The sequence below is a fragment of the Mycobacterium kansasii ATCC 12478 genome, assembly GCF_000157895.3.
Classification (GTDB): Bacteria; Actinomycetota; Actinomycetes; order Mycobacteriales; family Mycobacteriaceae; genus Mycobacterium; species Mycobacterium kansasii.
This window is the reverse complement of record NC_022663.1, coordinates 6,334,567-6,392,237: the sequence shown is the minus strand read 5'-3', so window position 1 is coordinate 6,392,237 and position 57,671 is coordinate 6,334,567. Positions and strand designations below refer to the sequence as shown.

Here is a 57,671-nt window from a genome sequence, read left to right as displayed (position 1 = left end):
GCCGCGGCGTCGGCTTCACGGTTGAAGCGTTCCCGGTACTCGGTGTCGGCGGACACCTCCGGCCGAAGTACCTTCAGGGCGTCCTGGCGGGGCAGTCTCGGGTGTCGGGCCAGGTAGACCTCGCCCATCCCGCCGGAGCCCAGCTGTCGGACGATGGTGTAGCCCGCGAACGTCGAACCTTCGGCGAGCGGCATGGCGGCATCGTAGCCCGCCATGCCGTCGAGGCGCCGAAGATCAGGGTGTCCGGCCAGGTCAGGACCTACCGGCTGTGATCGATCACACGGGTGCTGCGCCCCCGGCTACCGGATTGTCGCGTTTTCGACGCCCGGGCGCCGGCGGATCTGACGGAGCGGCCCCAACCTGGTCTCAGGCCCACGGCGTGCCTCTCGAGACGACGGCCTACGACTGGCAGGAGCACGGGAAACCGCGCTGATGGGCGACGAGCTGGACGAACCGCAGCGGCAGGAATTCGACCAGGAAGTCGACTGGGAGTTGATTGGCTCGCGAAATCCGCGATAGGCGCTAACCGGCTGCTGCAGCGGGCGTGCGCGCCGCGCAACCGTCGGTGACCTCTTTGACGAAGTCGCCGAGGTATCGAATGGCCCGCCTGCCTTCCGGCAAGACGTCCGCCGCCAGCGGGAAATCGTGAATCTGGCCGTCCCACAGGTGCAGATCACACCGGATTCCCGCGGCGGTGAGCCGTTTCGCCATGAGTTCGGCGTCGGCCAGCAACAGTTCGTCTGAACTGGCATGGATGGCGACGGGCGGTAACGGGGATAGGTCGGCGTCCACCGGGGACTCGACCCGACGTGAGGATTTCGGCCGATCCTGTGGAAGCTGCACCTCGCCCAGGTACCGAGCGAACATCGACAGGGCTCCGCAGGTGAACATCGAACAGCGGCGCGCGTTTCGGTGGGCGAGCTTGCGGGCCGGATCGGGATCGGTGAACGGCGAGACGGTGGCGATGCCGGCCGGCTTCGCGAGGTGGCTGCGGATCGCCGACAACGTCGTCATGAACGCCAGGTATCCGCCCGCCGAATCGCCCGCCACCACAACCTGCTCGCCGTCGAAGCCGTGATCCTGCAACCAGGAAAGGCCGCTCAACGCGTCCTCGATCGCGTCGGTGATCTGGTACGACGGCAGCTTGCGGTATCCGACGGTGAGCACACCGGCATCCGCCGCCCTCGACAAGCGGCACACCAGGGAGCGGTGGGTGTTGAGTCCGCAGGTGAGGAAGGCTCCGCCATGCAGGTAAAGAATTGCCCGTGTCGGGGAAACACCCGTCGCTCGAACCCATTCTGCAGCGCAGTGATCGAGGCGTACCGGGTCAATCCTGACCGACGACCGAAAACGCGGCAGCAAACCCGCTAAGCTGTCGATGTAATCAAATGGCCAACGCAAATTCGGTTGGATGGCCCAGGCACGAACCGTGTTCTTTACGATCAACCGGCTGGCAAGTGAGACGGCGATCGATTGCGGACTGTGGCGATGGTGAATTCGCCGGCCATCCGGCTTCCTCGCCCGGGTGTGCCGGGGATTCTTGATCATGACCATTGCGATCAACTCCTCATGATGGCCACTGAATACCCTGGCCGACGGCCACCAAACTGCGGTATCTGCCGGCACCGCGAGTAGGATTCGTCACGTTTATCCGACAAAGAACTGGGTATACCCCTACTGCAATGTGCCGGGCCGTTGGGTACCTGTCGCTTGTGCGCCTGGCTGGTGATAAATGTGCTTCCGCAAATTCGCAACCGTCTTTCCGGGTGTGGCTAATCTATCGTCACCCGGAAAGCCGTCGAGCACCCCCGCTATTCCGCTACTACTGGTAGCGGAAGTGGTCATGGACCGCGGCCGTATGATGAACCGACGCAGGGCAGGTTCGACCCGTCAGCCTGCGCAAAGGGCGCAAAGGAGTCCGTGTGCCGATATTCATGGTCGAGCGCACCTATGCCGAAAAGCTGGAACCCACCTTCGAGGTCGCCGATGGCATCAATCGGATCAATGCCGAGGAGGGTGTTCGTTGGCTGTATTCGTTCCTGTCAGCGGACAAACGAAAGACGTATTGCCTCTACGAGGCACCCTCGCCGGAGGCGATCCGGACCGCGGCTTCGCGGGCCGGTCTTCCGGCCGACGTCATCGTCGAGGTCAGCGAACGCGTCTTGCCGGACGGAGCGTCGACCGACATTTGATCGTCACCCCAGCAGTTGGTGGTCGGCAGCATACATGGCCGCCTGCGTGCGATTGGCCGCCCCGGTCTTGATCAGGATGCTGCGAACATGATTGGCGGCCGTGTTGGTACTGATGTAAAGCCGTTCGCCGATGGCCCGGTTGCTCAATCCCGCTGCCAGCAGCCGCAGCACTTCGATCTCCCGGTCGGTGAGCCCATCCGGACCCGCGAGATCCCCCGTCAGCAACGAATCCACCAGGCCAAGAACCCGCACCTGGCCGATCGGCCCGGCGATGGCACAGGCCTCGTCCGCCAGGCGCCGGGCCGCCTCGGCTCGCCCGCGCGATGCTTCAAACAAGGCTTGGCGGGCCAGCGTCTCGCTCACATGGACTACCGAACCCATCCGCCGGTCCATCTCCAGCGCGGCGCCGAAAAGACGCTCAGCCGCCTGATCGTCACCGCCCAGTGCCGCGATGCGGGCCAGATACCGGTCGGCACTGCCGAACAGCGCGACGAACTGGCCCGCCAACAGGTTCTTGCCGGCATAGCGGGCGATGAACGGGCGCAGCGCGTGCACCGCTTCCCGGTTGCCCAGCGCTAAGGCCGCCTCCGTCATGAACACCAGCTCCATCGTCCACTGAGCCTCGTCGGTGTGGTCGCCGAGATTGCGGTTGAGCAAATGGTTCAGGGCACGGGCCATGCCGCGTTCGCAGTTGAGCTCGGTGTACAGCGCCAGCAGGCCGGGGACCCAGCGGCCGGCGAATCTCTCGCTGCCGTCGACGAAGCCGGCGAATCTGTCCAGCCCGCCGGTTTCGCGGCGGATCATGAACATCTGTACTCCGTGCGAGCCTTCGGTTCCGTCAGCGCCGAACGAATTGCCGGTGCGCAACGCGATGTCGGCCCACCTTTCCGCACCGGCGAAGTCGCCGCGCAGGAATGCCAGTGCTTGCTCGACGCACGCGCTGATGAAACCGAAGAAGGGCTGGCCGCAGGCTTGTACCGATCGCTGCATGTCGGCGGCCGAAGCGGCCAGGGCCTCGGGCCGCCCCGTCAGATAGCTGACCATGGCGCGAAAGTGCGCGGCCGAACCCAGCGCGTCGTAGTCACGACGAGCCTGCGCCGCATGCAGCAGTTCGGTGGACCGCTCCTCCTGGATGGCGCACATGTCCGGCGTCAGGTGCCAAAGGCTCGTCATCAAGGCATGCTGAACCACTGTCGGATCATCGACCGCCCGCGCGAGTTCGATTGCGCGGTCGCTGATTTCGCGGGCACGTGCCGCCTCGCCGGCAAATCCCAGAGCCCGTCCGAAACTGCCGAGAGCGTGGATGTAGCGCGGGTCGTCGGTGTCCAGCCCGCAGCTTTCCAGCGCCGACGCCAGTAGGTCGGCCGCCTTGGAGTCGGCCAGCCCGGGACGCCAGCTCGCGTCCTCGTAACCGACTGCGGCCTCCAGCCGAATCAGCGGGTCCTCGATTGCGCTGATGCGCTCATAGATGGCCCGCGCGCGGGCGAAATCGCCGGCGCGCATGTGGTTGGCCGCCGCCCAGAGGTTGAGCTTTGCCCGGTCGGCGAGCTTCAACTCGGCGAGGGAGGCCGCCCGCTCGTACCACTTGGCCGCGTCCTCGTAGGCCAGGCTCTGTTCCGCCATCCGCGCCGCCTGGCCCGCGTAGCGCAGCGCCTGCTCGTGGTAGCCCAGCACGTGCGCCACCAGGTAATGGTTGGCCAGACGGGGAATCACCGACGGGTCCGCGCGCCCCTGCAGCGCTTCGGCCGCGCGCGCATGCAGAATCCGCAGCCGAGATGCCGCCATCCCACCGAGCACCGCCTCGCGAGTGAGCGCGTGCACGAAGGCGAACTCGCCATCGGAGTCGGGCACCGCCCGTACCAGCCCGACGGCTTCGGCCGAATCGACCGCTGCCAGCGTCGCGGTGAGATCGGTCTGACTGGTCGCGATCAGCGCGGGCAGGTCGAACGTTTGGCCCAGCACCGCTGCCTGCTCGACGACTTCACGGACGGTGGCGCCAAGTCCGCCAAGTCGCCGGGCGATGGCGTCGCCGATCGACGCCGGGACGGTCCGCTGCGAACCCAGCGCCGCTATCCCGCCCCGGATTTCCAGGTGGTTGCACAGTTCGTTGAGGAAGAACGGATTGCCGCCGGTCTTGTCGCGTAGCAGGGCCGCGGTGCTGCGCAGGGACGGCGTGGGCAATTGCTGTGTGCGGCGGACGAACTCGGCGATCGCCTCGGTGTCCAGGCCCTCCAGGTCGAGGCGCCGGACACCGTCGAACCGGTGCAGATCGGCCAGCCGGGTGACCAGCTCCTCGGTGCGGTCCGGTTCGGTGGTGCGGAAGGTGGCCACCACCAGCATGCGGACATCGGCACAGCCGATCAGCACATGTTCGAGCATCGCGAGGGTGGGTAGCTGCGCCCAATGGAGATCTTCGAGCACCAACGCGATCGGGCGATCGACGCTCAGGCGCCGCAAGAAGCCGGTCAACGCGTCGAAAAGAGCCCGCCGGGGCGCCCCCACGTCGTCTTCGGCGGCGACACCGGGCAGATGGCGGTCGACCTCGGTTGTCAGCCGGCGCAGCTGGACTGCCACGTCGGCCAGCAGCTCCCCCATCGACCCCGGCGGACCGGTGGTCAGCAGACGGTCCAGCGCCTCGGTGAACGGCGCATACGGCACGCCCGCGTCGGCCGTCGAACCGCCCACCAGCACCGCGACCCCGTGTTCGGCCAGCGTTCCGGCGACCTCGGCAACCAATCGCGTCTTGCCGGCCCCCGGTTCACCGCCGACGAACACCGCCTGACGGTTACCGCTTTCCACCCGTTCCCAGGCCTGCTCGAATACCGCGAGTTCTGCGTCGCGGCCCACCATCGGACCGCCGCGACGGGCGATCAGCTCGGCTGGAAGCGGTGGCTGCACCCACTGCGCCATGGTGTCAAGGTAATCGCGGTGTCGCGGCCGGTCGATAGTCAGACTTGACTATCGCGGGATGGCTCGACAATCCCTCGTTGTGGTCATGACCTGGGACCTCTGCGCCTCGTAGCGTCTGTCATCAAGACCTGCAGAGCCGAGAGGGAGAAAGCGACATGAGCCTCACCACCGAGACCGACGAACTGCGCACCCGGTTGGGCGCGCAGCTGATCCTGCCCGACGACCCGGGATACGACGAGGCCAGGGCGGTTCACAACGCCATGATCGACAAGCGGCCGGCCATGATCGCGCGCTGCGCATCCGCCGCCGATGTCGCGGCGGCTCTCGAGTTCGCCCGGACATCGAATCTTGCGGTCGCCATTCGCGGGGGCGGCCACAACGGCCCGGGGTTCGGCACCGTCGACGGGGGCCTGGTCATCGACCTGTCGCCGATGAACCGGATCGACGTGGACGCCGACCGGCGTACCGTGCGGGTGCAGGGCGGCGCGACGTGGGGGCAGGTGGACGCCGCGACAAGCGCGCACGGGCTGGCGACGCCGTCGGGCATCATCTCCACCACCGGCGTCGGCGGCCTGACCCTCGGCGGCGGCCACGGCTACCTGTCGCGCAAGTACGGCTTGACCATCGACAACCTGCTCGAGGCTGAGCTCGTGTTGGCTGACGGACGGATGGTGACGGCCTCGGAATCCCAGCACCCCGACCTGTTCTGGGCGTTGCGCGGCGGCGGCGGAAACTTCGGCGTGGCCACGGCGTTTACCTTCCGGCTGCATCCGGTGCCCACGGTGATCTGCGGTCCCACCGCGTGGCCGGCATCGGCCACCGCCGACATCCTGAGCTGGTACCGGGACTACCTGCCCGCCCAGGACGAGGATCTCTACGGGTTCTTCGCCGCCATGACCGTCCCGCCGGTGGCGCCCTTCCCCGAGGCATTCCATCTGCACAAGGCGTGTGCGGTGGTCTGGTGCTACACCGGCGATCCCGCGGCCGCCGAGGAGGTGTTCGCCCCGGTGCGCCAGATGGAGCCGGCCTTCGACGGTCTCGGCGCGGCGCCCTATCCCGCGCTGCAGACCACCTTTGACGCCCTGTATCCCAAAGGGCTGCAGTGGTATTGGCGCGGGGACTTCTTCCGGACCATCCCCGACGGTGCTGTGCAAGCCCACGCCCGGTTCACCGAGGAACTGCCGACCATGCACTCCACCATGCACCTGTACCCGATCGACGGCGCGGTGCACCGCGCCGGCCCAACCGACACCGCCTGGGCGTACCGAGACGTCAACTTCTCACAGGTCATCGCCGGTGTCGACCCGGACCCGGCGAACGCCGCGGCCCTGAAGCGCTGGACGGTGGACTACTGGGACGCCACCCACCCGTATTCGGCGGGCGGCGCGTACGTCAACTTCATGATGGACGAGGGCCAAGACCGGGTCCGCGCCACCTACGGCCCGAACTATCGGCGCCTCAGCGAGGTCAAGGCGACATACGACCCGCACAACGTGTTCCACATCAACCAGAACATCGTGCCGGCGCGATGACGGGCACCGGATGGGTATCACGTCCAGCCTAGGGCTTGCGGAACCATGTACAGCCCGAAGGCGATGACAACCAGGCACAGCGCACGAGTGGTGTACTTGCGTACCCCACTCATGCGCCATTGCTCGGGCAGCGCGCGGGCTTCCAGCACCAGCAGCAGCCCCAGCACGATCGGTAGCAGCAAGGCGTTCATCACTTCGACATCGACCGCCAGATTGACCAGGTCGACGCTGCCCAAGACCAGTGCCGCACCGACGAGGTGAGCAAGGGCGTAGGTGGTGTAGAACTTGGCGGTGGCCCGAGTGGGCCTCTGGTTGAGGGTGTGCTGCCACCCGAAGACCTCCGACAGCCCCCACGCACCGGCCAGCGAAGCGACGATCGCGGCGACCAAGGCCGCGCCCAGCATTCCCAAACCGAACAACACGGTGCCGCCGAGCTTGCCCAGATAGGGGGTCAGCGCACCGGCGATCTGCCCGACGGTTTGCAGCGGCGCCGCCTCCTGATGAGTCCCGATGGTGGCCGCGACGGTCAGCACCACCGCGATCATGATGAGTTGGGTCAGCACCGCGCCGGTGGCGGTGTCGTAACGGGCCTGCCGGATCGTGGCCACCGACAGGTGTTTGTCGACCACCGCACCCTGCTGATAGAAGATCATCCAGGGCATGATGACCGCACCGACGTTGGCCGCGACCAGCAGCAGATAGGACGAGTTGCCCAGCGGCATCGACGACAAGCCGGCCAGCAGCGCGTCGAACTGCGGACGGGCCATCACCATGGCGACCAGAAATGCCAGCTCGGCCGCGCCGATCGCCAGACCGATGCGCTCGACCCGCCGGTAGCTGCCGGTCAGCGCCAACGCCAGCAGCATCGTGGTAGCGATCGGGATGCTGACCCAGCGCGAGACACCGAAGAGTTCGCCGACGCCGGCGACCCCGACGAATTCGGTCAGCAACGCCCCGATCGCCGAGGCGAACAGCGTGAACGCCGACAGCCATGCCCAACCGCGGCCGAATCGCTCTCTGATCAATGCGCCGTGGCCCCGGCCTGTCACGATGCCCAGCCGCACGGTCATCTCCTGAACGACATAGAGGATCGGCATCAAGATCAGTTGCGGCAACACCATCCGATAGCCCCACTGGGCGCCGGACTGCGCCGCGGTGATCAGCGAACCCGCGTCGGTGTCGGCCAGCATCACCACCAGGCCCGGACCCCACACCGCCAGCAGTGCCCACCGCCCGCGGCTGCGCACCGATCTTGGCGACGAACGCTCCTCGGATGTCCTGCTAGCCCCAGTCACGGCTCGACTGACCCCCAGATGTGACGGCAACGCGATGCGCCATACCGGGTTCTTGCCGAAGCCGACACCGGCCTGCCGGTACTCCTTCGAAAGACTGCCAGCCAAGGCGGATGAACGACAACTCGCGCCCGTATCCCAAGATGGTTAAGCATGAACGACCCAATGCACGGCCGCCCGCTGCTCGCCGACCGGGTGGCGGTGGTGACCGGCGGCGGCGGCGGTATCGGCGCGGCGACTTCACGGTTGTTCGCCGAACACGGCGCCCGGGTGGTCGTCGCCGACATCGACCCCGACCTCGCCCAGCAAACCGTCGCAGAGATCGGTGACCCGGCCTTCGCGGTCGTCACCGATGTCCGCGACGCCGGCCAGGTCCGTGCGCTGGCCCGGACCGTGCTCGACCGCTGCGGCCGGGCCGACGTGCTGGTCAACAATGTGGGCCACTGGCTGCGCCACCCCGGCGATTTCGTCGACACCCACCCGGAACTGTGGGACGAGCTCTACCGGGTGAACCTGCACCACGTGCTGTTGGCCACTCACGCGTTCCTGCCGGCGATGATCGATCGGCATGCCGGCGCGATCGTCAACGTGTCGTCCGTGGAGGGACTGCGCGGTTATCCGGAGGATCCGGTGTACGCCGCCTTCAAGGCCGCCGTCATCCACTTCACCCGCAGTCTTGCGGTCCAGGTCGGCCACCACGGAGTCCGGGTCAACGCGATCGCTCCCGACGTGACGGAATCACTGCAGGTGCCCTATTCGCAATGGTTGTCCGACGACGAAAAAGCCCAATGGCCGCAATGGGTTCCGGTCGGACGGATGGGCGTGCCCCTGGATCAGGCCCGTGCGATTCTGTTCCTGGCCTGTGATCTGTCAGCCTTCGTCACCGGTCACACCATCCCGACCGACGGCGGCACCGGCGCAGCCGGCGGATGGTTCCGCTCCTCGCGCCGGCCCGACCGGGAATGGACGAATCGCCCCATCGCCCCCTAGCACGCCGGCACCCGCGCCCCGGGGATTCCCATTCGGTGGGAACGGGAAGACTGAGCAGGTGACCGTGCCCGACGTGGAAGCGTTCGACAAGCTGGTGTCCCTGCTGGACTACCCGATTTTCGTCGTCACCGCCGCGGCCGGCGGCGCCCCGGCCGGCTGCCTGGTGGGGTTCGCCAGTCAGGCCAGCATCCATCCCCCGCGCTTCCTGGTCGGCCTGTCCCAGCAGAACCACACGTTCCGGGTGGCGGCCGGCGCCGACCATCTGGCGGTGCACCTGTTCGACCGTGAGCATCTCGACGTCGTCGAGCTTTTCGGCAGCCGTAGCGGCGACACCGTCAACAAGTTCGACCGTTGCTCGTGGCATCTCGGCCCGGCGCGGACACCCATTCTCGACGACGCGGCGGCATGGTTCGTCGGCAGGATTCTGGATCGGTTTCCGCTCGGCGACCACGTCGGGTATCTGCTGGAACCGGTGGACGGCAGCCCACCGCACCAGTTGGAACAGTGGGTGTCGTTCCGCGACGTTCGCGGCCTGCCGCCGGGCCACGAGGCCTAGATTGCGCGGATCAGGCGCCCGGCAGAATATCCATGAAGGGCCGGATGCTGACGTGGAGGTTGCCCGGGCCCGCGGTCGCCTGGACGTTGTCTGCGAAGGCTACGGCGAGATTGAGGATGCCGTTGAAGGCTTTGGCTCCGGCGCCGATGCCGCCGACGATCGCGAGGTTGGCGCCCGCCAACCCGCCCGCTGGGTCGCCGGCCACAGCGGTGCTGTTGCCTCCCACGACGACCGCGACATTGAGCAACCCGTTGGCGCCGGCGAGGACTCCGTGGTTTTTGTCACCGACCACGGTGGCGACGTTGAGGATGTTGGCTGGGCCGTTGCCGACGGCTTCGACGCCGTTGTTGCCGAAGCCGACCACGGTCGCGACGGTGCCGAGATCCGCAGCGCCCTGCCCGCGGGCCGCGACGTTGATGTTGGAGTCGCCGACGGCGGTGGCGACGCTGCCGATATTGAGCCCACCCCCACTGGCCACGACCGCGTTGTGGTCGCCGATGGCGGTCGCGGCGATGGCGATGTTGCCGCCCACGCCACCGGCCTGGGCCGCCACGTTGGTGTTGCCGTCACCGATCGCGGTACCCAGGGTGGCGATATTGCCGCCAAGCCCCGATGCGGTGGCCGAGGCCCCGTTGTTGCCGCCGGCGGCGGTCGCCAAGGTAGCGATGTTCTCCAGCCCGGACGCCGAGGCCGTGGCCGAGTTGCCGCCACCGATGAACGCGGTGGCGACGGTAGCGGTATTGCCCGCGCCGTCGGCGGTGGCCGAGACCGCGTTGCCGTCGGTGATCGTGGTCCCCAGGGTGGCGATATTTCCGCCGATACCCACCGCCCGGGCCACGGCGGCGGTGTTGTTGTTGCCGATCACGGTGGCCAGCGTGGCGATGTTGCCGCCCACCAGACCGCCGGCCTCGACGACGCCGCCGGTGTTGTTGTCCCCGATCACGGTACCCAGGGTGGCGATGTTCTCCACGCCGAAGCTGCTGACCTTCATCTCGTTGCCGCTACCGAAAACCGTTGCGGCGGTGGGGATATTGCCGACTCCGGTCGCGCTGGCGGTGGCGATGTTGTTGTCACCGAAGGCATTGGCCATGGTGACGATGTTGGCGCCGATGCCCCCGGCCGCGGCGCTAACCTGGCTGTTTCCGTTGCCGATCGCGGTGGCGACGGTGGCGATGTTGCCGCCCGCGCCGGTCGCGCTGGCCGACACCCCATTGCTGTCGCCACCCGAGGTGGCTACGGTGGCGATGTTTTCCAGACCGAACACGGTGACTTCGGCGGAGCCCTTGTCGCCGATGGCGGTGGCAACGCTGGCGATGTTGCCGGAGCCGGTCGCGGTGGCCGAGACCGTGGTGTTGCCGTCACCGATCACCGTGCCCAGAGTGGCGATGTTGCCGCCGATGCCGACTGCCTTGGCGCCCGTGGTGGTGTTACCGCTGCCGAACACCGTGGCCAGGGTGGCGATATTGCCGCCGGCCCCGCCGGACCCGGCGGCGACGGTGCCGTTGCCGTCGCCCCAGGAGGTTGCCATGGTCGCGATGTTCTCCAGGCCAAACGAGTTGGCTACCAGCCCGCTGTTGTTCCCGACACCGGTGGCGATGGTGGCGATATTGCCCAGCCCGGTGGCACTGACGTTGGCAGTGTTGTTGTCACCGAACACGTTGGCCAGGGTGGCGATGTTGCCGCCGCCGCCGCCAGCCGAGGCACTGACCTGGCTGTTGCCGTCGCCGATCGCGGTGGCGATGGTGGCGATATTGGCGCCGATGCCGGGTGCGCTGGCCGCGACCCCGTTGTTGTCGCCGATTGCGGTGGCAAAGGTGAAGTCGTTCTCCGCGCCGAAGGTGTCGACCTTTGCGGTGTTGCCGTTGCCGATGACGGTGGCGACGTTGGCGGTGTTGCCGATACCGGTTGAGCTGACGTCGATCTTGTTGTTGTCCCCGAAGGCGCTGGCCAGGGTGGCAACATTGCCGCCGCCTCCCCCGGCCGAGGCGCTGACTTGGCTGTTGCCGTCGCCGATCGCGGTGGCGATGGTGGCCAGATTGGCGCCGATGCCGGGCGTGCTGGCCGCGACCCCGTTGTTGTCACCGATTGCGGTCGCGACGGTGAAGTCATTTTCCACGCCGAACGCCGAGACTTTGGCGGTGTTGCCACTGCCGACGACGGTGGCGAGGTTGGCCGTGTTGCCCAGGCCGATCGAGCTGACGTCGATCATGTTGTTGTCGCCGAACGCGTTGGCCAAGGTGGCGATGTTGCCGCCGCCGCCACCGGCCGAGGCACTGACCTGAGTGTTGCCTTGGCCGATGGCGGTGGCAAAGGTCGCGATGTTGGCGCCGACTCCGGGCGTGCTGGCCGAGACGTTGTTGTTGTCACCGTAGGAGGTCGCCACCGTGGCGATGTTCTCGATGCCGAGAGCGCTGGCCGAGGACGTGTTGTTGCTGCTGAACAACACGGTCGACACCGTGGCGATGTTGCCGGCGCCCAGCGCGCTGGCGGAAGCCGAGTTCTTGTCTCCGATCACGGTGGCCACCGAGGCGATATTGCCGCCTCCGGCGCCGGACACGGCGCTGACCTGACTGTTGTCGCTGCCGATGGCGGTGGCGACGGTGGCGATATTGGCGCCCAGTCCCGGTGCGCCGGCGGAAATTCCGTTGTTGTCACCGATTGCCGTAGCCACGGTGGCGATGTTTTCCACGCCGATCACATTGACGTCTGCGGTGTTGTTGTCCCCGATGACGGTGGCGACGCTGGCGATATTGGTCGCGCCCAGCGCCTTGTTCGTGACGCTGTTGCCGTCACCCAAGGCGGTCGCCACGGTGGCGATGTTGGCGCCGCCGGGGCCGGCCACGGCCTCAACCGCGGTGTTGCCCTGGCCGAGAGCGGTGGCCACGGTGGCGATGTTGCCCCCGATGCCGGGCGCGCTGGCCGAGACGTTGTTGCCGTCACCCAAGGAGGTGGCCACGGTGGCGATATTCTCCACGCCCAACGCGCTGGCGTGGGCGGTGCTGTGGCTGCTGAACAGCACGGTCGCCACGTCGGCGATATTTCCTGCACCCAGCCCGCTGGCCGAAACTGTGTTGTTGCCACCGAACAACACCGTGGCCACCGAGGCGATATTGCCGCCCCCGGCACCGGATTCGGCGGCAACCTGATTGTCGCCCTGGCCGAAACCGATCGCGGTGGCGACGGTGGCGATATTGCCGCCGACACCCAGTGAATTGGTGGCCGAGACCCCGTTGTTGTCACCGATCGAGGTGGCCACCGTGGCGATGTTCTCCACGCCGAACGAGCTGGCCGAGAGCGTGTTGTTGTTGCTGAACAACGCGGTGGACACGTTGGCGATATTGCCGGCGCCGAACGCGCTGGCCGTGACCTTGTTGCCGTTGCCGAACGAGGTGGCCACGGTGGCGATATTGCCGCCGGCGCCGCCGGCGTCTGCGCTGACCTGGCTGTTGTCGCTGCCGAAGGCGGTGGCGACGTTGGCGATATTGCCGCCGACGCCCACGCCGCTGGCTCCGACCGCATTGTTGCTTCCGGCGGTAGTGGCCACGGTGGCGATGTTGTCCACGCCGATCGCTTTTGCGGTGGCCGAGTTGCCGTTGCCCAGCGCGGTTGCCACGTTGGCGATATTGCCCGCCCCGAGCGCGCTTGCCGCGACGTTCGGGCTGTTGTTGCCGAACGCGGTGGCCACGGTGGCGATGTTGCCGGTGCCATTGGCGTCGGCGCTGACTGCGCTATTGCCGCTACCGCCCGCGGTGGCCACCGTCCCGATGTTCTCCGCACCGAACGAGTTGGCCTTGACCACATTGTTGTCGCCGAACAGCGCGGTGGCCGCGGTGAGGGTGTGCGCACCGGTCGCACTGGCGGCCACCGTGTTGCCGTCCCCGACGAACGCGGTGGCGACGGTGCCCAGATTGCCGCCTACGCCCGTCGCGGTGGCCGCGACGGAGTTGTTGTTGCCGAAGGCGCTGGCCAGAACGATCTCATTGAGGCCCGCGCCACCCGCCTGGGCCAGGACCGTGTTGTTGCCGCTACCGGCGACGGTGGCGACCACGGCATTGTTCTCCACGCCGAATGCGTTGGCTGCGACGCCGGAATTGTTGCTGCCGAAGACCGCGGACACGATACCGGTGTTCTCCACACCGTTGACGACGGCTGAGACGTCGGTGTTGTTGTTGCCGAACACCGCCGCCACCGTGGCGTTGTTTTCCACACCGTTGGCAATAGCGGTGACCGAGTTGTCGTTGCCGAACGCGGCGGCAACGGTGCCGATGTTGACCGTGCCGATCGAGTTGGCCCTGACCGTGTTGTTGTTGCCGAACGCGAGGGCGCCGGTGCCGAGGTTGACACCGCCGGTGGCGCTGGTGGAGCTATTGCTGCCGAACGAGCCGGCGACGTTCAGGACGCCGCCGGTCGCCTCGGCGGTGCTGCCGCTGCCGAAGGCAAGAGCGATGTCGGTCACGCCGGCGTTGGCCGTGCTGTTGGCCCCGGAGGCGACGGCCAGTCCGCCAAAGGTCGAGTTGGCGTTCGCGGTGCCGCCCTGCACCAGCTGAAGACCGAAGATGGAAATGCTGAAGTCCACGGCGGCCGGGAGCGCCAGCGCCTGCTGCAACGGCGCCAGCTGTGCCGCCGCGGCCGACACGCCGGTGTGGTAGGCCGACATCACGGCGACATCGGCGGCCCACATCTCCTCGTACAAGCCCTCGGTCGCGGCTATCGCAGGCGTGTTCTGGCCGAACAGGTTCGAGATCACCAGCGCCACCAGATCGTTCCGGTTGGCCGCCACCGCAGCCGGATGCACGATCGCGGCCTGCGCGGCCTCGAACACCGCCGCGACCGCGGTGGCCTGCCCCGCCGTCCCCGCGGCCGATGCTGCCGCCGCGCTCAACCAACTGGCGTAGGGCGCTGCCGCGGCCGCCATCGCCGCCGCGGCCGGGCCCTGCCACGCACCGTTGGCGAGGCCGGATGTCACCGTGGTGAACGACGACGCCGCCGCCTGTAGCTCGTCGGCCAGGCTTCCCCAGGCCGTCGCCGCCGCCAACATCGGTTGTGCCCCCGCGCCGGCAAACATCCGCAGCGAGTTGATCTCCGGCGGCAACACGGAAAAGTTCATGGGATGCGTCCGTTCCTGGTTGCAGAGCATGCACCGACCCCGCGGGGATCAGCAGGTCCCCCGGATCTGCCGCCCAGGCAAAGTGCAAACCCCCTGTGGGCGCGCCACTCGTGATCCCAAGCCATCGCGCACCTCCCGACACAGAGAGCCAGGTCAGCGACCGGCCATCGAACGGCATGGCAGCACGAACATAACCGGCTTTGAACCGCATTATCTGCGTTTGCGTGAATTCCCTTCGCCGGACCGAAATCGGATGCCAGCCGCTACTCCGGGCGACGTCTCCGCAACTGCGGTTGTGCATCCCCATGGTCGCGAAAAGCCTTATTGCTCAGTGTCTTTGCGACGTTCCCAGCGACGTGGGGCAGTTGGCGGCTCTGAAAAGTCGACGCCCCAGCCTCGTTACCCCAGCGTGGTGTGCATCAACATCACGTTGTACGCCGACCACAGCGACAGGTTGAAGTACACGTCCTTGCCCGTCGACCACGGGTGCATCATCGGCGCGTAGATGCCGCCGGGCATCTGCCAGGACGACACGAGCATTTGCTCCGGGCTCCACGGACCCTGGGGGGCCGGCGCGGTCCGTGCCACAACGTCGTTCATGCCGTTGGTGTACATCACCAAGTACTGCTTCAGATACGTGTTGTATTGAGCCGACATTTCGCCCACCGGTCCCGGGATCACCGGCGTCGCCGCATCCGGTTTGCCGGGTACCCAGGAATTCGAATCGCCGTTCCAGTACTGGTATTTGCTCAAGTCAGGTACGAACTGCTGGGGAACTCGCGCCAGGTACGCCGAACCGCCACGTCCCGGGGGCGTGCCGAACGAGTAAAGGTAACCGTCGTTGGACTTGACGAACGCCCCCATCTGGAAATTCTCATTGCCGGGTACAAACCTGGCTCGCCCGCTGTCGGGTCCGGATGCGCGGATGGTGCCGGGATAGACCCCCCAGTTCTGGCCGTTGTCCTTGGACACCGCGATGCCGGAGTAGTTGGTGGTCCATTCACCGTCGCGGCCCCAGTCGCGAATGGACATGAAGCTGACGTATTGGGTTTTCCCGACAGAGACTCCGGAGGTCGGAATGATTCCGGTCTCGTTGGGTGCCCACTTGATGCTGCTGATGATCTGTTTGGAAAAGCCCGGTTGGCGCACCGGTGAGCCGGAGTACCGGTTGGCCGCATCGCCCGGCGCAACGTGGATTCCGTCGCCCAGGTCACGGTCCTGGCTGCGGAACAGGGTGTTGTAGCGCCACTGATGTTCGTTGACAGCGCAATAGCCGAAGGTGTCACCGAAGGCCATGAGCACCTGATGGTTGGCGGGATCGCCGTTATCCCAGATGATTCCGAGGTCGGTTCCGGAGATGCCGAATTGCTGGAGAGTCTTGTTGGGGCTGTCGGGTCCGGTTACCCACTCGGCAAGCGAGGTCGTGGCACCCCCGAGTGCGGCGCCGGGATCCGGTGCCCCGGGCGCCGGTACCGCGGCCGGCGCCGGCGCTGGTGGTGGCGCCGCATTGGGGGCCAACTGGGCGGCATTGGGAGGCTGGTTACCCGGGTTGGGCGGAGCAGGCGGGGGAACCGCCGCCTGGTGCGGCGGAGTCGCGGCTTGCTGCTGTAGCGGCGCAGACCGCGGTGCCGGATTAAGCAACCTGGACAGGGGGCCCAACCTGGGCAACGGCGCCCGGTCGTTCGCACCACGAGGCCTTGGGCCTCGTGTCATCGGGCCGAGCGTGGTCCCCCCCGGGTTGGTCACAATGGCGTTCGGCGGCGGCGGGGCGTTGGCGGCGTCCCCACTGCACGGCACCGCCGTTGCTGCCGGCGCCAGGCCCACCGCACTGATGAGTCCCAATGCGGCCGCCGACGCCACCGATACCGACACGACTCGATGAATCGCCGACATGTCACAACCTTCCAGGGGCACAAACGTCGGGTTGACGTCCGCAGTTGGCTGATGTGACGATAGTGATTCATGTGGCCGTTGTGATCACTGATCCGCGATAGGTATGCGTCCGTGACCGTGTCGCAACGCAATTCGCATCGGCCCTGCCCGAGATCCAAGCGGCCGCCCCGTTGTTCGCGGGCCCGGCAGAAGTCTGCGCGTGGCCGCGCGACATCGATTAGACCCGATCGGCATTGGGTCCCGCGCAGTCGTGGCCGCGGCACCCCGCCGGGCTGGGTCAGCCCAACCGGGAGTGCTGGCCGGTTGCTGTCCCATGCGTTCAAATTCACCTTCGCCGGTCACGTCGACGTCGCGTTGCGCACGTTGCCCAAGCACGTGGAATTGACGGTGCACGACACCGGCATCGGCGAAGGCAGAACTGCCGTTTCTGTTCCGGCGGTTCCACCGCGTCCGGGGAGCCCCGCGACCGCACCTGCGAGGGCGCCGGCATCGAACTGGGTTCGTCGACGAACTGGTGCGCGGCCATCAGAAAAGCTGGAGGCAACGGGCCGGATCCGGGTCGCCAGCGAGGTCGATACCGACACGACCTTCACCGTCTGGATACCGCTGGGCCGCCGGCGGCGCGACGAAACCGTCGAGGGCCAACCGCCGCGGATCAGCGAGATCGCCGCCGCACTCGCCGAAGAGGCCGAGCAGTGGGACGCCCAGCGCGACGAAAGAGCAGCGCGAGGTCACACCGGACCGCGGCGCAGGCCTGCTCACCTCCCGAAGCCCGCGTCCCGCAACGCCCGGGCCATCGAACCGGCCGGCGAGTTGGCCGGCTGACGGCCGAAGTTCTTACCATGGACCGAGTTTCGCCGCTCTGGTCGGCTCACCGGCTGGCGTTGCGGATCGTCGTTGAGGCGCAGGCTCAGTCCGATCCTCCGGCGTTCGACGTCGACATCGATGACCTTCACGCGCACCACCTGTCCGGACCGTACGACGTCGTGGGGGTCGGCAACGAAGCGCTCGGCCATCGCGGAGACATGCACCAGGCCATCCTGATGCACGCCGATGTCGACAAAAGCGCCGAAGGCGGCAACGTTGGTCACCACCCCCTCCAAGACCATCCCCACCTTGAGGTCGGCTATCTTCTGCACGCCGGCGGCGAAGGTGGCCGTGGTGAATGTCGGTCGCGGATCGCGTCCTGGTTTCTCCAGCTCGGCGAGGATATCGATGACAGTGGGGATGCCGAAGCGGTCGTCGGCAAAGTCAGCGGGCCGCAGTGATCTCAAAGCGCCTGCGTCACCGATGATCTCGGCCAGCGAGAGACCAGTTCGGTCGAGGATGCGGTGGACGACGGGATATGCCTCGGGATGAACACCGGACGCGTCCAGCGGGTCGTCGCCGTCGCGGATCCGCAGAAACCCCGCACACTGCTCAAACGCTTTGGGCCCCAGGCGAGGAACTTCCAGCAGCGCGCGGCGACTGGCGAATGCGCCGGTCTTGTCACGATAGGCGACGATCGCTTCGGCCAAGGATTCCGATATCCCGGAAACCCGCGACAGCAGCGGAATCGATGCCGTGTTCAGGTCAACGCCCACCGCGTTCACCGCGTCCTCGACCACAGCGTCGAGGCTGCGGGCCAAAACCGCCGGGGTCACGTCATGCTGGTACTGCCCCACCCCGATCGACTTCGGGTCGATTTTCACCAACTCGGCCAGCGGATCCTGTAGCCGCCGCGCTATCGACACCGCTCCGCGCAGCGTCACATCGAGCTCGGGCAGCTCGCGCGCAGCATAGGCCGAGGCCGAATACACCGATGCGCCGGCCTCGCTCACCATCGCCTTGGTGAGTGCCGGGCCCCCGGCGGCACGGATGTCGTTGATGAGTTCGGCTGCCAGCGTGTCGGTCTCACGCGAGGCGGTGCCGTTGCCGACGGCGATCAACTCGACGCTGTGACGCGCCACCAGCGCGGCCAACGTTGCCTTGGCCAAATCCCATTGCCGTTGTGGCTGATGCGGGTAGATCGCACAAGTGTCCACCACCTTGCCGGTCGGGTCGACCACAGCAACCTTGACACCCGTCCGGAAGCCAGGATCCAGGCCCAGAGTCGTGCGCGCGCCGGCCGGCGCGGCGAGCAGCAAGTGGGTCAAGTTCTTGGCGAACACCGCGACGGCCTGTTGTTCCGCGCGTTGCCGCAGTCGGATCCGGGCGTCCACCGCTGCCGAAGACATCAGCCTGGTGCGCCAAGCGAATCTCACCGTCGCGGCCAGCCACGGCGTCGCGGCCTTCGCCGATACGTCAGCCGACAGGTCCACGCCAAGGCTGGCGGCGACCATCGCTTCGTAACCGTCGTCCGCGCCGCCGTCGAAGGTCAGGGCAAGGATCTTTTCCTTCTCCCCGCGCAGCACGGCCAGCACCCGGTGGGACGGCATCGTCTGCAGCGACTCGGAGAACCCGAAGTAGTCACGAAAGTTCTGTGCAGCAGCGCTTTTGGCGACGTCTTGCGACCACGGCGCGCTACCCAGCGTACCTTGCGCCCAGAACTTCTCCCGGATGGCGCCGACCAGCTCGGCGTCCTCCGCCGCTCGCTCGACCATGATGTGCCGGGCGCCTTCCAGCGCGGCAGCGACATCGGCGGCGTCACCGACATCAGCGCACACGAAGGCCGCGGCCGCAGCCTCCGGAACCAGGCCCGGGTCGGACAGTAATCGGTCGGCCAGCGGCTCGAGCCCGGCTTCGCGGGCGATCTGCGCCTTGGTCCGACGCTTCGGCTTGTAGGGCAGGTAGATGTCTTCGACACGAGATTTGGTGTCGGCGCTGAGCAGCGCAGCCCTCAGCTCGTCGGTCAGCTTCCCCTGTTCCCGGATCGATGCCAGCACCGCGGCCCGGCGTTCGTCGAGCTCCCGCAGGTACTGCAAACGCTCGGCCAGGGTTCGCAGCTGCCCGTCGTCGAGACCTCCGGTGGCCTCCTTGCGGTACCGGGCGATGAACGGGACCGTGGCGCCACCGTCGAGCAACCCGACCGCGGCGGCCACGTGGGCCTCCTCGACGGCCAGCTCCTCAGCTAGACGGGCGGTTACGGATTTGATTGCGGTGCTTGGATTCACGCGCAGGAACCCTACCGAATGGTCCCGACACCGCTGGGGCAACCGGGCACGGCGCGTCGCAGGCGTGCCCTCCCGCCGACCCCTCAGGCTGACGGTGGCCGGCCCGGCCTGGTCGAGGCACGGGCGGGTGCGGTGCTGTACATGGCAGCCCACACCGAACGCTCCAGGAAGCTGTCGGCGATGAACAGCATCTCGTCGCCGGCCCGGAGCACGTCGCCGGGCTGCGGAACTTTGACCGCGTCACCTCGCAGCACGGTGACCAAAGCGGTGTTGGCCGGTAGGTCAAGCTCGCACACCCGCCTTCCCACCAGCGGATTGTCTTCGGGCAGCGTCAGTTTCGTCAAAGCCGCCCGGCCCTCGCGCAACACCATCATGCGCACCAGGTGACCAACGTCGATGGCGCCCTCGACACCGGCGATCATGGCGCCCGGCGTCGAGACCGCCACATCGATGCCCCAGGAGCGGCCGAACAGCCACTCGTTGTGCAGGTCGTTGATCCGCGCCACCACCCGGGGCACCCCGAACTCGGTCTTGGCCAGCAGGCCCACGACCAGATTGGCCTTGTCGTCTCCGGTGGCGGCGATCAGCACGTCGCACGTCTGCACCCCCGCCTCGTGCATCGTCGACAGTTCGCACGCGTCGGCATGCAGCCAGTCCGCGGCAGGAACTGTGTGTGGTTCAAAGTTGTTCCGCTGCCGTTCGATCAGCAAGACCTTGTGCCCGCGATCCAGCAGTTCGTGCGCCACCGAACGGCCGACCTTGCCCGCGCCGGCAACCGCGATCCGCATTTTTCCCGTCGCCACCCAGTCATCTTGTCTTATCGGCTGCCAGGCTCCGGAGTGTGCGGCCAACAGCGGGCCGCCCCTTACTGATTTACTGGCAGCACGCCGCCTCGCGCGCCGAGCTACCGCTGCCGAGATCACATCTGGGACGGAAACGAAATGAGTTTGCAGCAGCTGTATCTGGCTTTGTTGATCGGTGGCCTCGTGCTGCTGGCCAGCATTGTGGGCACCCGGTTGGCGACTCGGGTGGGATTTCCCAGCATGCTGCTCTTCCTGCTGGTCGGCGTCGCCGTCGGTGAGGATGGGCTGGGGCTGAAGTTCGACGACGTCCAGCTGGCCAGGAACGTGGGTACCGCGGCGCTGGCCCTGATTCTCGTCGAAGGCGGATTGACCACGCGATTCACCGACATCCGCACGGTGCTGGGGCCCGCGGCAACGTTGGCCACCGTCGGGGTCCTCGGCAGCACGGCGGTTACGGCCGTTGGCGCGCACCTGCTGCTGCGCGTCGACTGGCAGGTGGCCCTGTTGCTCGGAGCCATCGTCTCCTCCACCGACGCCGCAGCGGTGTTCTCGGTTCTGCGGGTGCTGCCGCTGCCGCGGCGCGTCGCGGGGCTGCTCGAGGCCGAATCCGGGTTCAACGATGCCCCCGCGGTGATCCTGGTGCTGATGTTCAGCGCGGTGCCCTTCGCGGTCGAGCCCGGGCGCGCGATCGCCGATCTGCTGTTCGAGCTCCTCGCCGGCGCCGCGGTTGGGGTGGCTATCGGCTACCTGGGCGCCTTCGCGCTGCGACGGATCGCGCTGCCCGCCTCCGGCCTGTACCCGATCGCGACCTTCGGGTTGGGTCTGGTCGCGTTCGCGGCGGCCGGGGCAAGCCACGCCAGCGGATTCATAGCCGCCTATCTGGCCGCGGTGGTGTTGGCCAACACAGGCCTGCCGCACCGGTCGGCGACCCGGTCGTTCGCCGAGGGCGTCGGCTGGTTGGCACAGATAGGGCTGTTCGTGTTGCTCGGACTGCTGGTGAACCCCGGCGAGGTGGCGCATGACGTGGTTGCCGCTATCGTCGTCGGACTGCTCTTGCTGCTGATCGCCCGGCCCCTGTCGGTGGTGGCATCGTTGGCGGCGTTCCGGATCCCCTGGCACGACCAAGTCTTCCTATCGTTGGCGGGACTGCGCGGCGCGGTGCCGATCGTGCTGGCTACCTTTCCCGTCGTGGCGGGCGTCCCGGATAGTTATCGGCTGCTCAACATCGTCTTCATGCTGGTCGTGGTATTCACCCTGGTGCAGGGCCCGAGCCTGCGCCCGATCGCGCATCGGCTGGGCCTGTTTTCCCGCGAGGCCACCCGCGAGATCCAGGTGGAAGCGGCGCCGCTGGACGTGCTCGACGCGGAACTGCTGACGATGACCGTGCAGCCGCCGTCACGCCTGCACAACGTCACCGTCCTGGAGCTGCGGCTGCCCGACCCAGCCGTGATCACCCTGATCATCCGCAACGGCCACACCTTCGTCCCGATGCCCGACACGCGGATCGAGCGCGGCGACGAACTACTGATCGTCACCACCAGCAAGACGCGGGCTGCAGCCGAGTCGCGACTTCGCGCGGTGAGCCGGCGGGGCAAACTCGCCTACTGGTTCGACGAGTACGGCGAACCCGATTGACGCCCGGCCGGCGTCGGCCACGACACCGGACCCGAGCTCGTACGGGCAGCCAGCAACGCCGCCAGGAAGCATCCCAGCGCTGTCCAGCCCTCGACACCGCCGAGCCCGTTCTTGGCCAGCGCGACGAGCGCCACACCCGCCGCGACCACCAGCACACCGGCGGCGACCGAACGGACCCCGGTGGCCTGAACCGGCCCGTCCCACCACGGCAGCCGCCGGTGCTCGAGCGGTGCGAGCAGCCGAAACACCCCGGCCATGACGATGGTGAAGACAATCGCGCGCAGTGCCAGACGAGCCCAGAACCCGGGCGCGTGCACCTCGTATGCGTCGAGACCCGCGGCGTGCAGGGCAACCGCGGCAACCGCGATCGACGGGATGTGCCAGAGGTAGAGCGTCATCGCTCCCCCGTTACCCACCGCGACGACGTGCCAGACGCGCGGTCGAGCCGCCCACCGCCGGATGGCTCCCGCGGCGGCGACGAACGCGCACGACATCCACGTGCAGTGCAGCGCAAGCAGCAACGTCGGCGGCGACACGTTGGACATCCGTTCGGCACCCGTCACCACCAGCGAGACGTCATAGGCGCTGGTGAGGGCGAGCTTGAGTTGTGCGGTGAACGCGCAGCCAGCTGCCACGAGCGCGATCCGCGGGCCGATCAGCCGCCGTGCGTAGCCGACACCGATGACCACCGGGATCAGCCACACGATCAAGAAGTTCGCCACGCCCGATTCGGGAGTGCCCGCGGCGAACCGGATCTGGTCGACCGCGGTTGCCGCCGCCAGCAGCGACGCGACCACGGCCGCGACCCCGCGACCCGTCCGCAGCCGCGTCAACACCGGCACGAATGCGAGCACCACGAGGTAGACGCCGAGAAACCACAGCAGCGCGACGCACTCGCGTCCCAGTGCCACCGCCGACTCCGCGCCGAGCGTCACCCGCACCGCCAGCAGCGCTGTCACCCAGCAGGCGAGGTACCAGAACACGGGCCGGCACAGGCGCTGCGCCCGGGTGAACAGCCAGGTGCCCCACGGGGCGCCGGCGTGCCAGCCGTAGGCGCCCGCGGCGCCGCCCGCCAGGAAGAACAGCGGCATCACCTGAACCAGCCAGGTGATTGGGGTTAGCGCCGGTAGCTCACCGAGCAGGTTGGCGATCCGGACGCCGTGGGAGTCGATGGTGGCAAGCAGCAGGGCGCAGTGCCCGAACATCACGACGACGAGCGCGCCGAGGCGGGCGACGTCGACGGCGCGGTCGCGGTCGGCGGGAGTGTGGTGCGCGGTGGCGGCGGCATCGAATTGGGTCGCGGGCATGCGACCAGCATGCGGATCCGCACGCTGGCCGCGGATGAGTAGGACTACCCGACTCGGGGACGTCTCTGGGCACGGCCGGCAGCCCGGCCCGGAACCCTACTTCTGCAAGGTGAACTGGTTGACGTCGATGTAGCCGTCGCGAAACAGCTTGGCGCAGCCGGTCAGGTACTTCATGTAGCGCTCGTAGACCTCTTCGGACTGGATCGCGATGGCCTCGTCCTGGTGCGCCTGCAACGCCTCGGCCCACAAGTCCAGGGTCCGCGCGTAATGCAGTCGCAGTGACTGGCGCCGCGTCAGGGTGAAGCCCGCCTTGGCCGACTGCTCCCCCACCATCTCGATCGTCGGCGGATGACCGCCCGGGAAGATCTCGGTCTGGATGAACTTCAGGAAGCGGGCCAACCACAAGGTGAGCGGCAGGCCGGCATCGACCATCTGCTGCATGGTCAGTCCGGTGATGGTGTGCAGCAGCATGGCGCCGTCGGCGGGCAGCATCTGGTATGCCCGCGCGAAGAAGTCCGCGTGACGGTCGTGGCCGAAGTGCTCGAAGGCGCCGATGGACACGATGCGGTCGACGGGCTCGTCGAACTGCTCCCAGCCCGCGAGCAACACCGTCCGGCTGCGCGGGCTGTCGAGCTCGTCGAAGGTTTTCTGGACGTGGGCGGCCTGGTTTTTCGACAACGTCAGGCCGACGACGTTCACGCCGTACTTTTCGATGGCCCGGCGCATGGTGGCGCCCCAGCCGCAGCCGACGTCGAGCAGCGTCATGCCCGGCTGCAGGCCCAGCTTGCCCAGCGACAAGTCGATCTTGGCGAGCTGGGCCTGCTCCAGCGTCATGTCGTCACGCTCGAAGTAGGCGCAGCTGTAGGTCTGGGTCGGGTCCAGGAACAGCCGGAAGAAGTCGTCGGACAAATCGTAGTGCGCCTGCACGTCGTCGAAATGCGGCGTCAGCTGTCCAGCCATGGGTTGCTAGTGCCTTTCCGGCCCAGAGACCAATTTATGGTGCCCGCACGAATGCGCACCGACAATATCCCCCAAGGCGTGCCCGGGAAATGCTAGCCGATTCCGTGTCGCGTCGCTAATTCAAAGCGGACCACGTCATCCGGTCAGCCTGGTCAGCCAGCTCGAATTCTGCAGATCCACGGCCTTCTTGCCGTCCCACACGAATGGGGTCCCATTGGCGCTGAACGTGGCGAGGGTCTCGCTGGCAGCGGCCGCCTTCGACTGGGCGGTGCCACGGTCACTTCCTGACTTGATGCAGCTGATCGCTGTGGTGTTGGCGCCCACGGTCTGGGCCAGATGTGCCAGTTCGGCGTCGGTGCGGTCGGAGGCGGCGCCTTCCTGGGGCTGGAAGTCGCTGCCGAACAAGGCGGCATAGAAATCGCTGTAGACCTTCGGATCATTTTGGTCCGCGACGCAGTATGAGGCCGCCACCGCACGCGTCGAGTAATTCTTGGTGTGCGATTGGTCGTCGAGGAAGTTGAGCAGGTGATAGCGCACCGCGAGCTTCTTATCGGCCACCGCGGTTTCAATGTCGCTCGCATACGACCTGATGAAAGCGCCGCAAGGCGGGCAGATCGGCTCGTTGAAAATGTCGATCGTTGTCGCGGCGGCGGAACTGCCGACAAAGACGCCGTCATTGAGCACCCGAAGCTCAACCGCGTCGGCCGCCGGCGGCGACGTGGGCCCCGGCCGCGGTGCCGACGACCGCCACGGCTTGGCAACGACGATGCCCAGTCCTGCCGCGACGGCTACTACGACCGCCACCGCAACGCCCACCCACAACCAGGGCGCGCCGCCGCCACCAGAGGGCTGGACCGGCGGTTGACCCCACGGTGGTGCCCCGGCGGTCCCGGGATACCCGGTGCCCCATCCGGTGGCGCCGGTCCACGGCGTGGGCTGCGGTGCACCCGTCGGGACCGGCGACCCGGGCGGAGTCGGCGGGGACCACCCGGCGGGCTGTGCAGCGGGAGTCGACGGCGTAGGCATCGGGGGCGCGAAACCCGCGGCCGGCTGGCCGACGGCCGCGGCCGGCAGTTGGGCTACCTGGCTGCGCTGCAAGATGTCGGTGGCCCGGTCCTGGTCGGGGGTGGCCAGCGCCGCGTAGGCGGCCGCGGACAGGTCCCCGCAGGTGGCGTATCGGTCGGCCGGATCCTTGGCCATGCCGCGGGCGATCACCTGGTCGAAGGCGGCCGGGATGCCGGGCCGTGCGGCGCTGGGCCTCGGGATGGCCTGACTCAGGTGTGCGCCCATGACGCTGAGCTGGTCGCCTCGATACGGTGGTGAGCCGGTCAAACACTCGTACAGCACGCAGGCCAAGGCATAGATGTCGGCCCGATAGGTGACCTCGGTGTTGGCGAACCGCTCCGGCGCCATGTAGTAGAGGGTGCCGACCGTGCTGCCCAGCTGCGTCAGCTTTTCGTCGGAGGTGGCGCTGGCGATCCCGAAATCGACAAGGTAGGCGAAGTCGTCACCACTGACCAAGATGTTTTCCGGCTTCACGTCGCGATGTGTCACCCCGGCAGCGTGTGCGGCATCGAGCGCGGAGCCGATCTGGCGCACCACCGCCACGGCCCGCGGCGGGGTCAGCGGACCGTAGCGCTTCAATATGGCGGCCAGGTCCTTGCCGTCGATCAGGCGCATGTCCACGTAGAGCTGCCCGTCGATTTCGCCGTAGTCGTGAATCGGCACCACGTGCGGTTCGTGTAGCCGCCCGGCGGTGCGGGCTTCGCGCTGCATACGGGTGCGGAATACCGGATCGCTGGACAGCGTCGGCGACATGAGCTTCAGCGCCACGACGCGCTCGCGCACGGTGTCTTCGGCCTCATAGACGTCGCCCATGGCGCCGCGACCGACCAGCCGCCGCAGCCGATACTGACCGAACTGCGAACCCTCCCGCGAATCCGCGGTCGTATCACCCATCGCCGACTCCTCACCCGCCTTCCGCATGCACGACTTAAAGCGCCTGGACGCGGTGACGTGCAGGCATAAGGCTAATCGGTTTGCCGTCCGGGGGGCGCGGTGGACAACGAGAATGCCGCCACGACAGCGAAGCTATCCGGTATCGACCCGCAGGTCGGACAGCTGCATCGACACCAGGGTCGGAGCAGGCAGCGGGCGATTGCCGGGGCCGATCGGGTAGACCCGTCGGCGCGTCTGGAAAACCAGCCCGCCGGCGTCAACCGGCTCGGTGCAGTAGTGCGCGGCCCGTGCCCAGTGTCCGACCACCTCGGCGACGTAGTCATGTCGACGCAGCCGACCGCCGGCATCGAAATAGAAACTCTGCCGCGGCGAGTGGGTATGGATGTGCGCCGGGAACGTCGCGTTGAGCCGCCGCCAGGTCTCGCCGCCCTCGCGCCATGTCCCTGCCTCGTCGACTTCGACGCCGTCGCGCGTCAACAGGTAAGGCGTGGTGAGGTAATTCCACATGGCATACCCGGCGAAGTAGACCGAATCCAGCGGATCCCACCGGAAATTCCGCCGCAGGCCCGAGCGACCGAAAAACGCCGGCCGCGGGTTCGCCCGTGAGCTGATGACGTGGCCGTCGTGGCTCTCGATCCGCACCGTCCCGTTGTCGAAGACCCCACGCTGCCCGTCAACCGGGAACGGGTCAATGACCGTGCGCGGTTCCTGCACATCAACGGTGATGCGGTAGTCCTCGAACCGGTTGCCCGGGACGCGGGTACGGACCAGCAGCCCGCCGCTGCGTACCCGCGAATGGATCTCGGCGGCGGATTGCCACCGCTGCAGCCCGCCGTGGGCTTCCAGCGCCTCATCGAGCAGGGTGCTCGTCATTGTCACGTCCTCGGTCGAGGTTGATCGGTGCTCCTCGAGGTAATCGAACACCAATCACCACTTCGGCGTCAGGGTCGTTCTGCGTGACCACCGTGCGGATCATCGTCGTGCACCGGCGCTGTGCCCGCCCGCTGACGATCCCGGGCATCCGTCGGTTCTTCGTCCTGCTCGGCGTCGGCCACCGTCAGCGGCAACGCCAGTTCTTCGAGCGGGCGCCGTTCCGCTGCCACCCCGAGCCACAGCTCGACCAGGCCGGCGGCGGCCATCACCACGGCGCCGATGAGGAACGACCAGAACACCTGGCTGCGCTGGCCGGAATTGATCAGCTGACCGAACAACAACGGGCCGCTGATGCCGCCGATCGCGGTGCCGGTCGCGTAGAAAAACGCGATCGCCAGCGCCCGTGTCTCCATCGGGAAGATCTCACTGACGGTCAGGTAGGCGGCGCTGGCCCCCGCCGAGGCCAGGAAGAAGGCCACCGCCAGCACGATGATGAATGTCCAGACGCCGCCAGTGCCGGTCACGAACAGCGCCGCGAGCACCACGGCCACCACAGCCGACCCGATGTAAGAGAAGGTGATCATGGGTTTGCGGCCGATCGTGTCGAACAGCCGCCCGAGCACCAGGGGGCCGACGAAATTACTGAGCGCCCACACGATGAAGAACACCGGCACGTGTGCGGACGCCACCCCGTAGAAACCGCTCAACAGGGTGCCGAGGTTGAACGTCACACCGTTGTAGAGAAACGCCTGCCCGATGAACAGCGCCAAGCCGAGGACCGCGCGCCGCGGATAGAGCGTGAACGCCACCCTGGCAATCTCCCAGAACGAAATCGTATGGCGCTGACGTACTTTGAGTGGTCGCCCTTGCGGCTCGGGCAGCGGTTGGCCGGTATCGCGCTCGACTTCGCCCTCTATCTCGCCGACGATCCGCTCGGCTTCGTGCTCGCGCCCGTGAATGAACAACCAGCGGGGGCTTTCCGGAACGTTGCGCCGGACAAGCAGAACGAAAATCCCGAAGATGGCGCCCACACCGAAGGCGAGCCGCCATCCGATGTTCGGCGGGAAGTTCGACGTGTCCAGCACCACGAGGGCGCCAGCCGCCCCGGCAGCCGACCCCAGCCAGTAGGTCCCGTTGATCACCAAATCCACCCGACCGCGCACCCGCGCCGGGATCAGCTCGTCGATCGCGGAATTGATGGCGGCATACTCGCCGCCGATGCCCGAGCCGGTGAAAAAGCGCGTCAGGAAGAAATACCACGGCGCAAACGCGAAAGCCGTTGCGACGGTTGCGATCAAGTACACCGCGAGGGTGAGCAGAAACAGATTCCGCCGGCCGAACCGGTCGGTCAGGTGACCGAAGAACAATGCGCCCAGGCAGGCCCCGGCGATATAGAACGACGCTGCCAAGCCGATGTCTGCGGCGTTGAGCTCGATACCGCTACCGTGCTCGGTCAGGCGTGACGACACGTTGCCGACCATCGTGACTTCGAGGCCATCGAGAATCCATACGCCGCCCAGGCCGATGACGACGCGCCAGTGGAACCGCCCCCAGGGCAGCCGGTCCAGGCGTGCCGGCACCTGGGTGGTGATGGTTCCGGTTTGCGCGCTCGCACTCATGGCTGGCTCCGTTCTGGGTAGGCGGCGACTGGCCCCGCTACCGCGCCTGGGGGATGCCGGCGGCGTGCCGGCACCAAACACCGTCCGCGACACTAGCCAACTCGCGGGCAACCCCCGTACGCGACCTAGGTCGTCGCTGACCACCATGCCCGAGGCGCCATCCCCAAACCGGGTGGTTAGCTTCAGGAATGCAACGCGAACCTGAGCTCGCCCATCGTCTGTACGATCGCTTCGAGCCCGTCCACGCCGTGACGTACTTCGCGCCGGAGGCGCGTGCGGCCCTGACAAATCTCGGTTACCGCGGGTTTTGGATGGGTTACTTCGCTGCTCGGTCGGCCCCGCTGGGCCAGGTGCCACCCGAAGTCGTGAGCGCGGTGTTCTACAACTTCGCCCTTGCGCGGGTGGCCAAGGCGCTACCGGCGGCGTGGGAGATCGCGGGGCCGCACCTTGCGTTGCGAGCGCGCGCCGAGTCGGCGGTGGCGGCGCTGCGACGGTACGGACTCACCGACGACGACGAAAACGTGCGCACCGCAGCCCGATTAGCGGGTAGCGCTGCGCGGCGGGCGCGAGTCGACGGCCGGCCGCTGTTCGCCGCCAACCGCGCCCTGCCCTGGCCCGAGGATCCGGTGGCCGCGCTGTGGCATGCGACAACGCTGCTGCGCGAGCATCGCGGCGACGGGCACGTAGCGGTGCTGGTCGCCGCCGGTATCTCCGGACGAGAGTCCAACGTGTTGCACTGCGCGGCCGACGCGGTGCCCCGCGACTACATCATGCAGACCCGCCACTACGACGACGCCGAGTGGCGCGCATGCCAGCAGAGCCTGGTCGACCGCGGCCTACTCGACGAGGACGGTTCCCCGACACCCGCCGGACGCGATGTGAAGAACCACATCGAGGCCACCACCGACGCGCTGGGGTTGCACGCATACGACGCGCTGGACGACGGCGAGCTCGAGGCGTTGCTGCAGGCGCTGACCCCGATCGCGCGGACGGTGATCGACGGCGGTGACATGCCGGCCGTCACGCCGATGAGACTGCGACGGGATTTCTAGGCCGACGTTGCGGCGGGCCGGCGTCCGGCGTGACGAGCAGCCGACTGGCGCCGCATCGGGTACTCCTGCGGTGCGATACTCGCACCCACCACCCGGCTGAAATCTAGGGAATACGAACATGAGCGATGTCATTCGATCTTCGGCCCACGCGTCGACGGCAGCCTCCGCGGAGGCGGCGGCATCCACCAGCGCCGAGGACGTCCGCACCGGAATGAGTTCGGAGGCCCTTCGTCAGGCCATCGAAGACCACCTGCGCTACTCACTCGGCCGCCCGGCCACCCTGTTGCAGCCGAAGCATTACTACCGCGCCTTGGCGCTGGCCGTGCGCGACCGGATGCAGCGGCGGTGGATCGAGACCACTCAGACCTATCTCAACCTTTCCCGCAAGGTGGCGTGTTATCTGTCGGCGGAGTTCCTGCTCGGCCCGCACCTGGGCAACAACCTGCTCAACCTGCAACTCGAGGGCCAGGCCCGCACCGCGTTGGCCGCGCTGGGCCAAGACCTCGACGAAGTGCTGGCCTGCGAGGAGGAGCCGGGATTGGGCAACGGCGGGCTGGGCCGGCTGGCGGCCTGCTACCTGGACTCACTGGCCACCCTGGAGCGTCCGGCCATCGGTTATGGCATCCGCTATGAGTTCGGCATTTTCGACCAGGAAATCCACGACGGCTGGCAGGTCGAGAAAACCGACAACTGGCTGGCCGACGGCAATCCGTGGGAGATCGCCAAGCCCGAACTGAACTACCAAGTCGGCTGGGGCGGCCGCACCGAGTCCTACACCGACGGGCGGGGCAGGTACCGGGTGCGCTGGATCCCGCAGCGCGCCGCCAAGGGCGTCTACTACGGCACGCCCATCCAGGGTTACGGGGTCAACACCTGCAACACCCTGACCCTGTGGAGCGCCCGCGCCATCCAGTCGCTGGCCCTGGACGCATTCAACGCCGGCGACTACTACCGGGCCGTGGATGACCAGGTGGTGTCCGAAACCCTCACCAAGGTGCTCTACCCCAATGATCAGCCGGAAGTCGGTAAGCAACTGCGGCTGGCCCAGCAGTATTTCTTCGTGTCCTGCTCGCTGCAGGACATGCTGCACCTGCTGGAAGACTTCGCCGGTCTGCCCGTCCGGGAACTCTCGAACCGGGTCGCGATACAACTCAACGACACCCACCCCTCGATCGCCGTCGCCGAGCTGATGCGGCTGCTCGTCGACGAGCGCGACCTCGACTGGGACGAGGCATGGCAGATCACCGTGGCCTCGCTGGCCTACACCAACCACACCCTGCTGCCCGAAGCGCTCGAAACCTGGCCGCTGTCAATGTTTCAACGATTCTTGCCGCGGCACCTGGAGATCATCTACGAGATCAACCGCCGCTTCCTCGACCAGGTACGCGCGCGGTTCCCCGGTGACGAGGACCGCGTCCGGCGGATGTCGCTGATCGACGAGGACGGCGACCGGCGAATTCGGATGGCGCACCTGGCCACCGTCGGCAGCCATGCCGTCAACGGTGTCGCGGCATTGCACTCCGAACTACTGAAAACCACTGTGCTCAAAGACTTCTACGACATGTGGCCGGAGCGCTTCAGCAACAAGACCAACGGGGCGACACCGCGCCGGTTCGTCGCCCTGGCCAATCCCGGCCTGCGCAGACTGCTCGATCAGCGGCTCGGAGAGGGGTGGTTGCGCGACTTGGACCGGTTGCATGCGCTGGCTCCCTTGGCGGGTGATCCCGCACTGCAGCAGCAGTGGCGGGCCGTCAAGCGGGAGAACAAGGCGCGGCTATCGGACTATGTACGAGCCAACACCGGTATCGCCCTGGATCCGGACTGGCTTTTCGATATCCAGGTCAAGCGCATTCACGAATACAAGCGCCAGCACCTCAACCTGCTGCACATCATCACCGCCTACTACCGGCTCAAGCAGCGACCGGATCTCGAAATAATGCCGCGCGCATACATTTTCGGCGGCAAGGCGGCACCCGGTTACACAATGGCAAAACTCATCATCAAGCTGGTCAATTCCGTCGCGGAAACGGTCAACGCGGATCGCGACGTCAACGACCGCATGAAGGTGGCGTTCATCCCGAACTTCAACGTGCAAAACGCCCAAGTGATCTATCCGGCAGCAGATCTCTCCGAGCAGATCTCGACGGCCGGCAAAGAAGCATCGGGCACCGGGAATATGAAATTCATGATGAACGGGGCGCTGACCATCGGCACCCTCGACGGCGCCAACGTCGAGATCCGCGAGCAGGTCGGTGCGGAGAACTTCTTCCTCTTCGGGCTGACCGTGCAAGAGGTGCAACGGGTGCTCGGCCAAGGCTATCGGCCCAGGGACTACATCGCCGAAAGCGGGGAGCTCACAGCAGTTCTCGGCCTGATCGCCGACGGGCGGTTCTCGCGCGGCGACACCGAGGTGTTCGCCCCGCTGATCGCCAACCTGACCGACCACGATCCGTTCTTGGTCATCGCCGACTACGCCGACTATCTGCGCGCCCAGCGGGAGGTCGACGCCACCTGGCGGGACACCGAAAGCTGGACCCGCAAGTCCATCCTCAACTCCGCGCATAGCGGAAAGTTCTCCTCGGACCGGGCGATCGCCGAGTACTGCGACGACATCTGGAACATCACGCCGGTGCCGATCGGATCCCCGAACGACTGACCACGTGGGTACCAGTGCAACAAAAAGATCAAAAGGACTGCCACATGCGTCGCACACGCCACTAGAGTGCTGTGCGTGGGCACCGCCGTGTTAGCCAACGGGCGAGGCCGCTGGTTGGCAATCGCGGTCTCACTGGTCGTCTCTGCTGCCATGATCTACGCCCAAGCCACCGAGCGGCCGTGCTGCGTCCAGACCCCGACGGCAACCTCGACAAATACCGCGGCCGTGCCGCCCAGCACAGCGCCCACCGCCAGTCCGGCGGAGGTGGACATGTTGGCGGCAGGCGCACCCGTCGCCGGCCAGGACTTCCAAATGGCATTACCCGCCGGCGTCGCATCCGAGCAGGGGCTGCAGATCAAGACCATCTGGGCGGCCCGCGCCATCAGCGTGCTCTTTCCCCAGATCAGCACCATCTACGGGTTTCGGCAGGATCCCCTGAAGTGGCATCCCAACGGGTTGGCGATCGACGTGATGATCCCCGACCATGGCTCCCCCGCCGGTGTCGAGCTCGGCAACCAGATCGCCGGGTATGCCCTGGCGAACGCCAAACGCTGGGGCGTGCTCCATGTGATCTGGCGGCAGAAGCTCTACCCGGGCATCGGCGCCCCGAGCTGGACGGCGGATTACGGCTCCGAAACCCTCAACCACTACGACCACGTCCATATCGCCACCGACGGCGGCGGATACCCCACCGGGCAGGAAAGCTACTTCATCGGATCCATGCGGCCGATGCCGCCACAGTGATCGGCTGATCGGTCGATCAGAGCAAGCAGGCGCCGCTCGCTGCGGAGGCTCTGGAAATCACCGTTGAGCCCACGCCGTGGGCGCATGTCCGGCGTGGCGGCCAACGGGCAACGGGAGCGGACGATGGGCGCCTGGGTCATGCAGCGTCCTCGGCGGTCGGGTAGCCGCCTGCATGCATTCCGGGTTACCGGCCGTTCCGCCGGTTGGTGTTGAGAATCCCTGTGCCACTAGTGCTTTCGGAAAGCTGATGGTGTGGTCTACGGGTGGCCGCCGTTTCGCCGAGCTCACCCGGCGGGTAGGCTTGGCCCGTCTATGACACCGCAGGACCTGGAACAGCGCGTCACGCGAGCGGCCGAGGCCGTACTCGCGGAACGGCGATTCGTCAGCGCGATCGACGTGTTGGTCGGCCTGAACTGGCTTGCGCCGTCGCGGCTCGACATCTGGCGGCAGGGTCGTGTGGCAGCCCTGGAGCAACTCATGCAGGTCAACCCGGCCAAGGTCGCGGCAGCGATGGCGGCGTTGCGGCAGTGGGCGCAGAACCGCGGGCTCCATCCGTCGGATAGCGATTACATTGCCCGCACCCGGGACCGCCGCGAGCTGCGGTTCAGCGTCACCGGCGATGCCGCCGTCGAGCGCGCCTACCGTACCCACTGGGTTTCTCCGGACCTGTCTCAGGACGCGATCAGGCGGCAGAGCCGTCCACCGGATCTCGTGGTGATCTCGCCGCTCAAAGAGTGGACCTGCGCGGCGTGCGATGGCACCGGCGACCTGCTGTTCATGGAGGACGACGGACCCCGCTGCCTGGACTGCGCCGACCTGGGCCATCTCGAGTTCCTGCCGTCTGGTGATGCCGCGCTTACCCGTCGGGCCAAGAAGATCAGCCGGCTTTCGGCGGTGGTGGTGCGGTGGAGTCGTTCACGCAACCGCTACGAACGCCAGGGCATCCTCGCCGAGCCGGAGGCCATCGAACGGGCCGAGCAGGAATGCCTCTCCGACGCCGAGTTGCGGCTCCGACGCCGGGAGCGCGACAAGTGCGACGGGCCGTGATGGCGCCGACCCCGAGGCCGCCGACGCGGGCGCGCTCAGTGCACACGTCGCCGTCGGCGCGTGAACGTGGTGGGTTACTCGCAGACTGCCAACATCGCATCCCGTGACATGCAGTTGCTGGATCCCGGCGGCACCCCGAGTTCCCTACCGATAAGCTTTGCACTGCTTAACAATTCGATGAACCCGATGCGGCCGCGGCTTCGCGGGGAGCACGCGGCGGCAGCCACCTGACACCAGCGACAACACAGCACGCTCCGGCTGTGACGGCATCACCACCGGGTCCCCATTCGCTTCCGCGGTGCAATGCCCGGACCAGAGTCTGGCTAACCATCCTTGACCAGCTTCGCGCGGAAAGCCGGTAACCGGCCGGCGCCAAAGTCATAAAGCCGCGCCTAGCGCGGCTTGACCGAGATGCGCACCATCTGCTCATACGTCGACCGCACGCTACGTTCGAACTCGCCAAGTTGGGGTTCGCTCATTGACCTCCTCGCTGCCGCGAGGTACTCGTCGGTGACGCCGTCGACGGTTTCCAATGTGGCTCGACGGTTTCCGATGTGGCGAGGCCACGCACCAACAGGGCCTTCGCCCCTTGCGGGGTGGAGCCGGTGTCGATCGTCAATGCAACCTGCGGACGGCGCGAAAGCGCACGGGCTTTCGGGGAGGTCGGTGCCGTGGAGACAACGATGCGGTCGCCGGTCCAGTAAACCCGACCGGGACGACCCGCGGGAAGCCATCGTGTCCGTTGTAGGCGAGCCAGGCCATGGAGCCGGAGAGCAGCGTCTGGGCGCCGGAGTGGCCACGCTCCCGAGCCAACTCCTGCTTGTTCATCACACCGGCAGCCCTACCCGGTCCGCCCGGGCCTGACACCCGCAGGCACCCAGAAACGTCTGCCGGTCGGGGTTGTCAGCTGTTGCGGGTCGAGTGGTCGGTAGTCGAGGTAAGGAACGGGGCACTCTGGAAACGCATCAGGGCCAAAGGCCCTTTACTGGAGAACGGGCGAAGCCGAACCTCATTGCCTACAAGCGCAGGCGCGCAGCGGGTGATCTGGTGGCCTGGTTGCGATGGTCGATGGTGCACAAGGAAGCAAAACCGAAACGATAGGAGCTGATCGGTCTGACGAGGTTTATGGAGCACGATAGATGATTATGCGCAGGTCTTTGCTGAAAGCAGCGAATCTCCTACTGGCGTTCCTCTTTCTTGCCGCCTCGGCTCCAATCTACACGCAATTCGGACAGCCCATAAATACCGGGCCCATACGCCCATGGGAAAACAAATATCTCTCTCCGGATGAGCGGGCTGATCTGGTCATCCAGCAGATGACGCTCGACGAAAAAGTGCAGTTGCTTCACGGCTTGGGATGGCGGATCCTTCTTGAGGGAACCACGTCAGTGCCTGGTGTGCGCTCTCTTGGGGGCGCGGGTTTCATCCCCGGTATCGAGCGCTTGGGGATTCCAGACCTGCAGATGTCCGATGCCGCCGTTGGTGTTGCGCGTGGAGCCCCGCGTAGCCGCTATTCCACGGCGCTGCCTTCCGGCGTGGCTGAAGCCTCGAGCTGGGATCCAGAAATCGCATACGAATACGGCAACCTCATCGGCACCGAGCTTCGCGACCAGGGCTTCAACATGTCGTTGGGCGGCGGAGTAAACCTTACCCGTGAACCGCGTAATGGCCGCACCTTCGAATACAAAGGTGAGGATCCGATCCTCGCCGGCACCCTGGTCGGTGAGGAAATTAAAGGTCTGCAGAATCAGCATGTGATCGGCAACATCAAGCACTATGCAGTCAACGACCAGGAAGATGGCCGCCACTTCGCCAACGCCATTATCGGCAAGCGTTCGATGCAGGAGTCAGACTTGCTCGCCTTTCAGATCGGCATCCGTAATTCAGACGTCGGAGCGGTGATGTGCTCCTACAACTTGATCAACGGCACGTATGCGTGCGAGAACGATTACCTCCTCCACGATGTCCTCAGGGAGGCCTGGGGATTCAAAGGCTTCGTCGTTTCCGATTGGGGCGGAACGCACAGCACTGTGAAAGCGGCCGGAGCCGGGCTTGACATCGAAATGCCGGGCAACGACTATTTCGGCGAACCACTCAAAAAAGCGGTTCAGGACGGAGAGATTTCCCAGCACCAGCTGAACTCCATGGTTCACCGCGTCCTTCGCACTGAATTCGCCGCTGGGGTCATCGACTATCCTGCGCATCCGAAGGTGGTCGACGTAATGCATGGCTTCAAGGTCGCGCAGCGGGTTGAGGAGGCTGGCGCAGTGCTTCTGAAGAATGCGGAGAACCAACTGCCACTGGACGCGTCCTCGATCAAATCCATCGCGGTCATTGGCGGCCGTGCCGACGTTGGTGTCATCTCGGGTGGTGGTTCGGCCCAGGTCGATCCCGCCGGAGGCAATCCCGTTATTACGCCCGGCGTCAATAGCGGCGATATCATGGCGCTCCCCCCGGAATGGGTCTATCACCGCTCGCCGCCATTAGATGCTATTACCCAGCGAGCCCCTCAGGCAAAAGTTGAATATAATCCCGGAAACGATCCGGCCTCCGCGGCCGCGGTGGCAAAATCCTCCGAAGTCGCGATTGTCTTTGCTGTCCAGCATGAATCGGAAGGTACCGATCTTCCCGACCTCTCCCTCCCCTACAATCAGGACGCGCTGATCCAGGCCGTCGTGGCCGCCAATCCGCATACCATCGTGGTGCTTGAGACGGGAGGAGCGGTAACCATGCCATGGCTGGATCGGGTGAGCGCCGTGCTTGAATCGTGGTATCCGGGCATACGTGGCGGACAGGCGATAGCCGCCATTCTTTTCGGCGATGCCAACCCGTCCGGCAAGCTGCCGATCACGTTTCCGAAAAGCGAGGCTGATATGCCACATCCCGACGCGACGAAACCGCCGGCCGAGCCACGTGCCCCCACGCCCGGCTTACCCGGCCCCAGGGCTGGCGAAAAAGTCTTCGATGTGCATTATGACGAAGGCCTGAAGGTCGGCTACAAATGGTATGACGCGGAGAATAGGACGCCGCTGTTTCCGTTTGGATTTGGCCTGTCCTACACCACCTTCTCTTACTCGGAACTGAGCGTCACTCCTGGAGACGCACTTGACGTCACCGTCCGCGTCACCAATACCGGCAGGCGCGCCGGAGAGGAGATAGCCGAAATCTACGCGGGTTTGCCTGAAAGTGCGCAAGAGCCTCCGCGCAGGCTGATCGGCTGGAAAAAGGTCGCACTCGAACCTGGTGAGTCGAAAGCCGTCACCGTACATGTGGAACCGCTGCTTCTTTCCATCTACGACGTTGACCGCAACGCATTCCGGCTTATCCCCGGAGAATATTCGATATGGGCAGGAAACTCTTCGCGCGACCTGCCTCAGGCAGCAGCCGTCACCCTCCAAGGCGGGTAAATGCGACTCGGGAGTGATCCCCGGTGAGTGAATCCGCCTTGTTTTCGAGTCCGGTGCTCCCGGAGTGGGACCGGAAGCGACGATGAATCACCGGCCTGGCCGGAGCCCGGGCGAAGCCGCCGGCGGCGCCAACGACCACACATGAGCGGCGGCGCCGCACGTCGGCCAGGACCCCGCAGGTTGCTGACCACCGATCTCGCCATTGCCCCGCAACCTTGCCGACCATGTTGCCGGCCCAAACCAATCGGCCTGCCGACATTTGTGCCCGTTAGGTCTTTCATCGGAGCAACCAGGCTGCCTACGATCGCAGAGACAGTGTTCCGTGAGTCCTCGAGGAGCACGCCGATGCCTGCGATGATCGCATCCGGTCACCCTATGAGAGCTGCGATGGGTAACCCGAACCCTCATGGGTGAGCCAGCCCTGACACAGCTTTACGACGAAACGCCACCGCTCGGCGGCTCACTGAGGCTGGCCAGCCATCGTTGTTGGAAGCTGAGCGGTAACCGGATCGCGATTCTTGGGGACCTCAACTCGGGCTGGTGCATCGTCCCGGCTCCGGTGTACGACATCCTTGCAGATTTCTTCGCCCGGCCACGAGCGCCGCGGTTGGCCGATGCGGACCCGGCGTCGGCCGCCCTGCTGCGACAACTGTGGGCAGCCGGTCTTCTCTTGTCCGACGGACGTCCGAATCCGAAGACCGTGCGCTCCAGGCCTGATGCGCCGAATGCGCTGCTGCTGAAGCTCACCGGAGGGTGCAATATCGCCTGCACCTATTGCTATGACTATGACAAGACCCGCTTTCGGGCACGATTGGACGACGACCGCATCCATGAGTTGGTGGACGTCCTCATCGCTCGTAATTCCCATCTGTCGATAGCTTTCCACGGCGGTGAGCCGCTGTTGCGTTGGGACCAGATCAAACGCACCGTGAGCTATGCTCGCGAGCGTGCGGCCGCAGTGGGTCACCTGGTGTCGTTTTCGATTCAGACGAATGGCCTCTTCTTCACTCCGGCCGTGGTGGATTACCTTGAGCGAGAATCGTTTTCGGTAGGAATCTCGCTGGACGGGTCGGACGAAGAGGCCAATTCGCTGCGCGTCGTCAGGCATGGGCCGACGCCGCTGCAAGCCGTCCGGCAGCTCCTGCGTGAGTACCCGGCGTTCGCCAGAGATCGCTGCGGATTTCTGGCCGTCGCGACCAAGGCATCGGCACCTCGGCTGCCCAGCTTTGCGCTCTGGCTTCAAGAACACGAGATCGGCGGCCTGGCAGTAGGTTTTCTCGACCGAACGGGCAGGGGCGTCGACGCCGGCGACCAGCAACTGACCCCACAGGAAGCGGTCGATCTCATGCGCCGATTCGCCGACTTGGTGGCAACTGGCGAACTGACGCAGCTGGCCTTCCATCCGCTGCTGACCAGAATCAAGAATTTGTTCACATTCCAGCCGCGAGACCTGTGCGCCAAGGGACCGTGCGGCGCCGCTGCCGAATTCGTCGTGCTCGACGCCGAAGGCGCGATCAGATCATGCGATTGCGTTTATGATCCGTACTTTGAGCTGGCAGGCCCCGGAGAACCGATGCCCGAGGCCGGTCACCGTAAGAGGCTGGCAATCGTCGACCGGCACTCGAGATTGCGATCCAGCGGAACGCCGTGCGCCACCTGCGCGCTGTTCGGCCTGTGCGGCGGCACCTGCGTGGCCAAAGCAATTGCAGAGTCGGGATCAGCAGATTCGGTGAGTTCGGTCGAATGCGCGATCTCGACGTGGCTCTACCCGATCCTGCTGGAGGAGGTCGCCGCGCCGCCCGAGCGGCAGCCGCTGCTGAGCTACTTTCGACTGCACGAGCAACGGCGCGAGGCTGAGGTGGTCAGCACATGTTTGAGCTGACCGATGATGAATCGGTAGTCGTTGCCGTCAAAGCCGCTCTGGACAGTCGGGGTGTCGGACGCGCCGCTCAACTGAGCACCATGGGCGCGCTCGCGCTGAACCAAGCGTTGGTCAACAAGGTCCGGTGGGTTTGGGAGATCGTCTGCCAAGCCGTGGCCGCCCCGACATTCTCCGCAGGTTTCGACAAACACTCCTGGCTGTCCGCCTGGGCCGACTTCTACCTGCGGGCGGCGACCGAATGGAAAGAGGCGCAACGAGATCCGGCACCAAACACGGCTGACCACGCCGGCCGCCTGATCGTCGGATGGCATCATCGGAGCTGGCCGCGCCTGGCCCGGCAGTGCGGCCGCTGGGGCGCGATCGCCATCGTGGCGCGACGATCCGATTGGCTGAATTCCGTCTTCCACGGCAACGTGGTGATGATGGGAGATCTCGACCTGCGTTCTCGCCTGGAGGCCGCCTGTGTCAACGGACAGCCGATTGCGGCAATGCTGGATTACTGCTACGAACACACCCGTTCGGCGGAGTGGAGCCCGTTTCTGGGCCGGCAGTGCCGCACGCCTTCCGGAATCTTTGGCCTCGTCGCCCGCTACGACTATCCCGTGGTGGTGATGGCTCCCGAGGGCACCGGATGGCATGTGAAGTGTCAGTTCGAATCTGGGCAGACTTCACGTCAGCGCTGCGTCGACCGGGTCAACGCCGAACTGACCCAGATGATCAGCCAGGATCCGTCGCAATGGTTACTGTGGCCGTCGCTGGATCGGCGCTGGCACAGTCACCACAATTCAGATGATTCACCTAGCCGCAGCGCTGCCGGACTCCAGTAATTCCGACCCAAGGAGGAAGCCGTGGGAGACAAAGCCAAGGAGACCCGCGATGTCGTCGTGTCGCTCACCGTGCGGGTCAACGATGACGTTGACAACGAACAGTTGGCCGCCCGCATCCAAGAAGCCCTGGCCCCATTGAGCGAAAACGTCGACGAGGCGGGCGAGCTTTTCCTGCACACCGCAAGCCACGGCGACAGTCTCACTCCCAAATACGGTTATGAGCATCGGCTATGGAGTAAGGCGACCTGCGGTTAGCCAACGCGCTCCGAAGCAGGTCTGCCGCTTCAGAAAACTCGCCGTGCCAACCGCTTCGAGGATGTCGTCCGGGTTGTCGCCGAATAGCCGCAGACAATGGGTTGGGTCGGCGACGATCAGCCGGCGGTAGAACCGGATCGATTGCTCGATCTCCGCCCGGCAGAATGGGCATTGGTGTTTCTGAGGCTCGACGGTATTAGGGCCGTACCCGGTGGAATCCGCGTAGCAGCCACCGGCGCGTAGAGAGCGCGCCCAGCAGTCGCGACAGACCGGGCGGTTGTCCACGTCGGCGGCCTCGTGACTGATGAAATCTCGACGCTTGTTGTCGTTCGACTCCGCCCCCGGGTATCGCCAACCTCGTACCGGGCTGAGCCCAGATGCCGGAAGCAGGGATAAACCTTGCCGTTTGCGGCGGCGCCGAGGTAGCTGCCCGCTACGCCGCAGAACCGGGTTACCGGCTGCGGGATCATCAACCGACGCACGATCTTGGTAGTCGGTTGGTAGTCGATCGGTGCGCGGCCGGCCTCGAGATCGGCGAACATGTCGGTGCAGATCCCGGTCAGATCGGTTTGGAAATCTGGCAGCTCAGCGGGGTCCAGGCTGAAATCCTGGCCCGAGTAGGCGCCGACCTTGATGACGTGAAAATGCCTCAGCCCCAGCGTCTTTGCCTAAATCCATACGTCGCGTAGGCGGGTGGCGTCGGCGAGGACGCTGTTGACGGTGACCCGCTTCGGCACCTGGCCGGTCTGGAACTAGTAGTCCTCCGGGGAGGCGGTTGACTCGATCATCACGGGGACGCCGTATCCCAGCCCCCGACCGATGCGCAGGTCTCGACGGGGAGCTGCAGCGACGACCATGCGAATTGCCAGTGATTTAAGCCAATTCGCGTGCCACCGCATCGAATGCGTGCAGCGTGTCCAGCTGTACCTGTGGGTCCTGAGAGTCGGGCTGGCTGGACAACTTGGCGGCGACCACCTGCGCGCGGCGGTTGACGTAGATCATCTGCCCGCACATGCCCAGGCACAACACGACGTTGCTGCCCGGGTAGGGGAACCACACCTGGTTGCGGTACATGCCGCCGGGCATCGGGTTGTCCTCGGGGCTGGCGGCGAACGCCTGACGCGAGTCGGGACCACCGTCGAGAGTGTCGGCGATCCACGCCGCGGGCACCACCTGCTGGCCGGTCAACGAGGTCCCGTCGCGCAAGAACAGCGACCCGAACCGGATCAGGTCGGTAAGACAGGCGCTGATACCGCCGTCGAATATCCCGGTGCCGCCCGCGTCGCCGGCCGTGTCCAAGGCGATGGTGGCGTCGCATTGGGCGCCGATACGACTCCACAGCAGATCCGACATCAGTTCGGGCATCGGCTGACCGCCAGCGACCTCGCAGATCCAGCCGAGTACATCGGTTTCGCACGAGCGATATTCGAATGGGCCGCCGTGGGCCGACTTCTGCTGCAGGGTCAGCAGGAAGTCACGCAGCGTGGCGGGCAGGTCCGGACTGCTCTTGCGCCGCCACCCGATCACCTGCTCGCGGACGTGTATCTCCGCGGCCGGGTCGAGATAGTTTTCCGAGAACGCGATGCCCGACCTCATGTCCAGCAGGTGGCGCACCGTCGCACCGGCGTATCCGCAATTCGCCAGGGCGGTCACGTATTTCGTGACCGGGGCGGCAAGCTCGATGGCACCGGCCCCGTGCAGGGTGCCGACCACGGCTGCCACCAGCGACTTGCTCACCGAGAACAGCAGGTGCCGGGTCTGGGCCCCCATGCCGTCGGGGTACTCCTCGGCCACCATCGACCCGCGATGGGCGACAGCCCACCCCTCGGTAGCGGTGGTGGCCATCACCGCGCCAACGGTGGTGGTTACGCCTTCAGTGCTGGTCAGCGGGATGTCGGCAATCGAAGCACTCGCCACGGGCAACGCCACGGCCGGCCCCGCCCCCCGCGGGATCACCGCGGTGGGCATGAAGTCTTCGATGTGCTGGAATGACCAATGCGAATGTGGCGGCGACAGCCAGTTGTCCAGTGAGATACCGGCCGGGACGCGACCGGGTTCACCGCAGCGGCCGCTGCTCACGCTCGTGCGACGAGCCGCGAGACGATCGGTGTGGCCGGCGCCAGGGGTGTCGAGGCGAACTGTGCCTTGATGCCTTGGACCCAGCGCCGGCAGCGTTCGGTGAGCTGGTAGTCGTCGGTCTGCAGATGCCCGCGGGTGACGAGCACGCCGAGTTGGGCGCCCTCGCAACGTAAGTCGCCGGGGGCGGCGACGCGCATGTAGAAGGCCTCGGACTCGTCGAGCAGCGTGGCCCAGTCGTTGCCCTGGCGCGCAAAGGAAACGCGCCCGTCGCTATCGAGACGCCATACTCCGGTGCGTGGGGTCGCGGTGAAAAGCTCGACGTCCTGCGAAGTCTCACTGATGATCAGCTGACCCCAGACCTCGTCTTCGCCATAGCCCCGCTCCCAGCGACCGTTGATCTCCTCGATGTCCAGCTCGTATTCGACGTCCATGTACTCGAGCAGGTGAAAGAGGAACAGCGGCATGTCGGCGTAGGCCTCGGTGGTCAAGTTGGTCATCGGGCTCGCGCCGCTCAGACGCGGGTTCACCTCGCCAAGGTAGAGCTCGCCGGAGTCCAGGTCACGCAACAGGTCCACCTCGAAGTAGCCGCGGTACCCCTCACGGCGCAGGACGTCGCCCAGCTTTCGCACCATCTCGCGCGCGGCGCGCGTCTGTGCCGCCGGCAGCGCCTCGCGCCAGACGTCGTTGCCGCACCAGGCGCCCCGGTATGGAGTCAGCTCCGGGTAGCCGACGAGACTGGTCATCGCGGGGCCGATCACGGTGCCGTGGCGGGTCACGGTGCCCTCGATGCACACCTCGACATTGCGGATGCGCTTCATGACTTTGACTTCCTGGCCCGTCAGGTCAGCGGCACACTGGTCCCAGTCGCGCTGACCGCGCACGAAAAACGTTGCGCTGCCGGCATTGCCATAAGCGGCCTCGATGACGAGGTCGTCTCCCAGCCCGGCGCCCTGCGCAAGCGCCGACAACTCGTCGTACGAGCCGGCCCGCCCGATCACATGAGGCACGCTCGGTACGCCCGCTTCGTCGGCGAGCCGCGTCATGACGATCTTGGAGCCCAGACGATGGCGCAGCTCCGCCGGGGGATGCATGACCTCGAGCCCCGCCTGACGCGCGAGTGCCTGGGTTTCCTCGTCGAGCATCACGAAGCAGGCCTTGCCGCCGGGCCCGCGTCGCGCGATGAACTCCAGTGTCTCGGGATCACGCAGCAGGTGGTTACATACATCCCCCATGGACCCGAAATCAATGCGGTCGCGCCGCCGCGGCACGAACACCCGCGAATGCTCACCCTCAAAAGAGTCAAAGTAGGTCAGGTAGAAGAAGTTTCGTATCCAGCGGTCGATGCCCAGCAGGTTGAACGGGGTCGGTGAGATGAAGTACAGCGGCACCGCGTTGGTGTGAAAGAACGCGCGCACGTCCGAGATCCCGTTCAGCAGGCGGCGCTCAGGCCCGCCAGCGGTCATCATTACGCCAACCCCGGTGACGCCGGCGGCTGAGCCCGGCGCACGGACGGCGGCGGGCGCAGGGCGACGACGGTCACGGCGGCGGCGAAGTCACGAGTTTCCATGGCACAAGTGTGAACCAGTTCCGGCCCGCATGCTGGCCAGGCGTACCGCGCGCAGCTTCGCGACACCCGTCTACGCGGTGTTGGACGACGCACTGCCGACTGATGCTGCTAGCCGTCGCTGACGAGGTTAACGAGGAAAGCGGGTAATCGGCCTGCGCCGAAGTCATAGAACCGCGCCCACAGCGGTTCGATCGAGATGCGCACCATCTGCTGATACGTCGACCGCACGTTGCGTTCGAACTCGGCAAGTTGGGGTTCGCTCATTGACCTGCGCGCCGCCGCGAGGTACTCGTCGGTGACGCCGTCGACGGTTTCCAGCGTGGCAAGGCCACGCACCAACAGGGCCTTCGCCTCTTCCGGCGTGGAGCCGGTGTCGATGGTCACTGCGACGTGCGGGCGGGACGAAAGCGCGCGTGCTTTCGGGGAGGTCGGTGCCGTGGAGACGACGATGCGTTCGCCGGTCCAGTAGAACCCGACTGGGACGACCCGCGGGAAGCCATCGTGTCCGTTGTAGGCGAGCCGGGCCATGGAACCGGAGAGCAGCGTCTGGGCGCCGGGGTGTCCAAGCTCTCGAGTCAACTCCTGCTTGTTCATCACAGACGTAGTCCTACCCGTTCCGGCCCGGGCTCGACACCTGCGAACGTCCGCCCGTTGGCCCACCCACCGAAAGGGGACACCTCCCCAGACCTCCGCGGTGCACCGTTAACCCGCGTCGGCCCTATCTTGCTATTGCCCGGCGACTTTGGCGACCATTTTGTCGGCTAACTGGCGACCTTCACTGGCGATGTGGTATCCGCACGCATTGACGTCGATGACGACATTGGACACCGCGCTCAGTGCATGCTGGCAGCCCCAGTTGTTACTGGCTCCTTCCTGGAGGTCGCTCAACGAGATATTCGGGGGCCTGCCGTTGAGGCTCGTAAAGGACCACCTGAAGGTTTCGCCCTTGCTGTTTGTGACGGTGACCGTCCGGTTGGCGCAATTCTTCCACTTGTCGGCCGAATTCTGCACGAATCGAGTGGCGTCGTCGCCGGACGCAAAAGTCACCGCCGCCTGGTTGACCCAGTGCGCATGGAAACGGCCCGGCTCAGACAAGACTTGGGCTCTCACCGCGGTCTGGCCGCTGCCCGCATACGCCGGACCCTGCATCGCATAAAGGGCCCCTTGGCAGTCGGGGTTCGACAGGGTTATGGGTGTGGGGTCCAGCTGCTCGTACGAATCGATCAGTTGAATGGTCGAAGCGCCCATGGTCACGTTGACGGCGTCCGCGCTGAGCAGAATGCCGTTCAGTTGTTCGGGCGTCGTCAGGGTCGGCGGCGGCGACGTGCTCGGAGGCGGGGCCGCCGTCGTCGTCGGTGGCGCAGCACTTTGGCCCGGCTTCGCCCCGTGCCGATTTGTCAGCAGCACGGTAATCATCACCACCACCAGGATCACGGCAACGCCGGCCACGCCGATGGCCACGGCCGGCCATCGGATCCGCCGCGAACCGACGACCTTCTCGGCGGTCTTCCTCGGCGGCTGCTGCACGTCGTGATGGCCGGGAAAGGCCTCGATCACCGGCGGTAGCGGCGGACCGCCCGGGGCAGAAAAGTATTCCGGGAGAGGCTCTTTCGATTGTGGGCTCAAGTCGGAGTCTTCGAAGCCACCCGGTTGCGCAGTTGTCCCGCCGGGCTCAACGTCATTGGGACCCCGAAGCTGCCCCGGCGACCCGCCGGAATTCACCCCGCGAAAAGGATCAGGCTCACGTCCCGGCGATTGCGGATCCACATCGTTGGACACTTGCCATTCCTCCCACGCGCCTCATACGTCGGATGATATCGGTGCAACTCGGATCGCCACCGCGCCAGTGCCAGCCACCGGATGGGGGCGAGTCGTTTGCGCCCAGCCGCTGGAGACCGCGACAACACGCTCAGCCCGCACACCGCACGTACCGGACATGGGGCCGCAACCACCTGGTGTTCCACGCGCCCGGACGTTGCCCAATAGCCGCCGGCCGCCGGATGCCCTATTGCCCTTTGACTTTGGCCACCATTTTGTCGGCGATCTGGCCGCCTTCATCGGTGACGTGGTAGCCGCAAGCTTCGACGTCGATCACCACATTGGACACCGCACTCAGCGCATGCTGGCAGCCCCAGTTGTTACTGGATCCTTCTTGGGTGGCGTTCAGCGTGATTGCCGCGGGCATGTCCTTCAGGCTCGCAAGGGTCCACCTGGAGGTCCGGCCGTCGCTGAGTGTGACGGTGACCGTCTGGTTGGCGCAGTTCTTCCACTTGGCCGCCGAATTCTGCACAAACCGACTGGCCTCGTCGGCGGACGGAAAGGCCACCGCGGCCTGGCCGACAAAGTGTTCCCGGGCAGGCCCCAGCTCATACAGGACTTGGGCTCTCACTGAGGTCTGGCCGCTGCCCGTGTACACCGCGCCCTGCCCGACATGAAACGCCCCCTGGCAGTCCGGGTTCGACACCTTGAGGGATATGGGGTCCATCTCCTCGTACGTCTTGCTCGCTGTCATGGCTGAAGCGCGCATGATCGCGTTGATGTCAGCCTCGCTGAGCAGAATGCCGTTCAGCTGATCGGGCGTTGTCAACGTCGGCGACGGTGACGCGCTCGGGGGAATTGCTCCCGACGGCGCCGCCGGCGCAGGCCGTTGGCCTGGATTCGGCCCGCGCCGGCTGGTGATTAGCACGGTCACCACCACCGCCACCACCAAGATGACGGCGACGCCGGCCACGCCGATGGCCACCGCCGGCCACCGGATCCTCCGCGAACCGACGACCTTGTCGGCGGCCATCTTGGGCGGCTTGGGCGGCTTGGGCGACTTGGGCGACTTGGGCGGCTGCTGCACCTCGTGGTAGCCGGGAAACGCCTCGATCACCGGTGGCAATGGCGGCCCGCTCGAGTCCGAAAAGTATTCCGGGACAGGCTCTTTCGATGGCGCGCTCAGTTCGGAGTCGTCGAAGCCACCCGGTTGCGCACCTGTCCCACCGGGCTCGATGTCGTTTGTGCCCCGAGGCTGCCACGGCGACCCGCCGGAACTAACATCACGAAACGGATCAGGCTCGGGTCCCGGCGATTGCGGATTCACATCGTTGGACACTTGCCATTCCTCCCACGCACCCCATATCTCGGATGATATCGGTGCGAGTCTGGTCGACATCCGGTAACTAAGATTCGTCGATCGCCGACGAGCGTCGCCGAGGTGGACAGAGGATTTGCTCCCATTGTGGGGATTTACAGCACCCCGAAGCTGGAGGTGACCCAGCGCAGCGGATCCGTGCAGCGAAACGGGGCAATGCCGCGCACGTTCAAGCGGTTACCGTCCGGGGGCTGGCCCAGCGCCGATACCGCGAAGTAGCGATGCGGCAAAGGCGCTCCGGTGGAAGGGTGTTCGACCGCGGTGACGACCGAGCCGCCTTGCAGCCTGAGCAGTAGGCTGCGGACTTCCTCGTGGAGAAGTTGTCCGTCGGCATCGTCGTACTCTCTGTTTTCGGAGCTGTCACGCAGGTACGACGCGCCGGAGTTGGACATGACGTAGCTCCAGTCCGAGCCCTCTACGTCGCGTAGCGCCCGCAACGCGTCGAACTTCGACACGATGACCGCCAGTTTGGGCCGTCCCGTGCCGACCGCCAGCATCACGTTGCTCAGGACGGACCGCGGATCTCCGCCGGTCGACGACGGCGCCGGCAGCAAATCCTGCAGTTGATCACGAACTCCCTTGACCCGCAATGGGTCAAACATGAAAAACACGGCGTCTGCGTCGGCGAAGAACCGGAAATGCGGAGCGTAGGTATTGCCGGCCTCCAGATCCTCGCCGGCCACGTCCCGCAATACCACGAAGGTCGGCACCCCAAGCCACGCCCCGATGCTGAAAATGAGTGGTTCGCGTTGATGCGAAGCCTGTGTTCGCACGGTGGGGGTTGGTGGGATGAGCCCTCGCTGAACATACAGCGGCTGCTCATAATTGACGGCATACGCCTGGGCCGAGGCCTGGGTGGTAGGGCTCATCGACACGCTCAAGGTTTCGCAGAGCAGCTCCATCTGTTTGATCAAGACGGCGATATAGATGCTCTTACCGGTTGCCCGGGCCCCGGCCATCGCAATACACACCGCCTGACCCTGACGCCATCCCCCCGGAAGTTCGAAGTGGCAGACAGGGCAGATCTCGACGACGGGCAGTCCGTTCATCGCGGCACTGGCGTCTGCCGCCGTGTGGAGCCGACCCCTGTAGCCCGGCGGTCGCTTGGCGTCGTACACCGGCGGCGACGTGACAGCCGCGCCATAGTAAGCCGATGCGGCCGCATCCACATAACGGGGGACCCCGGCGACGCGCGGGTCCACTATCCACGCGTAATGGTCGTCGCTCAGGACCGAGAAGCAGCGCGGGCACTTCGTCACATCAAGCCCCGAACGAGTGAGATCGCGATCCGTTCCAGCACCGCCGGCTGGCTGAGCACCTCAGCGGCGGCGTCGACACCCGGGCGGGGCGGACGCAGCACCGCGCAGTCGGTTTCCAGCCGCGGATCGGTGGAGATGGCAATCACCGGAAACCGTTGCCGCAGTGTCTGTGTCGGAAAGTCGGTGCACACCACGGCGCGCGCGCCGATGCCGTCGATTGTCGACCATCGGACACCTGCGGACCATCGAGGCTCCGCGCTGCGAAGTGAATCCGCCAAGGTGCGGGCCGGTTCGGTCGGGACCGCTACGGGTTTCTCCGCGACCAACATGGCTGACACGTCCGTGATGCCGACCGCGTCGGCAACGCCAACCACGATGTCAGCCGCGGCCGAGACGCTTCCGTCGCTGAATGCCGAGCGCATCGAGGCCGAAGCGTCCACCGCGATGACGACCGCGTGGCTCGACGGCTCAGAGCGCCGCCCGACGACCTTCCGGGCGGCCGCGCGGGCAGCGGTCCCGAGCGGGTTTAACGATCGGTCGGCCAGTGCGCTGACCGCTATCTCGATGCGGGTCCCAGCCGGTGTCAACGTGGCTAGTTCGACGTCGCTGTCTCCGGATACATCGACCGGTTCGAACACCACCTGAACGGGATCCACGGCATCGGCGGTATCGGGTCCGATTCCCAGCTGGACCACGGTGTCCGGACCGAAGAAGTCGCCCCGGGCCGGTTGCACGCTGACAACAAGCGGGCCCATGACAATCGGCAGGACCGAGCGGTGCGACGAGGACCGCACCACAGGTTGATCGGCCGCGGCGTGGATATTCAACACCGCGTCGGCTACCGATCCGGTGATCGACAGGGCCAGTGCCTGACCGGGGATCGTCACGCTTCGGGTGCGCTCACTCATCAGATAGATGGGCATCAGTGACTCCACTGCGAGGGTGCCGCCATGGGATCCAGGTCGTTGGACTGACCGTGGAGCGCGTCGAGCACCATCTCGCGAAAACATCGCAGCGACGCGGCGTCCGTCGCTGCGCTGATTTGGCCCATCACGTGCACGACGTCGTTGACCTCGTCGGCGTCCCAGGGGAACGTCGCCGCGATGCGGGCGGCCAACCGCCGCAACAGCGGCTCTATCGGATCGGTCCCGGCGGGGTGCAGCAGGCTGACCGCGAGAGCCGCCTTGGCGGAGATCACGTTGGTCTCCGCCAAGGCGAATACTTGCTCGGTCACCTCGGTTTGCAGGCTCGGATCGGTCAGCAGCCCGGCGCACACCCGGGGACACGGCGTGCCGAAAATGGCACCAACGACCGCCAGGACAAGCAGCCGGCGCGCGAAGTCGTGGTGAACGCGGTCCGGTCCGACCGCCTCAACCGCTTCGTCCCACCTGGGGGTATAGGCGCGCTGGTATGTCATGACGTAGCCGCGCGCGACCCAGTCTTGCGGTTCATAAAGCCGTACCACCGCGCACGCAACCCCTAGTTCGTCCCTGTTTTCGGTAACGACCCTGGCGGCGAGCTCGAACATTTCCGGTGAGTCGGCCGCCCCGACCAGGTCGGCAATCAGTTCTCGAGTCGCAGGCCGACGCTCGAGCGTCCGGTCTTCGGTCTGATCCGGCTTCGCCGATGGCAAACCGTTGATACGGCGCCACCACGTCTCCGCTTGCCGATCTCGGTCGGTTTCGGGGCCGAGTCGGTGCGTCCGCGCGGCACGCACCGCCGCCCGGGTCCAATTCTGATCCCACCGCCGGGCTTCGGTGAGCTGCTCTGCAGACGGCGCCGTCACCCCGTCACTGAGCCAATCCAGCACGGCATCGTCGAGTTGGGCTGCGAAATGATCCGGCGGTTCGCCCTGCGCCATCATCACGGATGCCACAGCCAAGCGACAGTCAATGCTGATCCGCCCACCGAGCCCGAGCATCAGGCGCCGGGCTTGCCGCGGGTCCCGCAGCGCCGGCAGGACGTGTTCCTGGAACACCCTGGACAGGTCGTAGTCGATTCCCACCCGGAAGAGGATGTCGGCGACTCGTAGCACTCGGTCCGGTCCCCGATCACCGGCCGCCCGCAGCGCTGAGGGAATCGCCTCCAACAGTTCGGCCGGAACCGCCCGGCCGTGATAGCCAGTCCGGCCCAGCGGGATCGGGCCCGGCCGGTCTAGCCACCGGTCGTCGCAGATGGCGCGCGACAGGTACAGTGCGTCGGCGATCTGCGCCGTCAGGCCGTCGGGCATCCGCCGTGCCGCCTCCAGCGCCTCGGCGGTGCCCGTTCCGGCCGAGGAACGCACTACGTCGCTAATCGTCTGCACGATTGCGGGATCAATGACCGGGCTGGATGGCGAGTGTTGCGTGATCACAGACCGGGCTTCGTCAGCCGCGTCGACGAATCGCTCCCGGGTAGCGATGGACATCGCCATCGGCCACGCCGGGTGCAGGCCGCAATCGTTTACCCCGGCGGCGAACATGTCAATGTCGTTGAGCACCAGCCGCATTGAGTCGGGGTCCAGCATGGCTACCTGCGCCATGGCCGACCAAGCGGTGACCTCGATCGGCTGTGCGGCCGCGGTCCGGTGCGGTTGGCCGCCGAATTCTCCCAGCGAAAGGGTGTCGGTCTCGTCGATTGTCACGGCCGCCGCAGGGGCCATCGGGAGGTCATCGCGTGGGATCGCGGTGAGATGTTGACCGATCCGCACGGCGTGCTCGAGCTGATCGGCGCGATCGAAGGTGGAGAAGTTCAGCGACCGTGCAGTTCCCGGAGACATCAGGAAGCTGATCAAACCGATCCACTGTGCGGCGGTTTCGTCCGACTCCGCACCCAGCACGACCGGCGGGCCGCCCTCGATCGCGGCTGCGACTGCATCCATCAACCCGAACAATGTTGTCAGTCGCCACGTGCTGGTGTCGTAGGCGAAATTGACCACGCTGCGGCGTGTCACGGTGTCGCCCGGCCCCGGTGGTTCTGCGGGCAGCTCTGCCCCAGCCACGGCCGCACCACCATAGGGACAAAGCCAGCGTTGCGAACGCCACAGCTCGATAGGCCGATACGAGCCCTGCGCTTTGCCAGCTTCCCGATCCAGCATCGCGTGCACGAACACGTTGCCGGGCCGGCCGGTGTGGTCGCTTCCCGCCGGCACCGTGTGCCAATAGCAGGCTGTGTTGCGGTTGATGCGGCGATACGCCAACCGGTGCGGAATGCGTTGCAGCTGCGCGGCTGTCGGGAATGCCGGTAGTGGCTTTACCGGATTCAGCACAGTGTGCACACCGGCCACCAGGAGCGCTTCTTCTGCCTCGTCGAGGTCGCCGCCGGTTTGCTTGACTCTCCAGCCGCCGGCCGAGCCCGAAGCATCGAACGACGTGTAGCTCAGTTGTCCGTACCGGGCCGTCATGACGACGTCCGGGTCAGCCGAAGCGCATCGACCGGGGGATCCAGCAGCGCCAGCCGCTGCAGCCGTTTCGGATCGCCGACGTCGGCGAAAAGCCGTACCCACCCCTGCCGGCCTCTGACGTCGCCAACGAAAACCTGGGAAGTGCCGTCGCTTCGCAGCACCGGCCATTTGAATTGCTTTGCGGGTCGCGCCGCCACCTCACCCTGGTCGTTCAGCGGCGCCACGTCGAGCGGCTCACCGTCGGTGATGCTCAACGGGATTCGTTGGGCGTTGTTGACCAACACGAACGGGGGCGAACCGATGACGTCGTCGGTCTCGGCGCGAATCAGCAGTGCGGCGGTGAGTGGGTTGCCGGCGGGATCCCGCGATATCTTCACCGAGTACCACAGCCGTAGCAGACCGACGTATTGCAAGCTGGTGATAGCGCCCTGGATGCGGCGACCGGCCGAGAATGCCACCGGCGCCAGGTGCAGCGAACAGCCACCCGGGGGTAGCTCGTTCTTAGGGAACTGGTGTCCCCCGAACTTGTGGTAGTCCTCGAACGAGACCTCGTAGTGCCGCCCGCTGAGTCCCAATTGCGGGTCGTAGTCCTTGGGGGCCAGGTAGATCGACACCGCTGCCGCGCCGGCTGGCCAGGCGAAGGTCAGCACCTGCTTGCTGCAGTACTCGGTGAGCTGGACGTCGGTGATCGACCCGGTGCGAACCGTTGAAATGCTCTTGCCCAACCGCGCCCTGCCGTCCAGGACGGTCACGGGGGTGAAGTAGGCACGACTCCACTCGCTGGGCCAGGGCACGCCGGCTATCACCGACCGCAGGCGGCCGTCGCTGTCACGGCGCTCGGATATCGGATAGTTCAGCCGCGATGCCGGACGCAGCCCAGCTAGCTCGAGTGCGCTTTCAGGCAGCTGGGCCGATTCGGCTGCCTCCGGCAGGTCCTGGGTCCGGAAGATCAAGACACGGCCTGCCGGCGGCGAGGTCCAGCTGAGGTCGAGCACCGCGCCGTCGTCGTGGGGGCTTAGCGACAAGTCGTCGACCGGCGCCGGCATGGCAGAGACCTGCACCTCCGCTTGCACGGGGTCCGACAGGCGCTCCACTCCGTCGACGCTCACCTTGCAGCGCGCCCGATATATATAACGCCGCCCGGGTTCCGCGTCGGTATCGACAAACCCGTCGAGGTTGTCGCTGTCGGCGAGGATCTGGTACGGCATCTCGTCGGCTGCGCTTTCCTCCGCCGGGATCCGGTAGAGGTGCACGGCGCTCACCCGCGGGAAGACCGTCCATTGGCCGATCACGCGGCCGGAATCCTGGGTCAGAACGACATTGTCGACCGGGCTGGGCCGTGCGCCTGCGGCATGCAAAACCGGTTGAGCGGCAAGCGCTTCCGCGCGTGATGCACCGGTGTTCACCCACACCTGGAAGCGGCGTACGGCGCTAATCGGCGGTCGGCTGTCGTGTGCTGACGTAGTCGTGGTCACCGCGACCAGTTGCGCCCGATCCGGAGAGTACGGTTCGTTCTCCTCGCTGCTGACCACCCGGTACACCGTGCAGGAGTCCGATTCTGCTTTCCCGGATTGATAGGGTGGCCACGTAATTTCGAGGGCCTGCTGGCCACTGGCAGGGTCGGCGACCGGGCGGACCACAATCTCATGCGGCTCGGCAGTCTGCTTGCGAAAGATGAACGGCGCGAAGCTATCCGGAGTGCCTTCGCGGTACAGCGCTGAATCAGCTTCTGGCACCGACTCTCTCGTCGCAACCCGGCCGGTATCGGCGGTGCGCGCCGGCCCGGTCGTCTCGGCGGTCAGTTCGTCGAGGACGCGCGCCATGTCCTCGGCATACTCCGCCACCGAGCCGGGCAACATCGCGCGGATCTCGTCGACGTCGCGGCGCCCGGACCGCAGCACCATCCGCACATGCGCTTCCTTGAAGGTGTGCGGTGACACCGCGCCGGAAGAGATGAGCTGCTGGCGCCACCGCAACAGAGCCGGCAGGCGGGGATCGCTGTCGAGTGCGTTCGGATTAGGCATCTCTAGAAGACCAGTTTTCCAGAACCGGGCGGTTCTTCGTGATCGGTCGCCGCGTCGGGGCTGGTGGCCATGCTGGTGCGTGGCGCGAAGACCGCGAAATCGTAGGGCTGCAGGCCGTCGCTGGCCTGCACCACCACAGCGCGGTAGCCCAGACCGCGGCGCGTCATGACGGATTCGTCCAACACCGCTGCGGAACGACCGGCGGTGACGGCGGTGTCGGTGAACAGTGAGCCGGCAAACGGCGCGGCACGCTCCGGGCGGTGGTCGGTGACCCCGGTGCTGAACTCGGCCTCGGGCACTGTCCGGTCGGCCGCCGGCACAAACACCGCACGGGTGAGGGTGTCGCCGACCGGGCCCGCCGATTCGCTGAGCATCTGCTCCACCCGCTGCCACAGCGCATCGGCACCTCTGGCCTGCACCTGGCCGGACGCGACCGCGCTGGACCACTGGTCCAGCGGCGATCCGGTTCCGGCGCCGGGCATGACGAACAGCGCCGCGGGAGCCTCGCGCAGCTGCTTTCCTGCCTCCGCCAGCAGGTCCTCCCACGGCCGGGTGAGCCAGCCCACCGAGTACAACCGCTGCTCAATCCAATCGATAGCAGTCTGCGTGTCATCGGAACTCGGCATCGCGATACCCAGGCACGTCGACCGCGGCAATCCGTCGATCAGCTGCCCGGGCGCCGGGCCCGGGGCCGCAGCTGCACCGAACGGTGCCCGCAGCACCGCGCCCAACACCCGGGTCCACGCCAGCAGTTGCCCGTATGCGCCCGACAGCCGGCTGAGATCCTGCACCGCCGAGCGCAGATTGGTATGCATCGCGTCCAACCGACTGAGTTGCGACTGGCGCAGATTCATCTCGGCGAACAGGTCGCGCTGGGTGAGCAGGAACAACGCCAGCGCGATCACCAGATACACCGCCAGCAGCACCCCGCCGGTGACAATCGCGAACGTCCACCCGACCGCGCCCAACGCGGCCACCCCGACCAACAACGCCAGCCCACCGAAAACGCCCCAGCCGAACGTCTTGAGGATCAGTCCAATCGTGTGCTGGCGCTGGCTTAGCCGCTCCTCGACGTCGTCCCGGTTGGTGGTGCCGCGGATCTGTTGCACCAGGCCGGCGACCTCGCTGCGGGCCCGTTGCAGGTAGTCGACGAGGATCGAGCCGGCCTGCCACGCAAAGCTTTTCGACACCGTCTGCAACCAGTCGTCCAGGCTTGCCGCGGCGCGGCGGGCCTCGACTCCCGCGGCCGGGTCACCGTAGAGGCGCTGCAGGCGGTCTCGCAGCGCAGCCGCCTCCAGCAAATCGGTTGCCTCCACCGCGCTCATCCCGGCGACAGCCGCCAACGACCCCGGGATGGCGGCGAACCGGTCGGCGGCACTCGGTACGACATCTGAACAGTTGCGGACCACTCCGACAGCGGCGCCCACGCGCACCGGCTCCAGGTTGGTGGACCGCCGGCCGCCGTCGGCCAGGGTGAGGGCGACGCTGACGAAATCGGTCCACAGGCGGCTCAGATCCTGGTGCGCAAGGTGTTTGCCGCCAGCAGGTTCGGCCAGCGCGTCACCCAGGGTGTCGGCGCTTCGCCCCAGGTCTTGCCAGCTGGCCGGCTCGGCGCCCGCGACCACGTCGTACGCCGATCCCGAGCGGCCGAACACCGCATTCTGCACCGTGGTGGCGACCACCGACGACACCGAGCCCAGCGCCGAGGCAATCCATGCCGACGGCGCCCGCCACAGCGCCGAGCCCATGAAGGAGAGAAACATCCTGAGGGCGATCCCCATCGAAATCCGTTGGGCTCCTTCGCCGCCGACGGACAGTCTCGGACCGCGCAGCACGTCGCGATGCTTGGTCCACAGCGCCCGGGCCATCGACTGTGTCGCCGTTGCCACGTCGTCGATGAAGACGACCGGCACGCGGTCGGCGCGGGGCAACGGAAGGCGACCGGTGGAATCGAACAGCTGCGCCCGCAAGCGCTCCTCGACGTCTGCGCTGTCGAGTTGACGGTAGAAGGCGCGCACGGCGCGGATGGTGAGCCCCGGCAGGATCGCGGCCGCGTCGAACGGCGTCCGGTCGATGTCCGCCCACAGGCCGGTGACACCGGCGACCACCGGTGCGACATAACGCGCCACAAGCAGGGGATCCGTGAGCCGGTCCAGGGTTGCGGCAGCCAATTCCGGACCCGACGGGTCCTCCGGCGCGACAAGAAGGTTGTGCCATCCTTCCAGCACAAGCGACGGGTCGGCGGGAACCGTTGCGGCCGCGCCGGCGGTGTAGAGCAGCCGCAGCAGGGTGATCGGCGCACCGATCGCGCTGGACCGCACGACCTGCTCCACCTGCAGCTCGACGGCCAGTGGTATCCGAGCTTCGAGAGGTGCTTCCGCCGGCACCAGAACCGCCAGCCGGACCCGGTCATACCTTCGCGCAGTCAAGATCTGCTGCAGCACAACGGGACTCATCTGACCATCGGTCACCAGAGTGGCGGGCAGCGAACTCGCCGTGCCGGATGGTGCATCCACCCAGGCGAAGCTGCGCAGCAATCCGACAGCAGAATAGTCCGCGAGCACCGCGAGGATGTCTTCGGACTGCGCGTGCGGAGCCAGCACCACGGTAAGGGCGGTCATCGCTAGAAGGTTCCGCCGTCCGGTATCACGACCTGCTCCCCCTCGTCGAAAGTCACCGCAGCGGTTGGGGATTTGCCGTCGACAGCCGTCGCCTTCACCTGGCGGACCAACTTGATCAGCATCTCGGCGGCCCAGAAGACGTCAGGCGCCAGGTCGCGGAAAATCGGCGTCTTGGAGGCCTTCGAGCGGGTCGCGATCCTGGCGAAGGCCCCTGCATTCACCGCTCTTGACGTGCCCGGCGGCAGATATTCGGCGGCGGTGTCCCGGACGGTTGCCAGCCACTCCTCGGCGGCCATGGCCCGATCGGTTGGGGTTTCGGCGGCGGTGATGGCTTTGATCCGGGATACGACGTCCGGGGTCGACCACCCATTGAGGATGAAATCGCGGAGCAGACCAACCCCGGAAAGCTGGACGATGCCGCCGGCAGGGTCTTGCGAATTAGCGTCATAGAGCCCGCGCAGCACCTGATACGGGCGCAGGGAGCGCATCACCGGCGGATCTTGCGATTGCGCGATCGCCAGCAGTACCCCCTCCAGCACCGCCGGCAGCCAGTCGTAGGAGGCCGTGAAGTTCGACGGCGGGGTCAACAGCGGGCTGGGAAAACTCAGCCACTGCTCGGCATCGCCGTCATAAACCCGGACCGGCTCTATGTAAGGGGATTCGGGTATCTGGATCCGCCCGATGATCTGGCCGAGCAGCCAGCCGGCGGTCATGGTACGCCGTTCGGCGTCACCCATCGGTAGCGACGCCTGCAGCGGCCGGGAACGACGATACCGCCAGAACTGCATGCGGCCTGGACCGGCGACCTCGGCCCACTGCTGGGCGGGTGGCCGCAGCACCGAGTCGAAGACCAGCGGTGAGTAGTTCGGGTAGGAGCCGAAGATGTCGATGTGGGTGACGCCGTCATCGTCGGTGAGCGCGCGCGCGAAGTTGTCCTTGCTGGCCTGGTCGACGCGCGGGTTCGAACGCAGCGTGTCGGCCAGCGCCATCCCCACCGGCTGGCCCGCGAACGG

Annotated in this window: 37 protein-coding genes and 2 pseudogenes (2 of these 39 only partly in view); 15 read left to right on the top strand and 24 right to left on the bottom strand. The window is 66.3% G+C overall.

The genetic code is table 11. From position 1 onward, the window contains the following. A protein-coding gene (locus MKAN_RS27565) for a serine/threonine-protein kinase (protein ID WP_036394264.1) crosses the window boundary here: on the bottom strand, positions 1-194 show its 5' end (the start). 1,249 nt of this gene lie to the left of the window's left edge; only the first 194 of its 1,443 coding nucleotides appear in the window; its start codon is at positions 192-194; its stop codon lies off the left edge, out of view. A 328-nt stretch (positions 195-522) separates the two neighbouring features. Further along, entirely contained in the window at positions 523-1,548 is a 1,026-nt protein-coding gene (locus tag MKAN_RS27560; RefSeq protein ID WP_042314104.1) for an alpha/beta hydrolase, read from the bottom strand. A gap of 374 nt (positions 1,549-1,922) precedes the next feature. Here MKAN_RS27560 and MKAN_RS27555 point away from each other — a divergent pair, with 374 nt between their 5' ends. Then, positions 1,923-2,192, top strand: coding sequence for a DUF4242 domain-containing protein (locus MKAN_RS27555; protein WP_023374028.1), 270 nt, complete (start codon positions 1,923-1,925; stop codon positions 2,190-2,192). A gap of 3 nt (positions 2,193-2,195) precedes the next feature. Here MKAN_RS27555 and MKAN_RS32655 read toward each other — a convergent pair whose 3' ends face one another. Beyond that, positions 2,196-5,102, bottom strand: a complete 2,907-nt coding sequence (locus MKAN_RS32655; RefSeq protein WP_023374026.1) for an ATP-binding protein — start codon at positions 5,100-5,102, stop codon at positions 2,196-2,198. Between the two features lie 155 nt (positions 5,103-5,257). Here MKAN_RS32655 and MKAN_RS27545 point away from each other — a divergent pair, with 155 nt between their 5' ends. After that, the gene (locus MKAN_RS27545; RefSeq protein ID WP_023374024.1) at positions 5,258-6,634 is read left to right on the top strand and encodes an FAD-binding oxidoreductase; all 1,377 of its coding nucleotides are present in this window, start codon (positions 5,258-5,260) and stop codon (positions 6,632-6,634) included. 17 nt (positions 6,635-6,651) lie between these two features. Here MKAN_RS27545 and MKAN_RS27540 read toward each other — a convergent pair whose 3' ends face one another. Further along, on the bottom strand, positions 6,652-7,881 hold the full coding sequence (locus tag MKAN_RS27540; protein WP_023374021.1) for an NRAMP family divalent metal transporter: 1,230 nt from the start codon (positions 7,879-7,881) through the stop codon (positions 6,652-6,654). A gap of 198 nt (positions 7,882-8,079) precedes the next feature. Here MKAN_RS27540 and MKAN_RS27535 point away from each other — a divergent pair, with 198 nt between their 5' ends. Together MKAN_RS27535 and MKAN_RS27530 are read left to right on the top strand one after the other, a co-directional pair. Beyond that, the gene (locus tag MKAN_RS27535; protein WP_023374019.1) at positions 8,080-8,916 is read left to right on the top strand and encodes an SDR family NAD(P)-dependent oxidoreductase; all 837 of its coding nucleotides are present in this window, start codon (positions 8,080-8,082) and stop codon (positions 8,914-8,916) included. 58 nt (positions 8,917-8,974) lie between these two features. After that, positions 8,975-9,472, top strand: a complete 498-nt coding sequence (locus MKAN_RS27530; RefSeq protein WP_023374017.1) for a flavin reductase family protein — start codon at positions 8,975-8,977, stop codon at positions 9,470-9,472. Positions 9,473-9,482: 10 nt separating this feature from the next. On the opposite strand, the gene MKAN_RS27525 is transcribed toward MKAN_RS27530, so the two are convergent. Continuing rightward, the gene (locus MKAN_RS27525) at positions 9,483-14,579 is read right to left on the bottom strand and encodes a beta strand repeat-containing protein (protein WP_023374015.1); all 5,097 of its coding nucleotides are present in this window, start codon (positions 14,577-14,579) and stop codon (positions 9,483-9,485) included. Between the two features lie 399 nt (positions 14,580-14,978). Continuing rightward, positions 14,979-16,626 (bottom strand): annotated as a pseudogene (locus MKAN_RS27520) (DUF4185 domain-containing protein). Between the two features lie 149 nt (positions 16,627-16,775). Here MKAN_RS27520 and MKAN_RS27515 point away from each other — a divergent pair. Then, complete coding sequence (locus tag MKAN_RS27515) at positions 16,776-17,297, top strand: ATP-binding protein (protein WP_023374011.1); 522 nt, start codon at positions 16,776-16,778, stop codon at positions 17,295-17,297. On the opposite strand, the gene MKAN_RS27510 is transcribed toward MKAN_RS27515, so the two are convergent. Both MKAN_RS27510 and MKAN_RS27505 read right to left on the bottom strand, forming a co-directional pair. Beyond that, entirely contained in the window at positions 17,231-19,564 is a 2,334-nt protein-coding gene (locus MKAN_RS27510) for a Tex family protein (protein WP_023374009.1), read from the bottom strand. The two genes, MKAN_RS27515 and MKAN_RS27510, sit on opposite strands and share 67 nt — an antisense overlap. A gap of 83 nt (positions 19,565-19,647) precedes the next feature. Further along, positions 19,648-20,352: a potassium channel family protein gene (locus MKAN_RS27505; RefSeq protein ID WP_023374007.1), complete on the bottom strand. Its 705-nt coding sequence runs from the start codon at positions 20,350-20,352 to the stop codon at positions 19,648-19,650. A 153-nt stretch (positions 20,353-20,505) separates the two neighbouring features. Between MKAN_RS27505 and MKAN_RS27500 the strand changes: the two genes are divergently transcribed. Next, positions 20,506-22,002, top strand: a complete 1,497-nt coding sequence (locus MKAN_RS27500; RefSeq protein ID WP_023374005.1) for a potassium/proton antiporter — start codon at positions 20,506-20,508, stop codon at positions 22,000-22,002. On the opposite strand, the gene MKAN_RS27495 is transcribed toward MKAN_RS27500, so the two are convergent. The 5 genes from MKAN_RS27495 to MKAN_RS27475 all read right to left on the bottom strand — a co-directional run bounded on the left by MKAN_RS27495 (position 21,969) and on the right by MKAN_RS27475 (position 28,720). Then, positions 21,969-23,309 (bottom strand): acyltransferase family protein, encoded by a 1,341-nt coding sequence (locus MKAN_RS27495; protein ID WP_023374003.1) that lies wholly within the window; start codon positions 23,307-23,309, stop codon positions 21,969-21,971. The two genes, MKAN_RS27500 and MKAN_RS27495, sit on opposite strands and share 34 nt — an antisense overlap. Positions 23,310-23,405: 96 nt before the next feature. After that, a complete protein-coding gene (gene mmaA2 / locus MKAN_RS27490) occupies positions 23,406-24,269 on the bottom strand; it encodes a cyclopropane mycolic acid synthase MmaA2 (protein WP_023374001.1) in 864 nt (287 codons plus the stop codon). A gap of 135 nt (positions 24,270-24,404) precedes the next feature. Further along, the gene (locus MKAN_RS27485; RefSeq protein ID WP_023373999.1) at positions 24,405-26,228 is read right to left on the bottom strand and encodes a serine/threonine protein kinase PknE; all 1,824 of its coding nucleotides are present in this window, start codon (positions 26,226-26,228) and stop codon (positions 24,405-24,407) included. 132 nt (positions 26,229-26,360) lie between these two features. Next, positions 26,361-27,101 (bottom strand): hypothetical protein, encoded by a 741-nt coding sequence (locus tag MKAN_RS27480; protein ID WP_042314102.1) that lies wholly within the window; start codon positions 27,099-27,101, stop codon positions 26,361-26,363. A 68-nt stretch (positions 27,102-27,169) separates the two neighbouring features. After that, positions 27,170-28,720, bottom strand: coding sequence for an MFS transporter (locus tag MKAN_RS27475; RefSeq protein ID WP_023373995.1), 1,551 nt, complete (start codon positions 28,718-28,720; stop codon positions 27,170-27,172). Between the two features lie 188 nt (positions 28,721-28,908). Between MKAN_RS27475 and MKAN_RS27470 the strand changes: the two genes are divergently transcribed. The 9 genes and pseudogenes from MKAN_RS27470 (at position 28,909) to MKAN_RS27425 (ending at position 41,279) form a co-directional block, all read left to right on the top strand. Then, positions 28,909-29,772, top strand: coding sequence for an SCO6745 family protein (locus tag MKAN_RS27470; RefSeq protein ID WP_023373993.1), 864 nt, complete (start codon positions 28,909-28,911; stop codon positions 29,770-29,772). 211 nt (positions 29,773-29,983) lie between these two features. Continuing rightward, complete coding sequence (locus tag MKAN_RS27465) at positions 29,984-32,428, top strand: glycogen/starch/alpha-glucan phosphorylase (protein ID WP_225722973.1); 2,445 nt, start codon at positions 29,984-29,986, stop codon at positions 32,426-32,428. An 87-nt stretch (positions 32,429-32,515) separates the two neighbouring features. Next, a complete protein-coding gene (locus MKAN_RS27460; RefSeq protein ID WP_174893703.1) occupies positions 32,516-33,172 on the top strand; it encodes a VldE C-terminal domain-containing protein in 657 nt (218 codons plus the stop codon). A 312-nt stretch (positions 33,173-33,484) separates the two neighbouring features. Then, positions 33,485-34,204 (top strand): annotated as a pseudogene (locus MKAN_RS27455) (DUF2293 domain-containing protein); the annotation flags it as partial. Positions 34,205-35,358: 1,154 nt separating this feature from the next. Beyond that, positions 35,359-37,626, top strand: a complete 2,268-nt coding sequence (locus tag MKAN_RS27445; protein ID WP_198036536.1) for a glycoside hydrolase family 3 C-terminal domain-containing protein — start codon at positions 35,359-35,361, stop codon at positions 37,624-37,626. Between the two features lie 406 nt (positions 37,627-38,032). Further along, positions 38,033-39,508 carry a radical SAM/SPASM domain-containing protein gene (locus MKAN_RS27440; RefSeq protein ID WP_023373977.1) on the top strand — a complete coding sequence of 492 codons (1,476 nt, stop codon included), beginning with the start codon at positions 38,033-38,035 and terminating at the stop codon, positions 39,506-39,508. Beyond that, entirely contained in the window at positions 39,496-40,335 is an 840-nt protein-coding gene (locus MKAN_RS27435; protein WP_023373975.1) for an LpxL/LpxP family acyltransferase, read from the top strand. The genes MKAN_RS27440 and MKAN_RS27435 overlap by 13 nt, the downstream gene beginning before the upstream one ends. A 21-nt stretch (positions 40,336-40,356) precedes the next feature. Further along, positions 40,357-40,590, top strand: a complete 234-nt coding sequence (locus tag MKAN_RS27430) for a hypothetical protein (RefSeq protein ID WP_023373973.1) — start codon at positions 40,357-40,359, stop codon at positions 40,588-40,590. 377 nt (positions 40,591-40,967) lie between these two features. Then, a complete protein-coding gene (locus tag MKAN_RS27425; RefSeq protein ID WP_023373971.1) occupies positions 40,968-41,279 on the top strand; it encodes a hypothetical protein in 312 nt (103 codons plus the stop codon). Between the two features lie 184 nt (positions 41,280-41,463). Here MKAN_RS27425 and MKAN_RS27420 read toward each other — a convergent pair whose 3' ends face one another. The 11 genes from MKAN_RS27420 to MKAN_RS27370 form a co-directional block, all read right to left on the bottom strand. After that, a complete protein-coding gene (locus tag MKAN_RS27420) occupies positions 41,464-42,618 on the bottom strand; it encodes a serine hydrolase domain-containing protein (RefSeq protein WP_036394282.1) in 1,155 nt (384 codons plus the stop codon). A 47-nt stretch (positions 42,619-42,665) separates the two neighbouring features. Beyond that, positions 42,666-44,135 (bottom strand): biotin carboxylase, encoded by a 1,470-nt coding sequence (locus MKAN_RS27415; protein ID WP_023373967.1) that lies wholly within the window; start codon positions 44,133-44,135, stop codon positions 42,666-42,668. 209 nt (positions 44,136-44,344) lie between these two features. Beyond that, positions 44,345-44,830, bottom strand: coding sequence for a pyridoxamine 5'-phosphate oxidase family protein (locus MKAN_RS27410; protein ID WP_023373965.1), 486 nt, complete (start codon positions 44,828-44,830; stop codon positions 44,345-44,347). A 132-nt stretch (positions 44,831-44,962) separates the two neighbouring features. Continuing rightward, positions 44,963-46,015, bottom strand: coding sequence for a sensor domain-containing protein (locus tag MKAN_RS27405; protein ID WP_133163500.1), 1,053 nt, complete (start codon positions 46,013-46,015; stop codon positions 44,963-44,965). 226 nt (positions 46,016-46,241) lie between these two features. Next, positions 46,242-47,333: a sensor domain-containing protein gene (locus MKAN_RS27400; protein WP_160937774.1), complete on the bottom strand. Its 1,092-nt coding sequence runs from the start codon at positions 47,331-47,333 to the stop codon at positions 46,242-46,244. Positions 47,334-47,467: 134 nt separating this feature from the next. Beyond that, positions 47,468-48,631, bottom strand: a complete 1,164-nt coding sequence (locus tag MKAN_RS27395; RefSeq protein ID WP_023373959.1) for a hypothetical protein — start codon at positions 48,629-48,631, stop codon at positions 47,468-47,470. Further along, the gene (locus tag MKAN_RS27390) at positions 48,628-49,554 is read right to left on the bottom strand and encodes a hypothetical protein (protein ID WP_036394287.1); all 927 of its coding nucleotides are present in this window, start codon (positions 49,552-49,554) and stop codon (positions 48,628-48,630) included. Before MKAN_RS27390 ends, MKAN_RS27395 begins: the two co-directional genes overlap by 4 nt. Further along, positions 49,554-52,013, bottom strand: a complete 2,460-nt coding sequence (locus tag MKAN_RS27385; protein ID WP_023373955.1) for a GAP1-N2 domain-containing protein — start codon at positions 52,011-52,013, stop codon at positions 49,554-49,556. Before MKAN_RS27385 ends, MKAN_RS27390 begins: the two co-directional genes overlap by 1 nt. After that, on the bottom strand, positions 52,010-54,037 hold the full coding sequence (locus MKAN_RS27380; RefSeq protein WP_023373953.1) for a SaeA-related protein: 2,028 nt from the start codon (positions 54,035-54,037) through the stop codon (positions 52,010-52,012). Before MKAN_RS27380 ends, MKAN_RS27385 begins: the two co-directional genes overlap by 4 nt. A gap of 2 nt (positions 54,038-54,039) precedes the next feature. After that, complete coding sequence (locus MKAN_RS27375; RefSeq protein ID WP_023373951.1) at positions 54,040-56,658, bottom strand: hypothetical protein; 2,619 nt, start codon at positions 56,656-56,658, stop codon at positions 54,040-54,042. 2 nt (positions 56,659-56,660) lie between these two features. Continuing rightward, positions 56,661-57,671, bottom strand: partial view of a tubulin-like doman-containing protein gene (locus tag MKAN_RS27370; protein WP_023373949.1) — the 3' portion only. 2,532 nt of this gene lie beyond the right edge of the window; the window shows 1,011 of its 3,543 coding nt (coding positions 2,533-3,543); the start codon falls outside the window, past its right edge; the stop codon is at positions 56,661-56,663.

Bases quoted from the DNA above. Each gene is read 5' to 3' on its own strand.
- MKAN_RS27435 (WP_023373975.1), top strand. From the start codon at position 39,496: ATGTTTGAGCTGACCGATGATGAATCGGTAGTCGTTGCCGTCAAAGCC.
- MKAN_RS27545 (WP_023374024.1), top strand. From the start codon at position 5,258: ATGAGCCTCACCACCGAGACCGACGAACTGCGCACCCGGTTGGGCGCG.
- MKAN_RS27560 (WP_042314104.1), bottom strand. From the start codon at position 1,548: ATGATCAAGAATCCCCGGCACACCCGGGCGAGGAAGCCGGATGGCCGG.
- MKAN_RS27465 (WP_225722973.1), top strand. From the start codon at position 29,984: ATGAGTTCGGAGGCCCTTCGTCAGGCCATCGAAGACCACCTGCGCTAC.
- MKAN_RS27525 (WP_023374015.1), bottom strand. From the start codon at position 14,579: ATGAACTTTTCCGTGTTGCCGCCGGAGATCAACTCGCTGCGGATGTTT.
- mmaA2 (WP_023374001.1), bottom strand. From the start codon at position 24,269: ATGGCTGGACAGCTGACGCCGCATTTCGACGACGTGCAGGCGCACTAC.
- MKAN_RS27415 (WP_023373967.1), bottom strand. From the start codon at position 44,135: ATGATGACCGCTGGCGGGCCTGAGCGCCGCCTGCTGAACGGGATCTCG.
- MKAN_RS27535 (WP_023374019.1), top strand. From the start codon at position 8,080: ATGAACGACCCAATGCACGGCCGCCCGCTGCTCGCCGACCGGGTGGCG.
- MKAN_RS27425 (WP_023373971.1), top strand. From the start codon at position 40,968: ATGCCGGAAGCAGGGATAAACCTTGCCGTTTGCGGCGGCGCCGAGGTA.
- MKAN_RS27375 (WP_023373951.1), bottom strand. From the start codon at position 56,658: ATGACCGCCCTTACCGTGGTGCTGGCTCCGCACGCGCAGTCCGAAGAC.
- MKAN_RS27470 (WP_023373993.1), top strand. From the start codon at position 28,909: ATGCAACGCGAACCTGAGCTCGCCCATCGTCTGTACGATCGCTTCGAG.
- MKAN_RS32655 (WP_023374026.1), bottom strand. From the start codon at position 5,102: ATGGCGCAGTGGGTGCAGCCACCGCTTCCAGCCGAGCTGATCGCCCGT.
- MKAN_RS27500 (WP_023374005.1), top strand. From the start codon at position 20,506: ATGAGTTTGCAGCAGCTGTATCTGGCTTTGTTGATCGGTGGCCTCGTG.
- MKAN_RS27480 (WP_042314102.1), bottom strand. From the start codon at position 27,101: ATGACGAGCACCCTGCTCGATGAGGCGCTGGAAGCCCACGGCGGGCTG.
- MKAN_RS27385 (WP_023373955.1), bottom strand. From the start codon at position 52,013: ATGACGGCCCGGTACGGACAACTGAGCTACACGTCGTTCGATGCTTCG.
- MKAN_RS27475 (WP_023373995.1), bottom strand. From the start codon at position 28,720: ATGAGTGCGAGCGCGCAAACCGGAACCATCACCACCCAGGTGCCGGCA.
- MKAN_RS27380 (WP_023373953.1), bottom strand. From the start codon at position 54,037: ATGCCTAATCCGAACGCACTCGACAGCGATCCCCGCCTGCCGGCTCTG.
- MKAN_RS27390 (WP_036394287.1), bottom strand. From the start codon at position 49,554: ATGCCCATCTATCTGATGAGTGAGCGCACCCGAAGCGTGACGATCCCC.
- MKAN_RS27410 (WP_023373965.1), bottom strand. From the start codon at position 44,830: ATGAACAAGCAGGAGTTGACTCGAGAGCTTGGACACCCCGGCGCCCAG.
- MKAN_RS27505 (WP_023374007.1), bottom strand. From the start codon at position 20,352: ATGCGGATCGCGGTTGCCGGCGCGGGCAAGGTCGGCCGTTCGGTGGCG.
- MKAN_RS27485 (WP_023373999.1), bottom strand. From the start codon at position 26,228: ATGGGTGATACGACCGCGGATTCGCGGGAGGGTTCGCAGTTCGGTCAG.
- MKAN_RS27440 (WP_023373977.1), top strand. From the start codon at position 38,033: ATGGGTGAGCCAGCCCTGACACAGCTTTACGACGAAACGCCACCGCTC.
- MKAN_RS27495 (WP_023374003.1), bottom strand. From the start codon at position 23,309: ATGCCCGCGACCCAATTCGATGCCGCCGCCACCGCGCACCACACTCCC.
- MKAN_RS27445 (WP_198036536.1), top strand. From the start codon at position 35,359: ATGATTATGCGCAGGTCTTTGCTGAAAGCAGCGAATCTCCTACTGGCG.